Genomic DNA, 57,252 nt, shown 5'->3' on the forward strand with positions numbered 1-57,252 from the left:
GGATTGATGTTGCCTGACCGCGCATCACCGGATGATATCTCGAGAAGCTGGTCTTAATGATACGACCTCGAAGTGCACCGGCGTGCCTTCAAAGAGGATTGTATCGAACACGTCGATGTCATCAGGAGATGATCTGGTTGTAAAAGGTAACCGGATTTTGCTGGTTTGCGGCTACCGAGAGGTGACCGTATGGCCGGATTTGGAACCCCTTCGAGCGCAAGCGAGGAGGATCAAGAATTCCAAATCAAGCAAATATGGATGAGCATAGACAATGAGAACGAAGAAGTGAATTAAGGGCATTTGGTGGATGCCTTGGCATGCACAGGCGAAGAAGGACGTGATACGCTGCGAAAAGCCGTGGGGAGCTGCGAATAAGCTTTGATCCATGGATCTCCGAATGGGGCAACCCACCTTAAATGCTTGGAAAATCCAGTCTGTTTTATGAACGGCCTGGGTTTCCAAGCATTGTGATAAGGTATCTTACTTTCGAATACATAGGGGTAAGAAGCGAACGCAGGGAACTGAAACATCTAAGTACCTGCAGGAAAGGACATCAACCGAGACTCCGTAAGTAGTGGCGAGCGAACGCGGACCAGGCCAGTGGCAATGATGAATAAAGCGGAACGATTTGGAAAAGTCGGCCATAGAGGGTGATAGCCCCTTACGCGTAGAACAGTCATTGTCCTTGAGTAGGGCGGGGCACGTGAAATCCTGTCTGAACATGGGGAGACCACTCTCCAAGCCTAAGTACTCGTGCATGACCGATAGCGAACAAGTACCGTGAGGGAAAGGTGAAAAGCACCCCGACGAGGGGAGTGAAATAGAACCTGAAACCGGATGCCTACAAACAGTCGGAGCCCGCAAGGGTGACGGCGTACCTTTTGTATAATGGGTCAACGACTTAGTGTAACTAGCAAGCTTAAGCCGGTAGGTGTAGGCGCAGCGAAAGCGAGTCTGAATAGGGCGATTGAGTTAGTTGCATTAGACCCGAAACCGAGTGATCTAGCCATGAGCAGGCTGAAGGTTGGGTAACACCAACTGGAGGGCCGAACCCGTATCTGTTGCAATAGATTGGGATGACTTGTGGCTAGGGGTGAAAGGCCAATCAAACTCGGAAATAGCTGGTTCTCCGCGAAATCTATTTAGGTAGAGCGTCGACCGAATACCCTCGGGGGTAGAGCACTGGATGGGCTATGGGGACTCACCGTCTTACTGATCCTAACCAAACTCCGAATACCGAGGAGTACTAGTCGGCAGACACACGGCGGGTGCTAACGTCCGTCGTGAAAAGGGCAACAACCCTGACCTCCAGCTAAGGTCCCCAAGTCATGGCTAAGTGGGAAAGGATGTGAGGATCCCAAAACAACCAGGATGTTGGCTTAGAAGCAGCCATCATTTAAAGAAAGCGTAACAGCTCACTGGTCTAAATAAGGGTCTTTGCGCCGAAAATGTAACGGGGCTAAAGCCATGCACCGAAGCTGAGGATGTGACAGTTGTAGTGACTGTTGCGTGGTAGCGGAGCGTTCCGTAAGTCTGTGAAGGCGGACCCGTGAGGGCTGCTGGAGATATCGGAAGTGCGAATGTTGACATGAGTAACGATAAAGGGAGTGAGAGACTCCCTCGCCGAAAGACCAAGGGTTCCTGCTTAAAGTTAATCTGAGCAGGGTTAGCCGGCCCCTAAGACGAGGCGGACACGCGTAGTCGATGGGAACCACGTTAATATTCGTGGGCCTGGTGGTAGTGACGGATCTCGTGTGTTGTACATTCTTACTGGATTGAATGTGCGGCGAAGAGGTTCCAGGAAATAGCTCCACCGTATAGACCGTACCCGAAACCGACACAGGTGGTCAGGTAGAGTATACCAAGGCGCTTGAGAGAACTATGTTGAAGGAACTCGGCAAATTGCACGCGTAACTTCGGAAGAAGCGTGACCCCATTTTACGCAAGTATGATGGGGTGGCACAGACCAGGGGGTAGCGACTGTTTATCAAAAACACAGGGCTCTGCGAAGTAGCAATACGACGTATAGGGTCTGACGCCTGCCCGGTGCTGGAAGGTTAAAGGGAGGGGTGCAAGCTCTGAACTGAAGCCCCAGTAAACGGCGGCCGTAACTATAACGGTCCTAAGGTAGCGAAATTCCTTGTCGGGTAAGTTCCGACCTGCACGAATGGCGTAACGACTTCCCCGCTGTCTCCAACATAGACTCAGTGAAATTGAATTCCCCGTGAAGATGCGGGGTTCCTGCGGTCAGACGGAAAGACCCCGTGCACCTTTACTATAGCTTTACACTGGCATTCGCCAAGGCATGTGTAGGATAGGTGGTAGGCTTTGAAGCAGGGACGCCAGTTCTTGTGGAGCCATCCTTGAAATACCACCCTTATCTTCGTGGATGTCTAACCGCGGTCCGTTATCCGGATCCGGGACAGTGTATGGTGGGTAGTTTGACTGGGGCGGTCGCCTCCGAAAGAGTAACGGAGGCGCGCGATGGTGGGCTCAGACCGGTCGGAAATCGGTCGTCGAGTGCAATGGCATAAGCCCGCCTGACTGCGAGACTGACAAGTCGAGCAGAGACGAAAGTCGGTCATAGTGATCCGGTGGTCCCGTGTGGAAGGGCCATCGCTCAACGGATAAAAGGTACGCCGGGGATAACAGGCTGATGACCCCCAAGAGTCCATATCGACGGGGTTGTTTGGCACCTCGATGTCGACTCATCGCATCCTGGGGCTGGAGCAGGTCCCAAGGGTATGGCTGTTCGCCATTTAAAGCGGTACGTGAGTTGGGTTCAGAACGTCGTGAGACAGTTCGGTCCCTATCTGCCGTGGGTGTAGGAATATTGACAGGATCTGTCCCTAGTACGAGAGGACCGGGATGGACGTATCTCTGGTGGATCTGTTGTCCTGCCAAGGGCATAGCAGAGTAGCTATATACGGAATGGATAACCGCTGAAGGCATCTAAGCGGGAAACCAACCTGAAAACGAGTGTTCCCTATCAGAGCCGTGGAAGACGACCACGTTGATAGGACGGGTGTGGAAGCATGGCAACATGTGAAGCTTACCGTTACTAATAGCTCGATCGACTTCTTCGTTCCCATTGTTCATGCTCATCAAAGATGAACATCATCTGTTCTGTCCTGACGCGCATAGCGCTCCGGACGGGCCGCGCCACAGGGCGCGACGACCTCTGGTCTGTATGGCAAACATACGGGAAGGGTCGCAGAAAGACGTGTTAAATTAAATGAAGCGCAAGCTTCCCAGCTTCTCGAAACAACACTCATGTGAAAACATGAACTGTGTTGCGTTTTGCCGACCTGGTGGTTATCGCGGGGCGGCTGCACCCGTTCCCATTCCGAACACGGCCGTGAAACGCCCCAGCGCCAATGGTACTCCGTCTCAAGACGCGGGAGAGTAGGTCGCTGCCAGGTCTGCAAAACGCAACAAATATCTTCTCAATACATCACAGCGTCCCTGTGATGCAGTCGCGATAAATCCAATACGGATTTACGCTGGTCGCGATAAATCCCATAGGGATTTACGCTGGTAACGCGGGGTGGAGCAGCCCGGTAGCTCGTCAGGCTCATAACCTGAAGGCCGCAGGTTCAAATCCTGCCCCCGCAACCATCTTCTCAAAAACCCCGTAGCTTAAGCTGCGGGGTTTTCCTTTTGCGAAATACCCCAAATAACATCCAAATCTATATAAGTTCGCATCGTCCACAATTGGCGCTCTTTTTTATGGGACTGATTCAGCCTTTCTGCGTTGCGATAGCCCCTGATTTGGCCATGATGCGTAAACCGTCCAGCTCATAAGAAAGCCAACGTGACCACCGATCCCTTGCAGATTCTCAAGACCGTCTATGGATACGATACGTTTCGTGGACAGCAGGCCGAAATCATCCGGCATGTGATGGCAGGCAACAATGCATTTGTATTGATGCCAACAGGAGGCGGGAAGTCGCTTTGTTACCAGATTCCGGCGCTCGCCCGTAAGGGAATGGGGCTGGTTGTTTCGCCCCTGATCGCGCTGATGGTCGATCAGGTCGCCGCCTTGCGTCAGGCAGGTGTGCGGGCAGAAGCTCTCAACTCCGATCTTTCCCCAGAAGAGCGGCGGGCACTCTGGCAGGATATGCGGGCTGGCAAGGTCGATATTCTCTATGCCGCGCCTGAGACCCTTCTCAAGCCGGACGTTCTGGATGCGCTTCAACCTATCAGCCTGTCGCTGATCGCGATCGACGAAGCTCATTGTCTATCGCAGTGGGGGCACGATTTCCGTCCCCCGTACCGCCAGCTAGACACGTTGATCGAGCGCTTTCCGGATACGCCACGCATGGCGCTCACGGCGACTGCGGACGAGCCAACCCGCGCCGAAATTCTGGGTCATCTCGGGATCAACGGAAGCGACGCCTTCATAGCCGGATTCGATCGGCCAAATATCCGCTATGCGATCATGGAAAAGGATAATCCACGTACGCAGCTGAAGCGCTTCCTGACGGGTCGCGAGGACGAAAGCGGCATCGTCTATTGCCTTTCCAAACGCAAGGTCGATGAGACGGCAGCCTGGCTGCGCGAGGAGGGGCGCGATGCGCTGCCCTATCACGCCGGCATGGACAAGGCCGCCCGCGAGGCGAACCAGACCCACTTCCAGCATGGTGAAGCTGTCATCATGGTTGCAACCGTGGCTTTCGGCATGGGCATCGACAAACCGGATGTGCGCTTCGTCGTGCATATCGATCTGCCCAGCAGCATCGAAGCCTATTATCAGGAAACCGGCCGTGCCGGCCGTGATGGTCTGCCGTCCGACGTGCTTATGCTTTACGGTTATGAAGACATCGCATTGCGCAACCGCTTCATCGAAGAGTCGGATGCGGGCGACCAGCGCAAAAACATGGAGCGCCGGAAGCTCGATGCGTTGCTTGGCCTCGCGGAAACAGCCGGTTGCCGTCGGCGGGTGCTTTTGTCTTATTTCGGCGACTATTGCGAGCCCTGCGGCAATTGCGACACCTGTGCGGAACCACCGGACCTGTTTGATGGTGCCATTGCCGCGCAAAAGTTGCTGTCCTGCATTTACCGCACGGGAGAACGTTTCGGCCAGGCCTATGTCATCCGCGTATTGCTGGGCATGGAAGATGAACGGATATCGAGCTTTGGTCACGATCGGATCACGACCTACGGCATCGGCAAAGAGCACGACAATCGCACCTGGCGGGCCATCCTGCGCCAGATGGTTGCGCTGCGGCTGATCGAGGTTGATCTGGCCGGTCACGGGGGATTGTCCATTTCCGAAGAAGGGAGGTGGTTCCTGCGCGAAAAGCCGTCCCTGATGTTGAGGATACCGACCGCTCCCCGTTCGGCGCGACAACAGGCGACTCGCAAGCCCGCCGCCACTATTATACCGGAGGCCGATCGCAGTCTCTTTGAGGCGCTGCGTGCGAAGCGCATGGAAATTGCCCGCGCGCAGAACGTTCCGCCCTATGTGATTTTCCACGACAAGACACTCATTGAGCTTACGGCAGCAAGACCGGCCTCTGTGGGAGAAATGGCGCAGATACCTGGAGTGGGAGACACAAAGCTGGAACGATACGGCCCTGCTTTTCTGGCAGCGATCATGGAACATGCCGCCAGCGAGTGACCATTTGAATCCGGCAAAGAGTCCCACCAGGAAATTTCGGTAGGGCCTGAAACCTCAGCCTGTCGTGTCCTTGAACAGAACATTCTGGTCGATGAGATAACGGGAAAACAGGGGCAGGCTCGCTCCACCGATAGCCCGGGCCTGGCTGCCGACCGCTCCCTCGATGATTTCCGGCAGCGTAACACCCTGAAGATCGTGATGTTTGAGGGCAAGACGGGTGGCGGAGACTATTCTTGCTCTGACCCAATCCGGAAAACCGCCATCGATGATGACGCTGGAAAAATCGATGATGGAGGCTGCAGCGATGACGGCCTGCGCAAGGGCCGCGGCCGTTTTTCCGATCCAGCTTTCCAGCGGCTCGCCGAAATCGATCCATTCATCCGGCGAGAACCACAGGGGACGGGGATCGATGCCCCGTTCGCGCAACATGTTTTCCAGAACGAAGATGGAGGCGATTTTCAGAAGCTGGACCGTGTTGCCGTCCTGCCCCTGAACCGGAAGGGGGCCGATTGCACCGGCGGTGCCCGTCTTTCCGGAAAACAGTGCGGAGTTTAAAACGACACCGCCACCGATGAAGGATCCGATGAAGATATAGAGAAAATCGGGGTAGTTCTGGCCTGCACCAAAAACCAGTTCTGCACCGCAGGCACTGGTCGCATCGTTCTGCAGGAAAACCGGATAGCTGACGCCATCCGCAATTTCGGAACGGATATCGACGTCGCGCCAGCGCTCCATCTCATTCTGCGGGGCGCCGACCTCCTGCGCCCAGTTCCACAATTCGAACGGCGCGGCAATGCCGACACCGGCAATTTTTTGCCGTTCGGCCGGAGAGAGCTTGGACTCGAGTTCCGTGATACCCTCGACGACGAATGGCAAAATCCATTCCGGCATAGGATAGGGGTAAGTTCTGCGGAGCTTCAGCTTGATCCGGCCGACGAAATCCATCAGCACCAGATCGACGCTGCGACGGCCGATTTTTACGCCAAACGAGAAGACGGCATCGGGATTGAGGCGCATCGGCGTCGAAGGCTGCCCGACTTTGCCGCGCAGTCTTTCGCCACGAATAAGAAGACCGTCACTTTCGAGCGAGCGCATGATGACCGAGACAGTCTGCGCCGAGAGACCGCAAAGCCTGGATATTTCGGCTTTCGACAAGCCGCCGTGGCGGCGAACCAGCGACAGCACAAGCCGCTCGTTATAGGCACGCACCCCAATCTGGTTGGCGCCGCCGCTCATATCCATGTTGGTGGACGGCGCGGGCGGCGCCGTCTCGACAGATTGTCTCATAGTTTCATCCTCCCGCCCGCCATATCCGCCGCGACCGATACATGCAGGCTTTATGGCAATCTTGCTATCGCAACGTTAAACGACGCCGCGATATTCCTCCCTGCCGCTTGTTAGAATGCCATACGGAATTAATAATTCAATCGGATTTATTTATTGACAGCCGTTTCCTTTGGTGGTTCCATCTGTGTCAACGGTCGCTGTTCTCGGAGGAGACGAGATCGTCGGGTAACCGTCACGGTACTCAAACATTCAATGGGAGGATTACAATGAAGACGACTGTTTCCGCTCTTCTGGGCGCGCTTGCGCTCGGCGTTTCTTTCGCGTCCGTCGCGTCCGCCGCCGATACTTCGGTTTGCCTGATTACCAAAACCGACACCAATCCCTTTTTCGTCAAGATGAAGGAAGGCGCAACCGCCAAGGCTAAAGAACTTGGCGTGACGCTGAAGTCCTATGCCGGCAAGATCGATGGCGATTCCGAAAGCCAGGTTGCCGCGATCGAGACATGCATTGCCGATGGCTCCAAGGGTATCTTGATTACCGCATCGGACACCAAGGGCATCGTTCCGGCCGTGCAGAAGGCGCGCGATGCCGGTCTTCTGGTCATCGCCCTCGATACGCCTCTCGAACCCGTTGATGCCGCTGACTCCACTTTCGCTACCGACAATCTTCTGGCCGGCGAGCTGATCGGCAAATGGGCTGCTGGCACCCTCGGCGACAAGGCCAAGGATGCGAAAATCGCCTTCCTCAACCTCACGCCTTCCCAGCCAACCGTTGATGTTTTGCGCAACCAGGGCTTCATGAAGGGCTTCGGCATCGACGTGAAGGACATCAACAAGATTGGTGATGAAGACGACAAGCGTATCGTTGGTCATGATGTTACCAACGGTAACGAAGAAGGCGGCCGCTCTGCGATGGAAAATCTGCTGCAGAAGGATCCGACCATCAACGTCGTTCACACCATCAACGAACCTGCAGCTGCCGGTGCTTACGAAGCGCTGAAAGCCGTCGGACGCGAAAAGGATGTTCTGATCGTTTCCGTCGACGGCGGTTGCCCTGGTGTCAAGAACGTTGCGGAAGGCGTGATCGGCGCAACGTCTCAGCAATACCCGCTGCTGATGGCGGCACTCGGCGTGGAAGCCGTCAAGAAGTTTGCCGATACCGGTGAAAAGCCGAAGCCGACGGCAGGCAAGAACTTCTTCGACACCGGCGTAACGCTGGTAACCGACAAGCCGGTCAAGGGTCTCGATTCGATCGACACCAAGGAAGGCCTGAAGAAGTGCTGGGGCTGATACATCACCGTTGAAATCGGCGGGGGCAATTTGCCCCCGCCCTTGAACCGGAATGGTTTAAAAGAACGATCTGGGTGATCGGACAGGAACAAACGAGCGCGCCCGGCGTCCGTGGACGTAACTGAGGCACGCTTCTCAACAGTTTGAATCTACGCATTGTCCCCTCTGGAAAATAATCCCGGGTTCGGGGCTGATGCGATGGAGCGATCGGGAGGAAAATCCATGAGCGATCAGCCAGTGCGGGCTCAACCGCATAATGAATTTGAAAAAGTGCTGTCGGGAAGTTCGACCCAGGTCGCTGCTTTCGATACGCACAACAAGAGTTTGCTTGAAAAATTCCAGCACTTTCTGCATTCCAGCCCGGCGGCCGTACCGCTGATCGTTCTGGTGTTGTCGCTGGCTGTCTTCGGCATGACCCTGGGCGGCAAGTTTTTCTCGGCCTTTTCGCTGACGCTTATCCTTCAGCAGGTGGCAATCGTCGGCATCGTCGGCGCGGCACAGTCGCTGGTCATTCTGACTGCGGGCATCGATCTTTCGGTCGGTGCGATCATGGTCCTGTCCTCCGTCGTCATGGGACAGTTTACGTTCCGCTATGGTTTGCCTGCCGAACTCTCGATTATCTGCGGTCTCGCAGTCGGCGCATTTTGTGGCTTTATCAATGGCGTGCTGGTTTCGCGCATGCGGCTACCACCCTTCATCGTTACACTGGGCATGTGGCAGATCGTGTTGGCCACCAATTTCCTCTATTCGGCCAACGAAACGATCCGCTCACAGGATATCGTCCAACAGGCGCCCATTCTCCAGTTTTTCGGCAACAATGTCCGCATCGGCAGCGCCGTCTTCACCTATGGCGTCATTGCGATGGTTCTGCTGGTTGCCCTGCTCTGGTATGTGCTGAACCGCACCGCCTGGGGTCGACATCTCTATGCAGTGGGTGATGATCCCGACGCAGCCGAACTTGCCGGCGTTAACGTCAAGCGCATGCTGACGACCGTCTACACACTTTCCGGGCTTATCTGCGCCTTCGCGGGCTGGGCTCTCATCGGCCGCATCGGCTCGGTATCGCCGACCGCCGGTCAGTTCGCCAACATCGAATCCATCACCGCAGTGGTCATCGGCGGCATATCGCTGTTTGGCGGACGCGGCTCGATCATGGGCATGATCTTCGGCGCGCTGATCGTCGGTGTCTTCTCTCTCGGCCTGCGACTTATCGGAACAGACCCACAATGGACCTATCTGTTGATCGGCGTCCTTATCATCTTGGCTGTCGCAATCGACCAGTGGATCAGAAAGGTAGCAGGCTGATGGCAAAAGAACCTATCCTCACAGCACGCAATCTCGTTAAACGCTACGGTCGTGTGACTGCGCTCGACAATGCCGATTTTGACCTTTATCCGGGCGAAATCCTCGCCGTCATCGGTGATAACGGTGCTGGAAAATCCTCTCTCATCAAGGCGATTTCCGGTGCGGTGACACCCGATGAAGGGGAGATCAGGCTTGAAGGCAAGCCGGTACAGTTCCGCTCGCCGATCGAGGCGCGCAAGGCTGGTATCGAAACCGTTTATCAGAACCTTGCGCTGTCTCCCGCATTGTCCATAGCCGACAATATGTTTCTCGGCCGTGAAATCCGCAAACCCGGTATTCAGGGAAGCCTGTTCAGGGCACTGGACCGTCCGGCGATGGAAAAGTTTGCCCGTGAGAAACTCTCTGAACTCGGCCTGATGACGATCCAGAACATCAATCAGGCGGTGGAAACCCTCTCCGGCGGCCAGCGCCAGGGTGTTGCGGTGGCGCGTGCAGCCGCCTTCGGCTCCAAGGTCGTCATCCTTGACGAACCGACGGCGGCGCTCGGCGTCAAGGAAAGCCGCCGCGTTCTCGAGCTTATTCTGGATGTACGCGCGCGAGGGCTACCGATCGTTCTCATCTCGCACAACATGCCGCATGTTTTCGAGGTTGCTGACCGGATTCATATTCATCGGCTGGGCAAGCGTTTGTGCGTCATCAATCCGAAGGACTATACCATGTCCGACGCCGTCGCCTTCATGACGGGCGCCAAGGAAGCGCCAAAGGAAACGCTGGCCGCATGACGTTGAAGCTTGAAACGATCGTCGAAGACGTTCTTCGGCGGGCTGAGGATAAATCTCGTTTTATCATGGCCATTGCCGGTCCCCCTGGGGCCGGCAAATCCACGCTGGCGGATGCCCTGTGCGGTGCCCTCGTGGCGCGCGGCGAGGCTGCGGCTGTCCTACCCATGGACGGCTTCCATATGGATAACGGTATTCTCGAAGAACGGGGGCTCTTGCCGCGAAAAGGCGCACCGGAGACCTTCGACGTGCGCGGCTTTCTTGATATCGTCTCCGCAGTTCGTCAGGGCGGGCAGGAAGTTCTTGTCCCGGTTTTTGACCGCTCCCGCGAAATAGCCATTGCCTCCGCTCGCGCCATCGCGCCAGAAACACGCTTCATCCTTGCCGAAGGCAACTATCTGCTGTTGAACGAGGCGCCGTGGACGAAGCTTTCCGGCAGCTTCGATCTTGCCGTCTTCGTAGGCCCATCCGTTGCGGTGCTCGAGGAACGCCTGCGGGATAGATGGCAGGGCTATGGTCTCGATGCGACCGAGATTCACGCCAAACTGTTCGAAAATGATCTTCCCAACGGAAAGCGGGTGATTGAGAACTCACGCCCCGCCGACATTCGTATCGATATCTGGGAATAACCCGCCGCTTCCGTCCGTAGGCGGCATCGAGCATTCGCCGTTAAGCCTTTGTTGACCATGTGTTGAATCTTTTTGATCCACAGGGTGGGGCTTTCGCATGTCTAATTATTGACGAAAAAAATTCCTCATATACTATATGTGGTGTTCAAGGTTCTTTCGATTCGCAAGCGTCGGGAGCTAAGACGGGAATTCGGTGCGTAACACCATTATGGTGAAGCAATGCCGAAACTGCCCCCGCAACTGTAAGCGGTGAGCATCATTCCGATTTGAGCCACTGGCGCTAAAAGCTCCGGGAAGGTGGGAATGGATGTTTTGACCCGCAAGTCAGGAGACCTGCCTTGAGCGAAAACGTCCACGGGCGGGGTGTCCGGAAGGAAGGTGTATGACGCAAATGAATTGCGTGCGCCCTTTTCTGCCCCCTCCAGAACAAGCTTCGGGGTGAAGTCATGCCAGTGCATTTTTATGAGTTTCTACGCTCGTCGGCGTAGACAGCGATCTTACGCGGCCTGACCCGCGCGCCTCGCCAGAATGACAGAACCATCGCCACCCGCTTGCGATTGCAGGCGGGCAATGTTGAGCCGTGCGTAAAAGCGGCTTGGAAAGAGGAAACAATGACCGTCACCGTTTACAGCAAACCCGCCTGCGTCCAGTGCACTGCCACCTATCGTGCGCTTGACCGCATCGGTGTCAGCTACGAGATCGTCGATATCTCCGAAGATGCGGATGCCCTCGATCGCGTTCGCGGCCTTGGTTACATGCAGGTTCCCGTTGTCGTTGCCGGCGAACGCCATTGGGCTGGTTTCCGTCCGGACATGATTGGCTCGATCAGCTGAAGAGGCGATGCGATGGGGCTGATCGTCTATTATTCCAGCCGGTCTGAGAACACTCATCGCTTCCTTCAGAAACTGGGGCGACGATTGCTTCGCCTGCCGCTCGGCGCCGAGGAAGACGTTCCTCACGTGTCGGAGCCCTATGTTCTCGTCACCCCCACCTATGGGGGCGGCGGCATGAAAGGAGCGGTACCGAAACCGGTTATCCGGTTTTTGAACGAGCCCTCAAACCGAAATCTCATTCGCGGCGTCATCGCGGCGGGAAATACGAATTTTGGCGCAGCTTTCGCATCCGCCGGAGATATCGTGTCGCGTAAATGCGCGGTGCCGTTTCTCTACCGCTTCGAGCTTCTCGGCACGGAGGAAGATGTCGCCAACGTCAATCATGGATTGGAACGATTTTGGACACGCTGACCTCGAGCGCGGTGCGCAACACGGATGCCAAACAACAAGTAACCGCCGCGCAGAAACACCTGGACGCGGGACTGGACTATCACGCGCTGAACGCGATGCTGAACCTCTACGATGAAAACGGGAAGATCCAGCTCGACAAGGACCGCCTTGCGGCACGGCAATATTTCCTTCAGCACGTCAACCAGAACACGGTGTTTTTCCATAATCTCAGGGAAAAGCTCGATTATCTCGTGACCGAGGGATATTACGAACAGGAGGTGCTGGACCAGTATTCCTTCAATTTCGTCCGTGACCTCTACGACGAGGCCTATGCCAGAAAGTTCCGTTTTCCGACATTTCTCGGCGCCTTCAAATATTATACGTCCTATACGCTGAAGACCTTCGACGGAAAGCGTTACCTGGAGCGTTATGAGGACCGCGTCTGCATGGTGGCGCTGGCTCTGGCGCGTGGCGACGAGCAACTTGCCCGCGATCTGATGGATGAAATCATTTCCGGCCGCTTCCAGCCGGCAACCCCGACCTTTCTCAACGCCGGCAAGAAAAGCCGCGGTGAGCTGGTTTCGTGTTTTCTGCTGCGTGTGGAAGACAATATGGAAAGCATCGGCCGGTCCATCAATTCAGCATTGCAGCTTTCCAAGCGTGGCGGTGGCGTAGCACTGTCCCTGACCAATATTCGCGAAGCCGGCGCGCCGATCAAACAGATCGAAAACCAGTCCTCTGGCGTCATTCCTGTCATGAAGCTGCTGGAAGATTCGTTCTCCTACGCCAACCAGCTTGGCGCGCGCCAGGGCGCTGGCGCGGTCTATCTGCATGCCCACCACCCGGACATCATGCGTTTCCTCGATACCAAGCGCGAAAACGCCGACGAAAAAATCCGCATCAAAACCCTTTCGCTCGGCGTGGTGATCCCTGATATCACCTTCGAACTCGCGAGAAACAACGAGGATATGTACCTGTTCTCGCCGTATGATGTTGAGCGGGTCTATGGCGTGCCGTTTACCGAGATTTCCGTCAGCGAAAAATATCAGGAAATGGTCGCCGACAGCCGCATCCGCAAGAAGAAGATAAAGGCACGCGAGTTCTTCCAAGTCATCGCAGAAATCCAGTTCGAAAGCGGTTATCCCTATATCATGTTCGAGGATACGGTGAACCGCGCCAATCCGATCGCCGGCCGTATCAGCATGAGCAATCTTTGCTCGGAAATCCTACAGGTCAGCGAGGCGAGCGAGTTCAACGACGATCTCTCTTACAGCCATATGGGCAAGGATATTTCCTGCAATCTCGGCTCGCTCAACATTGCTTCAGCAATGGATTCGGCTGATTTCGGCAAGACGATCGAAACCTCCATCCGGGCGCTGACGGCCGTTTCTGACATGAGCCACATCTCGTCTGTCCCTTCCGTGGAAAAGGGCAATGATGCGAGCCACGCCATCGGGCTTGGTCAGATGAACCTGCATGGCTATCTGGCGCGCGAGCGCATCTTCTACGGCTCCGAAGAGGGCATCGATTTCACCAATATCTATTTCTACACGGTGACCTATCACGCCATCCGCGCCAGCAATCGCCTTGCCACGGAAAGGGGGCAGAGCTTCAAGGGCTTTGAAAACTCCAAATATGCCTCGGGCGACTACTTCGATAAATATACCGACCGGGAATGGCTGCCCGCGACGGAAAAGGTCCGCGACCTTTTTGAGAAAGCTGGCATTTCCATTCCGACACAGGAGGACTGGAAAGCGTTGAAGCAGGCTGTCATGGAGACCGGCCTCTATAACCAGAACCTTCAGGCCGTGCCGCCCACAGGCTCGATCTCCTATATCAACCACTCGACCTCCTCGATCCATCCCATCGTCTCGAAGATTGAAATTCGCAAGGAAGGCAAGATCGGCCGTGTTTATTATCCGGCTTCCTACCTTTCGAACGACAATCTCGAATATTATCAGGATGCCTACGAAATCGGTCCGGAAAAGATCATAGATACCTATGCGGCGGCCACCCAGCATGTCGATCAGGGCCTGTCGCTGACATTGTTCTTCCGCGATACGGCAACGACGCGCGATATCAACCGGGCGCAGATCTACGCCTGGAAAAAAGGCATCAAGACCATCTACTACATCCGTTTGCGCCAGATGGCGCTGGAAGGCACGCAGGTTCAGGGCTGCGTATCCTGCACGCTCTGAATTGAGGGACAAGACAATGAATATTGCCGTAAAACCCGCGTCCCGTATTCGCGCGGTCAACTGGAACCGCATCGAGGATGACAAGGATCTCGAAGTCTGGAATCGCCTGACATCGAATTTCTGGCTACCGGAAAAGGTGCCGCTCTCCAACGATATCCCGTCCTGGGGAACGCTGAAGCCGGAAGAGCAGACCCTGACGATCCGCGTCTTCACCGGGCTGACATTGCTGGACACGATCCAGAATGGCGTCGGTTCCGTGCGCCTGATGGCGGATTCGGCGACGCCGCACGAGGAGGCGGTGCTTTCCAACATCTCCTTCATGGAGGCGGTCCACGCCCGCTCTTATTCCTCGATCTTCTCGACGCTCTGCTCCACGCCTGACGTCGATGACGCCTATCGCTGGTCGGAGGAGAACGAATTCCTGCAACGCAAATCCGCGCTCATCATGCGCGAATATGATAGCGGAAATCCGTTGAAAATGAAGGTCGCCAGCGTGTTTCTGGAGAGCTTCCTGTTCTATTCCGGCTTCTACCTGCCAATGTTCTGGTCAAGTCGCGCCAAGCTTACCAACACGGCCGATTTGATCCGTCTCATCATTCGCGATGAGGCCGTGCATGGCTATTACATCGGCTACAAGTTCCAGCGCGCGCTCGAACGTCTGGGCGAAGCGGAAAAACAGGAGATCAAGGATTTCGCCTTCGATCTTTTGCTCGAGCTTTACGACAACGAGGCCAAATATACCCAAGACCTCTATGACGGCGTTGGCCTGACGGAGGACGTCAAGCAGTTCCTGCATTACAACGCCAACAAGGCCTTGATGAATCTGGGTTACGAGGCGCTGTTTCCGCCCGAGGCCTGCCGGGTCAATCCTGCGATCCTCTCGGCGCTGTCTCCCAATGCCGACGAGAACCACGACTTCTTCTCCGGCTCCGGCTCTTCCTATGTCATCGGCAAGGCGGTCGCCACAGAAGACGAAGACTGGGATTTCTGAACCGGTTGTCGCCAAGAACCCGCAAAAGTTATTGCGGGTTCACGACCTGGCTCGCAAGCCGGAAGGGGCTGGATACTGTTGCCCCGATAGCATCGAACACAAAGGCACCCGCGCGGCCTATGCCGTTTTCGCCGTTGCCGTTCCGGCTCGCCTCCAGTTGTGGCACCAGCGACGCGAGTGCCGCATATCGGTCGTGGTTGAGCGGATCCGATGCCTTGAGCTTGGAGATGTCAACGAACTGAACGCCCTCTTTCAGGGCGGCTTCCTGCACTTGAGGATCGGTCACATCCAGCGCGCCTATGCGGGTGACGTCCGCCCCGAGGATGGAGGAAGCCTTCAGGGCGCGGTCGTCCTTGGAGACGAGAATGGTGAGCGGCGGATTGAGCCTTCCCACCACCTCGATCTGCTTGCGGAAAACATCGGCGTCGATATCCGGCGCGGCCAGTACTACCTGTAGTTTGGAGAGCACATCGTTCCTGCCTTCGAAGCGCAATTGTCGCAGCGCTTCCATGACCAGCCAGCCGCCCATGCTGTGACCGAACACGACAATGCTTTTTTTCGGTGTTTGCCTGGTAAGGTCGGTCAGCACCGTGGCCAGCGCGTCTCGCGAATAGGTCGCTGATTCCTTGTCGGCCACGTAACCGGTGACGCTCGCCTGAGACGGCCATGAAAAGACCAGTGGCACACCATCCATATTGGCATCGGCTGCCATTTGTGCCGCACGGAACAAGGCTTCCTGATAGCTGTAATTATAGCCATGCACAAAAAGGGCGATCTGCTTGCCGGAGCGGGTGACGTCGCCAAGATCGGAATTGAAACGCGTTTTCGTCAGCATATCGGCTTTGGTGACGACAAAATCCTTGCTCGGGTTCGGCTTACCTTTGGACCATTCGATATTTCCGCTTTTATGGCTGGGAGGAATGGAAATGTCGAAGCGCGCATAATTCAGCTCAGCCGCCCGCCCAGCGCTAAAGCCCTTTTTGGCCTCGTTGTTTTTCTCCCGCGTGCTAGCCACATAGGCTGTCACGATTTTCGTATCGGTGGTCTTGGTGTTTATGGCCTGCAACACATCCGCCCCCGGCCTGCCCGCGCAGGATGAAAGAAGGCTGAAAGCGAGGAGGAGCGAAAAAATCAGGCGCATGGATGGGGTTACCGATAATGAGGGACCACGCATAAATAACCGGCCGCTCAAAAAGTTGCTACTGGAGACTGGATTGCGGTGTGGTTGCATTATGTTCAATGCGGACGACGCATTCCCCACCTTGCTATCCAGCTATGTTCGTTTTAGGCCGTACAGATGACGAATAAGGTGTCGCTTTTACGGCTGAAACTCACGGACTTCCGCAACTATGCGGCGGCGTCGCTCGCGCTGGATGACCGCCACGTGGTGCTGACGGGTGACAACGGTTCCGGCAAGACCAATCTCCTGGAGGCCGTTTCGTTTTTGTCGCCCGGAAGGGGCCTGCGCCGCGCCACCCTGTCCGATGTGACGCGGGTGGGGGCGGAGGCCGCCGGTTTTTCGATTTTTGCGGATGTCGACGGCATGGACGGCGAGGTCGCCATCGGAACCGGGATCGAAGGCGACGGCGAGGTAGTGTCGCGCCGCCTGAGGCTGAACGGGACATCGGTGAAGTCGGTCGATGAATTGACGGATCATCTGCGGGTGCTGTGGCTGACGCCTGCCATGGATGGGCTTTTTACCGGTTCATCCTCGGATCGCCGGCGTTTTCTTGATCGGTTGGTGCTCTCGCTCGATCCCGCGCATGGACGGCGGGCAAGCGACTTCGAAAAGGCCATGCGCGGCCGCAACCGTCTGCTTTCGGAAGGCCGTTTCGATCCGGTCTGGCTGGACGGTATCGAGAAGCAGATGGCGGAACTCGGCATTTCCATGGCGCTCGCGCGCTATGAAATGTTGGGTCTTTTGAAGAGCCTCATCGAAGGCCGTTCCGGCAATGCTGCCTTCCCCTCTGCAGCGCTGGCGCTCTCGGGTTTCATGGACGACACGCTCAACCGGCCGGCTGTCGATCTGGAAGACGAGTATAGGCTTATGCTGCGCGAAGGCCGGTATCGAGACGCGGCGGCGGGCCGCACGCTTGATGGACCGCACCGTGTCGATCTGTTCGTGCGCCATGCGGAAAAGAACATGGAGGCAGAGCGTTGCTCGACCGGAGAACAGAAGGCGCTGCTGGTGGGATTGGTGCTTGCGCATGCCCAGCTCACCGCCAATATGACCGGCCATGCGCCGGTTCTGCTGCTCGACGAAATTGCTGCGCATCTGGATGAGGGCAGGCGGGCGGCTCTGTTCGATCTCATTCACGCGCTCGGTGGTCAGAGTTTCATGACCGGAACGGATGCGGCAATGTTCTCCGCCCTTGGCAACAGGGCGCAATTCTTCAATGTTTCCCACGGGGGCATCACGGCATGACAGCGAAAAAATGGAGTGCGACATGGACCCGCTGAGCCCGGACGAAATCGAACGCTACAAGCGCCATATTCTCTTGCCGGAAATCGGCGGTGCCGGGCAGCAGCGTCTGAAGGCCGCGCGGGTGCTGGTAATCGGGGCTGGTGGCCTCGGCGCGCCTGTCCTTCATTATCTCGCTGCGGCCGGTGTCGGCACGCTTGGCCTGATCGATGACGACGTGGTCTCCCTGTCCAATCTCCAGCGGCAGGTGATCCACGATACCGGCACGATCGGTGAGCTGAAAACGGCAAGCGCCCGCGCAGCCATCGCCCGGCTCAACCCGCATGTGCGTACCCTAGTTTTTGAGGAGCGTTTTTCGCAGGTCTGGGCGCACACCCATCTGCCATCCTTCGATCTCCTTATCGACGGTTCTGATAATTTCGACACACGTTATGCCGCTGCCGATGCCGCAGAGGCTTCTAGAAGGCCGCTGGTAACGGGCGCTGTCGGCCGTTTCGATGGTTCGGTAACGGTGCTGAAACCCTATGAGGCGGGTGCCGATGGTAATCTGCTGCCGGGGTATCGCGATCTGTTTCCCGAGCCACCGCCGCAGGGGCTTATTCCGAATTGCGCGGAAACGGGCATCGTCGGCGCTTTGACTGGCGTGATCGGGACGATCATGGCCATGGAGGCCATCAAGGTGATCACCGCTGCCGGCGAGCCATTGGTCGGCCGCCTGCTTCTCTATGACGCCCTGTCGGCCCGCTTCGAAACCGTGCGTTACAAGCGCCGCCCTGCTGGAAAAAAACATGACTGAGATCACAAGGATTGGCGAAGAATTCGAGCGCTGGCAGGAGCTGCTTGCGCTTATCATGTCGTCCTTCGCCTATATGGACGGTGTCATCGACCCACCATCGTCCGCTCACCGTTTGACGCTCGAAAATCTCGCGGAGAAGGCGAGAGCGGAGACCGCTTTCGTGGCGCTGGATGGGGATGAGATTGTTGGCTGCCTGTTTTGCCGGCAGGAACCACCGGCGTGCCTTTACGTCGGCAAGCTGTGCGTCTCCCTGAGAGCGCAGGGCAAAGGCATCGGCAAAATGCTTCTGGAACGGGCCGAAGCATTGGCCCGCGAATTGGCGTTACCGGCACTGCGGCTGGAAACGCGCATCGAGCTTGTCGGCAACCACGCGAAATTCGCCGCCTGGGGTTTCATCAAAACCGCTGAAAACGCCCATCCGGGTTACGACCGTACGACCTCGATTGAAATGACGAAATTCCTCGGCTGAGACGGCTCAATTTGTGATCCGCTCAAAAGCCTGCTTCTCCCTCCCACGTCACGAGCAGACACGGCTTGTCTGAACCGGTTCAGTTCCGCCCCGGCAGCACCCGGTTCGGCGGTCGGTGTCCGTCGAAAAGCGTGCGGATATTGATGATGACCTTGTCACCCATCTCGATGCGTCCCTCGATCGTCGCCGAGCCCATATGCGGAAGCAGCACGACCTTGCCTTCTCTCGCGAGCTTGATGAGCTTGGGATTGATTGCGGGCTCGTTCTCGTAGACATCAAGACCGGCTCCGGCGATCTTTCCGTCGCGCAGGCACTGGATCATTGCCGCCTCATCGATGATATCGCCGCGCGCCGTGTTGACGATGTAGCTTGTCGGCTGCATCAGAGCGAGCCGTCGTGCCGAGATCAGGTGATAGGTTGCAGGTGTGGAGGGGCAATTGACGGAAACAATATCCACCCGCGCCAGCATCTGGTCGAGGCTGTCCCAATAGGTTGCCTCAAGCTCCGCTTCCGTCGCCGGGTTGACGCGTTTGCGGTTGTGATAGTGTATGGAGAGGCCGAAAGCCTTGGCGCGCCGCGCAACTGCCGTACCGATGCGGCCCATGCCGACAATGCCGATGCGTTTGCCGGAAATGCGCCGTCCCAGCATCCAGGTCGGCGACCAGCCCAGCCATTCGTCGGCGCCATTGGCAAGCACACGCGTGCCTTCGATCAGACGGCGCGGCACGGCCAGCACCAGCGCCATGGTGATATCGGCGCTGTCTTCGGTCAGCACATTGGGCGTGTTGGTCACTGTGATGCCCTTTCGGGCGGCCGCGTCCACATCCACATGGTCTATGCCGTTGGAGAAGCTGGCGATCAGCTTCAGTTGCGGCCCTGCTTTCTCGATCATGGCGGCGGTGATGCGGTCCGTGACCGTCGGCACCAGAACGTCGACCCGCTGCATGGCGGCCACAAGCTCTTCCTCGCGGCGCTGCGTATCGTCGATATTCAGTTCGGCATCGAAGAGTTCCCGCATTCTGGTTTCGACGACGTCAGGCAATTTGCGGGTGATATAGACTGTCGGTCTCTTCTTGTGGGTCATCGTTTGCCGCTGCCTTGTTCAGAAGTCATTAACCAGAAAGAGCGATAATTTCTTTCAATCAGGGCGTTTCTACCAGACCCACCGGCGAAGACAAATAAAACTCGCCGAAGCTTGAGGCGTGTGGAAACGAGCCTCCTCGAATTTAATCCGGTTTGCAGAAGGCAGGAAACGGAAATGGGCATGCGCAGTGTGGTTTCTATGGTTTGCATTGCATTGTCTCTGGGCCTCTTTGGTGTGGCGAACGAGGCCATGGCGCAAGGCGCTGCCAAAGGCGCAAGCGGCCTGCCTTTGCCGCGTTTTGTCAGCCTGAAATCCAAGCGCGTCAACATGCGCATCGGACCCAGCACGGATTATGCCGTTTCCTGGATGTATATGAAATCGGGAATGCCGGTTGAAATCATTCAGGAATATGAGAACTGGCGGCGCATCCGCGATGCCGATGGCACGGAAGGCTGGGTTAACCAGGCGCTGCTTTCCGGTGAGCGCACGGCAGTCGCCGCGCCGTGGATGCGCGGCAAGGGCAAGGATGTCTACGTGAACATGCGCCGCGACGCACAGTCGGGCGCCTCCGTCATCGCCCGGCTGGAGCCGGGTGTCGTCTTCAGGATCGGTGAATGCAACGGCGACTGGTGCCGCGCCGAGGCCGGTCAGGCCTCAGGCTGGGTGTCGCAGGGTGAAATCTGGGGTGCTTATCCCGGCGAGGCCTTTAAATAAGGCCGTTTTTCTCGCCCAGCGCCTTGAGCGATGACATCGGACGCGGCCCGACCTGCTGAATGACGGCAGCAGCAGCAAGGCAGCCGAGTTTGCCGCAGTCTTCCAGAGACCGATCCTGCGTGTAACCGAACAGGAAGCCGGCGGCGAAAAGATCGCCGGCACCCGTTGTGTCGACCACGTCATACACTGGATAGGCTTCTACCTTCACGCGTTCCGTGCCGCGCAGGATAACGGCGCCTTCTTCGCTCATCGTTACCGCTGCGATCTTGCAATCGGCAGCGATTTTCGTCAGCGCCAGCTCGAAATCGTCGGTTTCATAGAGCGAGAGAGCTTCCTGCTTGTTGGCGAAAACGATGTCCACGGTGCCGGAACGCATCAGGTCGAGAAATTCTTCGCGGTATCGGCCAACGCAGAAACTGTCTGAAAGCGTCATGGACACTTCACGGCCGTTCTCATGCGCAATGCGGGCGCAATCGCGAATGGCATCCTTGGCGCGCGGCGGATCCCACAGGTAACCTTCGAAATAGGTGACCTTCGTGTTCGCCACGACGTCTTCTTCTACATCTTCCGGACCGAGATCGACGCAGGCGCCGAGATAGGTGTTCATCGAGCGCTCACCGTCTTCCGTGACGAAGATCATCGAGCGGGCAGTCGGCGGAAACGTGCCTTCCGGCTTCGTTTCGAAATAGACGCCCTGCGCGCGGATATCGTGCTGGAAGATTTCGCCGAGCTGATCTTCGGCCACCTTGCCGAAATAAGCCGCCCTGCCACCGAAATTCGCCACGCCCGCCGCCGTGTTGCCCGCACTTCCGCCGGAGGCCTCGAGCGCGGGTCCCATCAGCGAATAGAGCAGTTCGGCCCGCTCCGCGTCGATGAGGTTCATCGCGCCCTTGGTGATGGCGTTATCATTGAGGAAGCGATCATCACAACGGGAAATGATGTCGACGATGGCATTGCCGACAGTCAGTACGTCGAATTTCGTCATAGGCCCTATCCGGTTTGCAGGGTGCACATTTTCGAACGGTCTTAAACAATTCTGGCGGCAAGAAAAGCCCAAAGGGAAAATATGCGGTTCTCCACCAGAGACAGAAACGCGTCATGTGCCTGTAATGTGGTTAAGCTATCACTCCGATCAGAGCAAACGGTGCGTGAATACGTACCAGAATAGAAGACATGAGGTCTTCTGGCTCACCCGTTATCTCCGTCACGGATGTACTGACGGCGTATAACGGATATGACAAAAGGCGGGGGAAACCCCGCTTTTTCTTTTGGTCCACCTTTGCTGCGCCCCTTTCTAGAGTGCCGCAAGCCGGTTTTAATTATAGACGGTACTCGAAAAACCGACCGCAGCGCCACTTGATCCAGTGACCGGTTTTGAGGGGCTTTCTGCAAAAATACCTGACGGAGCTACGTCGCGTATTGAATGAAACATCTGGGTGCAGCGTTTTCGCGATTCCATTCCCTTGGAAAAGGCTCTAAAGCGGAGTATCTCCCGCAAAAGCCGCGAAAGCTCTCCCTCCATGTCTGCCGTTGCCGCGAACGTCGCTCCGATTTTCATTCTTATCCTGATCGGCTGGCTCACCGTCAAGGCCGGCTTGTTCAGAGCTGATGCCGGTGAGATTCTCAGCGATTTCGTGTTCAAGATCGCCGTGCCGACTTTGATCTTCCGCACTCTTGCGGAGGCGAATTTTCATGGCGCATCGCCCTTCCGGCTGTGGCTGACCTATTTTGCCGGCGTGGCCGTAACCTGGACGGTTGGGCATATCGTCACGCGGTACATCTTCAAGCAGGATAGTCGCATCGCCGTCATAGCCGGTATATCCTCGGCCTTCGCCAACAATATCTTCATCGGCCTGCCGCTCGTCGGGCGGTCCATCGGGGATGAGGGGCTGGTCGCCCTCTCCATTCTGCTGGCCATCCATCTGCCGGTCATGATGATTGCCGGTACCATCCTGATGGAGAACGCCACGCATAAGGCGGTGGGCGGCGAAAAGCGCAGCATGGCTTCTGTCTTCAGGCAGGTCGGCCGCAACCTCATCACAAATCCGCTGGTGATCGGACTTTTCATCGGGCTTTCGACCAATGTTTCAGGCGTGACGCTCACGCCCATCCTCAAGACCGTGGTTGATCAGATCGCGTCCATGGCGGGACCGGCAGCGCTCATCTCGCTCGGTATGGCGCTGACGAAATACACCATTCGCGGTAATCTGGGGATTGCCGTCACCATGACGGTTTTCAAACTGCTGCTTCTGCCCGCCTGCGTGTGGGCCATGGGCCATGCTCTCGGCCTCAGCCGGGAATGGACAGCTGCCCTCGTGCTCACCTCGTCGGTGCCGACAGGGGTGAATGCATGGCTGATCGCCAACCGCTTCGGCATCGGCCACAGCGTTGCGGCCTCCACTATCAGCATTTCCACGGCGACCGGTGTTCTTTCCGTGTCGCTGTGGGCATGGCTGTTGAGCTGATGATGCTCGAATTGCTTACTTCTGGGCGCTCAGGATCTTGAAGCGCGCGTTGCGGCATACCTCGGCGCTGGTGCGGAATTCCGCCGCCAGAACCGGCTCATAGGGCATGCCGCGATTGGCGACCATCAGCAGCTTTCCACCGTTGCGAAGCGCGCCGGCAGCCGTCTTGATAAAGGCCTGACCGAGAGCGGGTTCTGCCGCCTGTCCTGCCGCGTGGAAAGGCGGGTTCATGATGATGAGGTCGTATTTTTCTTTCGGCGGCTCGTTTGCAAGGTCCTGCCAGAAGAAGCGCGCCGTCAGTCGCGGATTGTTTTCAAGAAGATTGGTCTTGGCGAATTCGAGCGCGTTCCAGTCCGCTTCGAAAAGATCGATACGCGCCGTGCGCGGCGATTTTTCCGCTAGCATGACCGAGAGATAACCCCAGCCTGCGCCGAAATCGGCGGCGTTGCCGTCGAAGTCGGTCGGCAGGCGCGACGCGAGCAGCTCCGAGCCATCGTCCACGCGGTCATGCGAGAACATGCCGGGCATGGCGGTGAAACGGCCAGCAACCGTAACGGAATGTTGCGCGAGTTTCGACACGGCAGATGCAACGTCTTCCGGCCGTTTGAACCAGAGGGCGACGCCGTGGTACTTCGGCGTCGATTCCGCCTCGATGCCAAGCTTTGCCAGCGTCTTGCGCAGCGTCAGGATGCCGTCTTCCTTCGATCCCGCCGCCACGATCAACCCACCCGCCTTGACACGAGAGAGCGCTTCAGCGACGCGGTTTTCGTTCTCGCCGCGATGTTTGCCGCAAAGCAGCAACGCCGCATCGTAGTCCTCGCCGGAAATATCCGGCGTGACCTCTGCGTTCTGCGCCTGAAGAGCCCGGTAAAGCGGTCGAAAATTCTGAACCGAGACGATGTCAGCGTTAAAACCGTCTAGCCGCGGGCCGGCTTCCGCTCCCAGAAACAGAACGCGCTCGCCCTCTTTCGGCAAGTCGAGCATCTCTGCGGCAAAGGGATGGAAAAGGGTTTTAACAGCATCACGGCTCATTGGAGCGTCCTCAAGATGGAATAGAAAAAAGGCGCGGGCAAAACCCGCGCCTCGATAGGGTCTGGCGAGGCTGCCTTATTCGGCAGCGGCTTCGCCATCTTCCTTCTTCTTGTCTGCGGCAACTTCCTTGCCGGTTGCCTGGTCGACAACCTTCATGGACAGGCGAACCTTGCCACGCTCGTCGAAGCCCATCAGCTTGACCCAGACCTTGTCGCCTTCCTTGACGACGTCGGAGGTCTTGGCGACACGCTCGGAAGCGAGCTGCGAGATGTGAACGAGGCCGTCGCGGGCGCCGAAGAAGTTGACGAAAGCGCCGAAGTCAGCGGTTTTGACGACCGTACCTTCGTAGATCTGGCCGACCTCCGGTTCTGCAACGATCGAATGGATCCACTTGCGGGCCGCTTCGATTTCCTTGCCGGAAGCAGAAGCGATCTTGACGGTGCCATCGTCTTCGATGTTGATCTTGGCGCCGGTCTTTTCGACGATTTCGCGGATGACCTTGCCGCCCGAACCGATGACTTCACGGATCTTGTCGACCGGAATGTTCATCACTTCGATGCGCGGTGCGAATTCGCCAAGCTGGCCGCGGCTCTCGGTGATGGCATTCGCCATCTCGCCGAGGATGTGCTTGCGGCCACCCTGTGCCTGCTCCAGAGCGATCTTCATGATCTCTTCGGTGATACCGGCGATCTTGATGTCCATCTGCAGCGAGGTGATGCCGTCGGCAGTACCTGCAACCTTGAAGTCCATATCGCCGAGGTGATCTTCGTCACCCAGGATGTCGGAGAGAACCGCAAAGCGCTCGCCTTCAAGGATAAGGCCCATGGCGATACCGGCAACTGGCTTGGCCAGCGGTACGCCAGCGTCCATCAGTGCAAGCGAGGTGCCGCAAACCGTTGCCATCGACGAAGAGCCGTTGGACTCGGTGATTTCGGAAACGACGCGCAGCGTGTAGGGGAACTGTTCCGCAGTCGGCAGCATCGGACGGATAGCGCGCCATGCGAGCTTGCCGTGACCGATTTCGCGACGGCCCGGGGAACCCATACGGCCCGTTTCACCGACCGAGTAGGGCGGGAAGTTGTAATGCAGAAGGAAACGTTCCTTGTACATGCCGGTCAGGCTGTCGACATACTGTTCGTCTTCGCCGGTGCCGAGCGTCGCAACAACGATCGCCTGGGTTTCACCACGGGTGAACAGCGCCGAGCCGTGCGTACGCGGCAGGATGCCAACTTCCGAAACGATCGGACGAACGGTCGACAGGTCGCGGCCATCGATGCGGCTCTTGGTGTCGAGAACATTCCAGCGAACGATCTTCGCCTGAAGGTGCTTGAAAACAGCGCCGATTTCTTCAGGGCTATACTTCGCTTCGCCTTCTTCCGGCAGGAAGTGAGCCTTGACCTTCGCCTTTACGGCGTCGACGGCGGCGTAACGGGCAGCCTTTTCGGTGATCTTGTAGGCGGTGCGCAGTTCGGTTTCGGCAAGGCCGAGCATTTCGTTTTCGAGCGCGGAGAAATCTTCCGGTTCGAATTCGCGCGGTTCCTTGGCGGCAACTTCAGCGAGCTTGATGATCGCGTCGATAACCGGCTGGAAGCCGCGATGGCCGAACATGACGGCGCCGAGCATGACGTCTTCGTTGAGTTCCTTGGCTTCCGACTCCACCATCAGGACGGCGTCCTGAGTGCCGGCAACAACCAGATCCAGAACCGATTCATCCATCTCATCAAGATGCGGGTTCAGAACATATTCGCCGTTGATGTAACCAACGCGCGCGCCGCCGACCGGGCCCATGAAAGGAATGCCTGACAGTGTGAGCGCAGCGGATGCGGCAACCATCGACAGAACGTCCGGGTCATTTTCGAGGTCGTGCTGAATGACCGTTACGACAACCTGCGTGTCGTTCTTGTAGCCTTCAGGAAACAGCGGGCGGATCGGGCGGTCGATCAGGCGGGAAACCAGCGTTTCCTTTTCCGACGGACGGCCTTCGCGCTTGAAATAGCCGCCGGGGATCTTGCCGGCTGCGTAGGTCTTTTCCTGGTAGTTCACGGTGAGCGGGAAGAAGTCCTGTCCAGGCTTCGGAGACTTTGCGGAAACCACCGTCGCAAGAACCATCGTCTCGCCGTAGGTTGCGATGACGGCGCCGTCAGCCTGACGGGCAACCTTGCCTGTCTCGAGCTTCAGCGGGCGGCCAGCCCATTCGATTTCCACGGAGTGTTTATTGAACATATCTTGTCCTTGTTTGTGTATGCCCGCCTTGCGAGGGGGCAACGAACGACTCAATCACGGGCAAGACAGCCGGAGGCTTTCAAGGTGCAAGCATCCGGCAATCCTGCCCCATGACAGGTCTGCGGTTGAAAAGGCTGCACCGGCCCATCCGGGGCTGCCTTATCGTCCGGGGGCCACATCTATGGCGAACGCCCGGAAATTGAAGATGACCTTCAAACGGCCAGATATAAAAACCGGCGGGTATCGTTGCGAAACCCGCCGGATAAGGTTTTAGCGGCGAATGCCGAGAGCACCGATCAGCTTGCTGTAACGGGCTTCGTCCTTCTTCTTCAGATAGTCGAGAAGCGAACGGCGGCTCGAAACCAGCGTCAGAAGGCCACGACGGGAGTGGTTGTCCTTCTTGTGGTCCTTGAAGTGACCGGTCAGGTTGTTGATCCGCTCGGTCAGAATAGCGACCTGAACTTCCGGAGAACCGGTGTCGCCTTCGTTCGTTGCATATTCCTTGATGAGGGCGGCTTTGCGCTCTGCAGTAATCGACATCGGACGATCCTTTCTATTTTAAGGAAAAATGGGACGCCTAGAGCCGGGATGTCGTCCAGCTCTGGCCATTCGGCAGCATAGGCAAAGCCCAAGCTGGCGCTGCCTATAAACTATTCCGGGTACAATTGAAAGAGGCGATTGACGGCGCCCCTCAAGGCTCGTCTCAACCGAAAACGCGCTTCGGCCGGAATTCGCCCTCGCCGATCTCGCCGATGGCAATGAGTTTGCCATGCGCAGTGGCATAGGCCTCCGGGTGATTGGCCGGCGCATCACGCCCGCGCAGCAGGATCGGATTGCCCATCTTCAGCCGGTGTGCCTGATCATCATTGATGATGAGGTGGGGAAGGGATGAAAGCGCTTCCGCCGTGTCGATCAGAAAAGCATCGAGCGCTTCAAGCCGCTCGTCGCGGTCTTCGATGGCTTCGAGCGCCGTCAAGCTTTCGAGCGGTACCATCATGTCCTCGCCGAATGGCGCGACCATGGTACGGCGCAATTGCGAAATATGACCGAAACAGCCGAGATCCCGGCCCATGTCGCGCGCAAGCGCCCGCACATAGGTACCTTTGCCGCATTCCACTTCGAAATGAGCGGTGTCAGCGTCGGGGCAGGCGAGCAGCGTCAGGCGGTGAATTTCCACCTCGCGCGCGGGAATCTCCACCGTTTCGCCTTCACGCGCCAGATCATAGGCCCGCTCACCGGCAATCTTGATGGCGGAAAACTGCGGCGGCGTCTGCATGATCATGCCGGTATAATTGGGCAGAATATCGCGGATCGCCTGTTCGTCCGGGCGCTGGTCGGAGGAGTTGACAACCTCGCCTTCCAGATCGTCGGTTGCGCGTTCTTCACCCCAGGTGACGGTAAACTCGTAGATTTTCCGGCCGTCCATGACGTAAGGTACGGTCTTTGTGGCGTCACCGAGGGCAATCGGCAACATGCCGGACGCCAAGGGGTCGAGTGTTCCGGCGTGACCTGCCTTCTGGGCGTTGAACAGCCATTTGATCTTGGAAACGGCTTCGGTTGAGCCGAAATCGAGCGGCTTGTCGAGAATGAGCCATCCCGAAATCGGGCGGCCCTTGGGTTTGCGGTTCTGCTGTTTGCGTGGTTTGGACATGCTTCAGGTCTGTTCGTCGTCTTTTTCGTTCGAAGGTCCCAGATCGCGCTGCACCTCCGGTGACCGCAGGAGTGCGTCGATCTTCTGGTAGTTGTCGAAACTCGTATCGTCGCGGAAACGCAGTTCCGGCATGTACTTCATCTGCCGCAGCTGCGGGCCGAGGCGGCCGCGCATGAACTTGGCATGGCGGTTGAGCGCCGTGATGATGTCGGTATGATCCGCAACGCCAAGCGGCGTCACGTAAGCGGTCGCGATCTTGAGATCGGGTGACATGCGCACTTCCGAGATGGAAATGACGGTGCCTTCGATCAGATCGTCGCGGACTTCGCCGCGCTGGAGAATTTGGGTCAGTGCGGCGCGCACCTGTTCGCCAACACGCAGCATGCGTTGCGAAGGGGCCGATGATGTTGCTTTTGCCATGGGTAATGCCTCAAACGGAGCGAGCGCCGGTGAAGCCGGCGCCCGACAGAAAAGTCCTGTTTTGCGGCGAGACGCTTAGAGCGTTCTCGTGATGTGTTCGACGCGGAAGCACTCGATGGTGTCGCCGGCGCGAATGTCTTCGTAATTCTCGAAGGCCATACCGCACTCCTGACCAACAGGCACTTCGTTGACTTCGTCCTTGAAGCGCTTGAGGGTCTTGAGCTTGCCTTCGTGGATAACGACGTTGTCGCGCACCAGACGCACACCCGCACCACGTTCCACCTTGCCCTCGACGACGCGGCAACCCGCGACCTTACCGACCTTGGTGATGTTGAACACCTCGAGGATTTCGGCATTGCCGAGGAAGGTCTCGCGACGTTCCGGCGAAAGCAGACCCGACATCGCCGCCTTCACGTCATCCACCAGATCGTAGATGATGTTGTAGTACCGGATTTCGATACCGGCGCGTTCGGACGCCGTACGCGCCTGTGCGTTGGCGCGAACGTTGAAGCCGATGATCGCGGCGTTCGATGCCTCGGCAAGAGAGATATCCGATTCCGTGATGGCACCAGCACCAGAGTGAACGACACGAGCGCGGACTTCGTCTGTGCCGAGCTTGTCGAGCGAAGCGATAATGGCTTCGACCGAACCTTGCACGTCCGCCTTGATGACCAGCGGGAATTCCTTCAATCCCGAAGTCTGCAACTGGCTCATCATCTGTTCCAGCGAGCCGCGCTGACCGGTCTGGCGGGCGACAGCCTTGTCGCGAGCCAGACGCTGGCGGTATTCGGAGATCTCGCGAGCACGACCTTCGTTTTCGACAACCGCAAAACGGTCACCGGCCGACGGCGTACCGGAAAGGCCGAGGATTTCGACCGGCATGGCCGGACCGGCTTCCTTGACATGGTCGCCCTTGTCGTTGACGAGCGCGCGCACACGGCCCCACTGATCGCCGGCAACGATGATCTGGCCGGGCTTCAGTGTACCCTTCTGCACGAGAACGGTCGCGACGGCACCACGTCCACGGTCCAGCTCGGCTTCGATGACCGTGCCTTCCGCAGTGCGGCTTGGATCCGCCTTGAGATCGAGGATTTCCGCCTGAAGCAGGATCGCTTCGAGCAGCTTGTCGAGGTTGAGCTTGTTCTTGGCCGACACTTCGACATCAAGAACTTCACCACCCATCGATTCCACGAACACTTCGTGCTGCAGCAGCTGCTGGCGAACCTTTTCAGGGTTTGCCTCGTGCTTGTCGATCTTGTTGATCGCAACGACGATCGGAACACCGGCCGCCTTCGCATGGTTGATTGACTCGATCGTCTGCGGCATCACGCTGTCGTCGGCTGCGACAACCAGCACGGCGATGTCGGTTGCCTGCGCACCACGGGCACGCATTGCTGTAAAGGCGGCGTGGCCGGGGGTGTCGATGAAGGTGATCTTCTGACCGTTCTTTTCGACCTGATAGGCGCCGATATGCTGGGTGATGCCACCGGCCTCGCCAGCAACGACATTTGCCTGACGGATAGCGTCGAGCAGCGAGGTCTTGCCGTGGTCGACGTGGCCCATGATGGTCACGACCGGCGGACGGGAAACCATCTCGCCTTCATCGTCAGCCTTGTTGAAGAGACCCTCTTCAACGTCGGATTCGGAAACGCGCTTGACCGTATGGCCGAATTCGACCGCGATCAGTTCCGCCAGATCGGCGTCGATCACGTCGCCCGGCTTCAGCATCTGGCCTTCCTTCATCAGGAACTTGATGACGTCAACGGCGCGCTCGGACATACGCTGCGACAGTTCCTGAATGGTGATGGTTTCCGGCAGGATGACTTCGCGCAGAACCTTTTCGCGGGTTTCCTGCATCTGGCTGCGACGGAATTTCTCCTGGCGGCGGCGCATGGATGCCATGGAGCGGCCACGCGGCGTACCATCTTCTTCCAGATTGGCGGCGGTCACGGTCAGCTTGCCACGACGGCGCTCTTCTTCGGTCTTCAGGCGGGCTGCAGGCTTGGCCGGAACCGGAGCCACGACCTTGCCACGAGCCGGAAGGCTGCTGCCACGACGGACTGCGCCGCGATCGTCCTCGTCGTCGCCACCGGTGCGGCGTCCGCGGGGAGCGGCGGCATCGGGCGTGGCGGGAGCGGAACGGGGAGCAACAGGCTGGGGACGGGCGTCAGCGCGTGGCGCCGGCGCAGCGGTCGCAGCCGGCTTTTCGCCGGACAGATCGGATTTCGCTTCCGTAACAGGCTGGCTCGCAGCGATCTTTGCCGCAGCAGCCTCTTCGGCAGCGCGGTTTTCGGCTTCGATTTTTTCAGCGGCGATGCGTTGTTCTTCTTCCACCTTGCGGCGGGCTTCGTCTTCGGCGCGCTGCTTGGCTTCGATAACATCGCGAGCCTGCGCTTCTATCAGCGCACGGCGGCGGGCTTCCATCTCGCCTGCGGACAGGTCGTGCAGAACGTTGCCGCGCGGACGGTCAGGCTGACGCTGCTGCGGTGCGGACGAGCCGGGGCGCTGCTGCGAATGGGAAGAACCCGGACGCTGCTGTTGGTTGCTCGGCTGTTGAATGCGTTGCTGTGGGGCCTGCGGACGCGGTGCCGAAGGGGCAGGCGCTGCCGGCTTCGGCGCCGGAGCTGCCGCCACGACAGGCTGAACCGGCTTCTCGTCTTCGGGACGCAGGGGGCGGCGCTTGCGTGTTTCCACGACAACCGCGTTGGTGCGACCTCGACCCATGTCCTGCCGCACGGTGCCCTGATTCATCCCGCCCGGTTTCAGGGTAAGAGTCTTCTTGGCCGGCGCATTGAGTGTCTTGTCGTCGTTGTTGTCGGTCATTCCGTTCCCGTTCCTACGGACGAGAACCGGATGACATCCATCAGGTCTCGTCGTTCAATTGCTGCATCGGAACGCGGCGGCCGTTCATGTTTGGCAACCGCGTCATTGTACTGTCCGGGCAGCGTCGCGTTCCGCCTCAGGCTGACCGCCAAGGCGGTACTGCTTAAGCATCTTTGCGCGCTTCACTACACCCTCACCCGCCTGCCCCGCAAGCGCGCAAGCATGGATAAAAGCATTCTGGCCCATCAACTCGTCCATTTCGGCTTCGCTAAAGAGCCGGAAGGACGGAATTTCATTGCCGGCATCGCTGCCGAGCTCCCAGGCCTTGCGGGCCTGGTCCAGTTTTCGCACGCCGTCTGCCGCGGCATCAGTTGCGTGGAACACGGCAATCGCATTCCCCGAACGGACGGCGGCATCGACTTTCGTCGCGCCGCTGATGAACTGACCCGCCTTGCGCGCCATGTTCATCATTCCGGCAAGCTGCTGCGACATCAGCCGGTCGAGAAGAGCGAGAAGCTCCGGCCCGGCCTTGACGTCGCGTTTGAGTGCCCGTGCGAAGATCTTCTTCGCGATGGCTTTCTCTATCAGGGCGCGCTCCGGTTTTACCCAGCATCCGCGCCCCGGCAATTGGCGTTTCAGGTCCGGAACGACGTTGCCGTCCGGCCCTGCGACGAAGCGGATCAACTCGTCTGGAGATCCGCTCTGCCTTGTCACAATGCACATACGTCCATTGACGTTGCCTTCCAGCCGCCCGTCCTCATCGGTTTCGGGCAGCTCGTCCGGCTCATGCACCTGCGATGTCATTCCTGTTCGGCGGTATCCGCCTCCTCAGTAGCTTCCGCATCGACTTCTTCTTCGGAAGCCAGATCCTCAGCCGTGATCCAGCCTGCCAGAAGACGGGCCTGCACAACCATGTTCTCAGCTTCGACGCGCGATACGTCGAGCTTGGAGAAGATGCCTTCGAACTTCTTCGTCTCGCCGTCCTTGCGTTCGCTCCAGCCGACCAGATCGTCTGCGGCGCAACCGGCAAAGTCCTCGATGGTCTTGATACCGTCTTCCCCAAGGGCAACCATCATCTGCGAGGTCAGGCCTTCGATCTGGCGCAGCTCGTCGGCAACGCCGAGTTCCTTGCGCTTGGCGTCCATTTCGGCTTCCAGGCGTTCCAGATATTCGCGGGCGCGGGTCTGGATTTCATCGGCGGTGTCATCGTCGAAGCCGTCGATCGAGGAAATTTCGCCAAGATCGACATAGGCAAGTTCTTCAACCTGCGCGAAGCCTTCGGAAGCCAGAACCTGACCAACCATCTCGTCAACATCGAGGGCGTCCATGAAGAGTGCCGTGCGCTCGTTGAATTCCTTCTGGCGACGCTCGGATTCTTCCTGCTCGGTCATGATGTCGATATCCCAGCCGGTCAGCTGCGATGCCAGACGTACGTTCTGGCCGCGGCGGCCGATGGCGAGCGAAAGCTGCTCGTCGGGAACCACAACTTCGATGCGTTCGGATTCTTCGTCCAGAACGACCTTGGCCACTTCAGCGGGCTGCAGGGCATTGACGATAAAGGATGCCGGCTCCTGGCTCCACGGAATGATGTCGATCTTTTCGCCCTGCAATTCGCCAACAACGGCCTGAACGCGAGAACCGCGCATACCGACGCAGGCGCCGACCGGATCGATCGACGAGTCGTTCGAGATGACGGCGATCTTGGCGCGCGAACCGGGGTCACGGGCAACCGACTTGATCTGGATGATGCCGTCGTAGATTTCAGGAACTTCCATGGTGAACAGCTTCACCATGAACTGCGGATGTGTACGCGACAGGAAAATCTGCGGGCCACGCTGCTCGCGGCGAACGTCGTAGACGTAAGCGCGTACACGGTCGCCATAACGCATGTTTTCCCGCGGAATCATCTCGTCGCGACGGATGATGCCTTCGCCACGGCCCAGATCGACGATGACATTGCCGTACTCGACGCGCTTGACGGTGCCGTTGACGATTTCGCCGATGCGATCCTTGAACTCGTCATACTGACGGTCGCGTTCTGCTTCGCGCACCTTCTGAACGATGACCTGCTTGGCGGACTGTGCGGCGATACGGCCGAAATCCATCGGCGGCAGCGGATCGGCGATGAAATCGCCGAGCTTGGCGTCCGGGTTGCGGTCGCGGGCAAGTTCGAGCGGAATCTGGGTCGAATAGTCTTCGGCCGTCTCTACCACTTCCAGAAGACGCTGCAGGCGGATTTCGCCGGTCTTGGAGTTGATGTCGGCGCGAATGTTGGTTTCCGAACCATAGCGCGAGCGGGCGGCTTTCTGGATAGCGTCGGCCATTGCGGCAAGCACGATTTCGCGGTCGATGACCTTTTCGCGCGCCACAGCATCGGCGATCTGCAGAAGCTCAAGCCGGTTAGCACTCACTGCCATTTTTTTGTCTCCGTAAGTCGCATAATTGCGGGGATCACCCGTTTTCCGGGCTTTTACGTTGGAATTAGTCTTCGTCTGCTTCGTTTTCGTCGTTCTGGTTTGCGGCGGCGGCCTTTGCCGCCTTGTCTGCCCGCAGCGCATCACGAATAAGGTCGTCCGTCAGAATGAGCTTCGCGTCGGAAAGCGCGCTGAACGGAATGGTGACTGTCGGTTCGTCGCCATAGGCGATCTGGTCGCGTTCCAGCTTGAAGCCGTCCGCATCCACCTCGACGATCTTGCCGCGAAACCGCTTGCGGTTTTCGACCAGGATGGAGGTTTCGGCCTTCACCAGATGGCCCTGCCAACGGGTGAAATCCGACTTGCGAACCATCGGCCGGTCGATGCCGGGCGAGGAAACTTCGAGATGATACGCCTTATCGACCGGATCTTCCACATCAAGAACCGGTGAAATCGCCATTGACACGGCTTCGCAGCCCTCGACGGTCATGGTGCCGTCTTCCCGCTCGGCCATCACCTGCAGGGTCATGCCGTTCTGGTTGGAGAGCCGCACGCGCACCAGAAGATATCCCATGCCCGTCAAAACAGGCTCGATGATTTCGGCGATGCGCTGGTCGATTCCCGTTTCGGTTATCAGTCGCGGTTCATGTACGGTGTCTGCCATCTGGCCTTCCGGTCTTTAGATTTTCACCGGGCGCTCAGCCCGTGGTTTCCGGTTCGCCTAACGAAAAAGAGCGGAGCCTTGCGGCCCCACTCTTCATCAAGCGATCAAGAATTTCAAAGGTCATATAGACCCATCAGGGCAGGATTGCAAGGTTTTCGCGGGCAGGGCGCTTCAGTCACGGCTGCGGCCACATTTTCACCTTCACCGTGTCGGAAAGGGTGGCATGATTTCCGGCACTGTCTATAGTTGCCGTTTGACAAATCGCAGTTGCATCAAGTGGACTGATCGTGCCTGACCGTAAATCGCCACTCGCGCCTTTAAGGCATTTGACTTACAGACGAATCTGGATCGCGAGCCTTGCCTCGAATTTCGGCGGTCTGATCCAGGCGGTTGGCGCCGCGTGGATGATGACCTCGCTGTCGAGTTCCGAAAACATGATCGCGCTGGTACAGGCCTCCACCTCGCTGCCGATCATGATGTTTTCGCTGATTTCAGGCGCACTGGCCGATAGTTTCGACCGCCGCCGCATCATGATTTCCGCTCAGATCCTGATGCTGACGGCTTCCGTGCTGCTGACGGTTTTTGCCTGGTCCGGCTGGCTCACTCCGTGGTTGCTGCTCTTCTTCACCTTCATGATCGGCTGTGGCACGGCGCTCAACAATCCGTCCTGGCAGGCGTCCGTCGGCGAAATGGTGCCGCGTGAGGATTTGCCCGCCGCCGTGACGCTGAACAGCGTGGGCTTCAACATCACCCGCAGCGTCGGTCCTGCGATCGGCGGCATCATCGTCGCTGCCGCTGGCGCTGCGGCTGCGTTTTTCGTGAACGCGCTGAGCTATTTTGCCCTCATCTACGCGCTGGTTCGCTGGCAGCCGCCCAAATATGCCTCGACCTTGCCGCGCGAGCAGCTTCTTGCCGCCATATCGGCCGGGATGCGTTATGTGGCGATGTCGCCGAATATCGGCAAGGTTCTGGTGCGTGGCTTTCTCTTCGGCCTTTCCGCCAGCGCCATCCTGGCGCTGATGCCGATCGTTGCCCGCGATCTGGTCGAGGGTGGTCCGCTGACCTACGGCGTCATGCTCGGTGCGTTCGGCGTCGGCGCTATCGGCGGCGCGCTCGTCAGCGCCAGACTTCGCGAGGTTCTATCCAGCGAATGGATCGTGCGCGTCGCCTTTTTGGGCTTCGCCTTCAGTTCCGGCGTGACGGCGGTCAGCACGAACGCGATCGTAACCTCGCTTGTTTTGACTATTGCCGGTGCCTGCTGGGTTCTGGCGCTTTCCCTGTTCAATACCATCGTCCAGCTTTCTGCCCCGCGCTGGGTGGTGGGCCGGGCGCTGTCGCTTTACCAGACGCTGACCTTCGGCGGCATCGCCGTCGGCAGTTGGCTGTGGGGCGAGCTGGCGGAAGATTACGGTATTTCCTATTCGCTTCTCGGTTCGTGCGTGCTGATGCTGCTGGGCGTCGTCGTCGGCCTCAAACTCGCCATGCCCGCTTTTGCTTCACTCAATCTCGATCCGCTCAACCGTTTCGTCGAGCCGCCGCTAAGGCTCGATATCAAGCCGCGCAGCGGGCCGATTGCCATTCTCATAGACTATGAAATTCATGACGAGGATCTCGGCGAATTCCTGCCTTTGATGGCCGAGCGTCGCCGCATCCGTCTGCGCGACGGCGCGCGCAACTGGAACCTGATGCGTGATCTGGAAAATCCAGATATCTGGACGGAAAGCTACCATGTACTGACATGGGTGGAATATGTCCGCCACAACCACCGCCGCACCCAGGCGGATGCGGAAGCCTGGGACCGGCTGCTGGCCCTTCATCGCGGCAAGACACGGCCCCGCGTGCACCGGATGATCGAGCGGCAGACCATTCCGCCGACAGATGACATCTTCCACAAGCCACATACGGACCAGCATTGAGAGACGATAGGGCTAAGTAGTGGCGATGTCATGCTCGGGACAAGCCCGCGCATGACGGAGGAGAGGTTTTCACACGTCGCCAGTATGCTGCTATTTCAGCTTCGCTTTCAGCGTAGCATCGGGAAAGCAAGTCGGTGACAGACCGTTTTTCGCCTGCCAGTCGCCCAGTGACCGGCGTGTCTTGAAGCCGGCCAGCCCGTCCGCTTTGCCGACATCATAGCCCTTGGCGACGAGTGCCTTCTGCATGGCAAGAACGTCGGAGCGCAACATCGATCCGACATTGCCCCATTCGCCCTTGAACGGCCCCGCCCCATGGGAGATGCGGTCGGCGAGATTGCCGATGAACAGCGCGTAGAGATCGGAATTATTGTATTCCTTGATGACGTAGAAGTTCGGCGTGACCACGAATTCCGGCCCGTGCCGCCCGGCCGGCACAAGCATCATGCCGTCGGCGGAGAGGTCGTTGGATGGAAAGGCCTTTCCGGAAATGCGGGTGATCCCCATCTTCGCCCACGCACTCACCGGCCGGGCAAGATCCGGGCCTTCCTGGGCGCAGGAGACGTTGCCGGGTATAGACACTTCGAAGCCCCAGTCGCGATCCCTCTGCCAGCCGCGCTGCGAAAGATAGTTCGCTATGGATGCCAATGCGTCCGGCACGGAGTTCCAGATATCGCGGTGGCCGTCGCCATCGAAATCAACGGCATATTTGAGATAGCTCGACGGCATGAATTGCGGCTGACCGAGCGCGCCTGCCCAGGACCCCATCATGCGCGAGGCCGCAATATCGCCGCTTTCGACGATCTTCAGCGCATCGATCAGCTCAGTGCGGAACATCTCCTTGCGGGTCGACATATAGGCTTTCGTCGCCAGCACATCGACAACCGAATGCGGCAGTTTCGCACGGCCGAAACCGGATTCGCGGCCCCAGATCGCCACGACGACATCGCCGGGCACGCCATATTTGGCTTCGATCCTGCGAAGGGTGGCGGCATGCGTCGCGGCCAGAGAGCGGCCGGTGGCGGCAAGCCCCTGCAATCGTTTTTCGGAGAAATAAGCGCCGGGCGATGAAAATTCGGCCTGGCTCTGGCTCTGTTCCTTCGGCGGCTTCTGGCCGGGGATGACGAGATCAGGCAGACTCCAGTTGATGGAAAGGCCGCTCAGCGCAGCCTCCAGCGTCTTTTGAGAAATTCCCGCCTTGCGCGCTTCCGGCCAGATTTCCTTTTTCAGCCACGCATTGAAATCGGCATCGTACCGGGCAGCAGCGGCACCTGTCGGCGCGGATTGCGCCAGAGCGGCCGTTGCTGAAAAAACGGAAAGAATGGCGGCCAATGCCTTGAGGCTTTTCCAGGAAAAGTGGAGGCCGGTTTTCCGTCTGGAAATGCGCCAAAACAAAGAATCAAATCGGTTTCGCATTCGGTCTCCTCTTCGAGTTACGGACAGGGAAAGAAGGCGTCAGATCGTTGTGCGAGCGCGCAGCGCCGCCGTCAATGTGCCCTCGTCGAGATAGTCCAGCTCGCCGCCAACAGGCACGCCATGTGCAAGGCGGGTGATCTTGATGCCGAGATCGGCCAGGCGGTCGGTGATGTAATGGGCTGTTGCCTGTCCCTCCACCGTCGCATTGACGGCGATGATGAGCTCGCGAATACCGCCGGCGCTGACGCGATCGATCAGTCCCTTGATGTTCAAATCTTCCGGCCCGACGCCATCGAGCGGCGACAGCGTGCCACCAAGCACATGATAGGCGGTATTCATGGCGCCTGCTCGCTCCAGCGCCCACAGATCCGACACGTCTTCCACCACGATGATGACCGACTGGTCACGTCTATCATCGGCGCAGACCGTGCAGGGATCGATGGTATCGACATTGCCGCAGCACGAGCAGATCTTCACCTTGTCATAGGCTTCACCCATCGCGTGGCCCAGCGGTCCAAGAAGCTGTTCCTTCTTCTTGATGAGATGCAGCGCCGCCCGCCGCGCCGAGCGAGGCCCAAGCCCCGGTACTTTTGCAAGCAGCTGGATCAGTTTTTCGATTTCGGGACCGGTGACTCGTTTTGCCATGAGCGCTTTCTACTGCATAAATCGGGAAACGGGAATCATGAAGCGCGAAGGGCAGTCCATGAAAATACGGGCAGTGTGCCGGGGCGAGGCGAAGGCCTTGCCGGGAAAGACGGCGAAGACGGGTATTTTCAAACATGCCGTGCAGGGCGCGGTGATGGTCGATGCGCAAGGCATCGTCAGCGACGCTGTCTGCAATCGTAAACATCACGGCGGGCCGGATCAGGCGATCTACGCCATGGGCTCTGCCGATCTCGATTTCTGGTCGCGTACGCTGGGTTTTGTGGTTGAGCCCGGATTTTTTGGGGAAAATCTGGTTCTGGAAGGTGTCGATAGTGCAAAACTGCATGTCGGCGACAGGTTTTCAGCCGAGGAAGTGGTGCTGGAAGTGACCGCCGCCCGCATTCCCTGCGCCACCCTGTCAGCCCGGCTCGGCGATCCCGGCTTCGCGCCGCGTTTTCGGCAGGCGGGGCAGCCGGGCTTTTATTGCCGGGTTCTGAAAGGTGGAATGCTCAGCGCCGGCGAAGGCATCGCTTTCGAACCCTATCAGGGAACGAAACTGCCCATACCGGTCATTCTCCAGCGCTTCCGCCCCATGCAGCTTACCAGGGACGAACGTGCCGCATATCTCGGCACCCCGCTTGCGAGCCGGTTCCGCGCCATGCTGGAAGTCTGAATTCGTAAGAATATCAGAACGGCAGCTTCATGCCGGGCGGGATCGGCAGGCCAGCCGTGATTTCCTTGGTCTTTTCAGCGGTGATGGCCTCGGCGCGCTCCTTGGCGTCATTGTGGGCGGCGACGATCAGGTCTTCGAGAATTTCGACGTCGTCTTCCTTGAAGAGAGACGGATCGATCTTCAGGCCCAGCAGGCTGCCCTTGCCATTCAGCTTCACGGTGACGAGACCGCCGCCGGACTTGCCTTCGACTTCAAGCGCGGCGATATCCGCCTGCATCTTTTCCATCTTGGCCTGCATTTCCTTGACCTTGCCCATCATGCCCATGATGTCGCGCATGTGCCAAACTCCTGTTTTTGTTATGTATTAAAATTCGATGTCGTCGCCGGGAAGGATGTCGCCCTCGCTCGATTCGGCAACCGAAGGCGGCGGGGCGATCTCGTCCGGCTCGTCCTGCTGGGTGACGCGAATGCGCACGTCGGTGATTTTAGCACCTGGAAACTGTTGAAGAATGGCTGCAACGTCAGGGTCCTGCCTCGCATCCACGAGGCGGGCGTCGCGCGCACTGCCCTCTGCTTCAACCAGCGTCGGCTGACCCTGTTCCTTGCTAAGGCTGACGATCCAGTGGATACCGGTCCACTCTTTCAGCTTCACACCAAGCTCGCCGGGGAGCGATCCGGGTGCGCCATCGCCGAGGCGCATGTCGAGCCGGCCCGGCTCCAGCCGCACCAGCCGCACGAAGTTGCGAACCTTCGCCCGCATGACGGGATCGCGATTTTTCTGGCACAGGTCGGCAATGTCCTGAAGAGAGTTGACGGGAACCTTCGGCTCCGGCCGTTCTTCGGTTTTTGGTGCCGCGACCTGCATTTCCTGCGGGCGGCTGTCAGGCACGGCGCGCAGCATGGTCGAAGGCTGCGAGCTTGCCGGCCTCTGGGCGGAAAGCTCCACAGGTCTTCCTGCGGCCACTGTCTGTCCTGAGGAATAGGCGCGAGTGCCGCCGCCATTGCCGCCACCCGAAGGCGCGCCATTGGAATAGCCGCCATCGCTGTTGGAAAGTTCGAGCAGGCGTCGCGCCGCGTCTTCCGGTGCCGGAAGATTGGCGGCGTGCGAAAGGCGGATCAACACCATTTCGGCCGCACCCGCAGGACGTGAGGCATTTTCAGTTTCCGGAATACCCTTGAGCAGCATCTGCCAGATACGCGACAGCGCAGTCACGGCGATTGTCTCGGCAAATTCCGCGCCACGCACGCGTTCGATCTCGGACAGCGAGGGATCTTCCGCCGCATCCGGCACATATTTCATGCGGGTGACGAGGTGAGTGAAATCGGCAAGGTCGTTCAGCACGACGACGGGGTTGGCGCCTGCCTCGTATTGACCGTTGAATTCCGAAAGTGCCGCCGCGACATCACCTTTAATGATGTGCTGGAAAAGATCGACGATGCGCGCCCGGTCGGCAAGACCCAGCATGCCGCGCACCGCCTCGGCTTCCACGTGTCCGCCGCCATGGGCGATCGCCTGATCGAGCAGGGAAAGACCGTCACGGGCGGAACCCTCAGCCGCGCGGGCAATCATTGAGAGCGCCTGCGGTTCGGCCTCGAAACCTTCCTTGCCGGCAATGGCAGTGAACAGGCCGACGAGATCGGCGGCGCTGATGCGGCGCAGGTCGAAGCGCTGGCACCGCGACAGCACGGTGATCGGAACCTTGCGGATTTCAGTGGTTGCGAAGATGAATTTCACATGCTCCGGCGGCTCTTCCAACGTCTTCAGAAGACCGTTGAAGGCCTGCGTCGAGAGCATGTGCACTTCGTCGATGATATAGACTTTATAGCGCGCCGAAACCGGGCGGTAACGCACCTGCTCGATGATCTCGCGAATGTCGTCAATACCGGTATGGGAGGCAGCGTCCATCTCGATCACGTCGACATGACGGCCTTCCATGATCGCCTGACAATGTTCGCCGGGGATACGCAGGTCGATGGTCGGTTTGTCGATGGTGTCGGTCTTGTAGTTCAGCGCGCGTGCAAGAATACGCGCGGTGGTCGTCTTGCCCACACCGCGAACGCCGGTCAGCATATAGGCCTGCGCGATGCGGCCGGTCTCGAACGCATTCGTCAGCGTGCGGACCATCGGCTCCTGGCCGACCATCAGATCGGAAAAATCCTTCGGACGATATTTGCGTGCCAGTACCCGGTAGCCGGTCCCGCCCGGGGATTCGCTTGATGTGGTGGGTAAGGTGTCGCTCATCGCCTCGCCAGTTTATTTTGCCAGTTTGTCCTAGAGCGCCGTGCGTCCCATTGGACGCATCAGGCACGCTCTATTCCTCTAAAGTCTGCACATCATGCCGATACGCAGGGGCCGCTTTCAGGCTGAACCGGCCCGGCGAAAGCTGAGCGGAATTTAAAAAGGGTGGGAGGCTGGCACGGCGACCCGTGCCTGGCTCGTTAGGGCTGCTTCCTTCCGGACCTGACCCGGTTGGCGAGTGGCTCGTCCACCACCAACCTCCCGGGGCCACATATCGGCAATATCGAAAGCAAATGCAAGCCAAGCCTTCAAAAAACTGCTATCACAATGAAAACAAACATGGAGGACGCCTTGGAGACATTCCGGCTGGACGACAGGCTGGCGCGCGACAGTGCGCTTGTAATGCGTTTGGGACTATGCGAGCTGCGTTTGCAGAACGACAGCCGCTGGCCCTGGCTGGTGCTGGTGCCACAGAGAGGCGGCGCCAGCGAGCTGTTCGATCTTACTCCGCTCGATCAGGCCGTGCTGACGTTCGAGACCAATCTCGTCGCCTCCGCGCTGAAGGACGTTACCGGGGCCACCAAGATCAATGTCGGCGCGCTGGGCAATATCGTCCGGCAACTTCACGTCCATATTATCGCCCGCAACGAAGGCGACACCTGCTGGCCCGGCCCAATCTGGGGTCACGGGACGCCAGTGCCCTATGGCCCGGGCGAAAAGGAATCCTTGATGAAAAAAATATCCGGCGCGCTCTGATGATCTCAATGACTATTTTCGAAACCACTGCTCCCCATCCCGAAGCAAGCCTGCTGACAGCCTTTTCCAAGAACGCCCTCAACCGATTCGCCGAGAAGCGGACGGAAGACTGCGTTGCCGATGCGCTGAAAGTCGATGGCACCCATATTTTTGCCTTCTCCGGCAACCGGCTTGTCCTGAAACATGACGAGCAGGTCATAGATCCCCTGTTTTCCGCCTATGAGCTGGCGGAATTGCAGCCGGATTTCGACAATGCCGTTCTGCTTGGATACCGCGAAACCGGCGAACCGAGAATTGCGGTGCCGGTGGCCGTCACGGAAGACACGCTCGCGAGCCACTACAAGCTGGCCGATGCCCGCACCCTTTATCGCGATCATCTTCTCGATGAGGAATTGTTGAGCGAGGTTGCCCAGGCCGTCAGCCTTACGCACTGGAATGCCGACAACCGCTTCTGCGGACGGTGCGGCGGCACGATGGAATTGCGTATCGGCGGCTACAAGCGCATATGCGCCGCCTGCAATCACACCATTTTTCCCCGAACCGATCCCGTTGTCATCATGATGACGATCGATATCGAGCGCGATCTTTGCCTGCTCGGACGCGGCGCGCATTTTGCGCCGGGCATGTATTCCTGCCTCGCCGGTTTCGTGGAGCCGGGCGAAACGATCGAGCAGGCCGTGCGCCGCGAGACGCATGAAGAATCCGGCGTCGAAATCGGCCGCGTGCGCTATCACGCTTCCCAGCCCTGGCCGATGCCGCACACGCTGATGATCGGCTGTTATGCCGAGGCTCTCTCGTTCGATATTTCCCGCGATGAGATCGAGCTGGAGGATTGCCGCTGGTTCACGCGGGCGGAGGTGGCCACGATGCTGGAGGCTGCTGCGGGCGAGGACTTTTCCGCGCCTCCGGGCGGTGCCATCGCGCACCGGCTGATGCGCGACTGGGTGGAATGGACGAAATGAAGATTTGCGGCAGGCTCAGCTCTGGTTGAGCTTGCCGCGCATCGCATGACCCTTGTAGACGCCGAGAATTCGGACCTTCTCGGAAAAGAAGCGCAGCTCGTCCAGCGCGTGCCGCACCGGCTCGTCATCCGGATGGCCTTCGATATCGGCATAGAACTGCGTTGCCACGAACCTTCCGCCGAGCTGGTAGCTTTCCAGCTTCGTCATGTTGATGCCATTCGTCGCGAAACCGCCCATTGCCTTATAAAGCGCCGCCGGAATGTTGCGGACATTGAACACGAAGGTCGTGACGATGGTTTCATCTGGTGCTTCGCCTTCGGACTGGCGTTTGGCCCAGTTCTCATCGCGCGAAAGAATAACGAAACGGGTAATGTTGTTTTCTGAATCCTCGACATTTTCAGCCATGATATCAAGGCCGTAGAGACCGGCGGCAAGACGCGGTGCAAGCGCTGCCATGCTGCGATCACCCTTTTCAGAAACCAGTCTCGCCGCTCCAGCCGTATCGCCGGCAACGACTGGCTTCCAGCCGTTGGAACGGATGATCTTGCGGCACTGGCCAAGCGCGTGGATGTGGCTGTGAACGGTGCGGATCTCGTCTTTCTTCACGCCCGGTATAACCATCAGCTGGAAGCGGATCGGCATGAAATATTCACCGATGAGGTGAAGGCGTGATTCCGGCAGCAGATGATGGATATCGGCAACGCGACCGGCCAGCGTGTTCTCGATCGGGATCATGCCGAGATCGGCTTCGCCGTTTTCGACGGCGTTGAAAGCATCCTCGAATGTCGGGCACGGCAAAGGCTCCATATCCGGGAACATGTCGCGGCATGCCATGTCGGAATTCGCGCCAAATTCGCCCTGAAAGGCAATGCGGTTTGTGCTCAAGGTCATGGAATTATCCATCAGAGGGTTCGGTTTGCGAGAATAGTGCGGGCTTTTTCGAGATCGTGCGGCGTATCAACGCCAAGCGGCACGGAGTGAACGATTTCGGCATCAATACGCATGCCCGCTTCCAGCGCGCGCAATTGTTCCAGCCTTTCGCGCTTTTCGAGTGGCGAAGGCTGAAGCCTCACGAACGTTTCAAGGGCGGCGCGGCGATAGGTATAAAGGCCGATGTGATGATAAAGCGGTCCGTCGCCATAGGGCGCAGTCGCGCGGGTAAAATAAAGCGCGCGCAATCGCGTCTCGGAAAGCGGGCTGCCAACCACTTTCACCACGTTCGGATTGGTCTTTTCTTCCTCGTCGGTGATCTCAACCGTCAGCGTGGCAATGTCGACGGCGACATTTTCCAACGGGCGCAACGAGGCGCGGATCGTTTCCGCTTCGATGGTCGGAAGGTCGCCCTGAACATTGATGACATATTCGGCGTTGCCATAGGGGTCGGCCTTCTGCAGCGCCTCGAAAATGCGGTCCGAACCGGATTGGTGATCATCTCGCGTCATCATTACGTCGAAACCGGCATTTTTTACGGCTGAAAATACCTGTTCGTCATCGACTGCAACGACGATGCGCGTCGCGCCAGCTTCACGCGCCCTGAGTGCAACCTGCACAATCATCGGTTTGCCGCCAATATCCGCGAGAGGCTTGCCCGGAAGCCGTGTCGATGCCATCCGCGCCGGTATAAGGACGACAGCTTTCTCGAATTCCCGATTCTTCATCCGACACCCTTCAAATCCCAACCGAAAAGTGTCAAAACGTCACGGAGTGGGGAATATTATTCAAGTTGCGCAGGCTGTGCAAAAGCCATAGCTTTTGAATAATTTCAAGATGCCCGGTTATATGGAGCGGATGCGAGGGAGCGCATATAGATGAATTCTTATGTAAATATGGGCGTTGGGGCGTTGCTGGGCACGGTTTTCGTTCTGATGTCGGTGTCAATTGCGTCTGAGGGCATTTTTCATGCGCCCACCCCGGAAAAGGAAGGTTACGCCATCGTCGCGGAAGCGAGCGGCGGCGAGGCTGCAGGCGAACCCGCTGCAGCGGCAACCCCGATCGCGAAATTGCTCGCTAGCGCGGATGCTGCCAAGGGTGAGGCGGTCTTCAAGAAGTGTACGAGCTGTCATACCGGAGAGAGTGGTGGTGCAAACAAGGTCGGCCCCAATCTCTTCGATATCGTCAACCGGCCGATCGCCAGCCATGCGGGTTTCAGCTACTCCGCAGCAATGAAGGATTTCTCCAAGGGCGGTTCCGTGCACTGGGATTACGATCATCTCAGCTACTTCATCGAAGCTCCCAAGAAACACGTTCCCGGCACGGCCATGGGCTTTGCGGGTGTGAAGAAGGAGACGGAACGCGCCGATCTCATCGCTTATCTGCGCACGCTGTCGGCAAACCCGGCGCCGCTGCCGGATCCGGCTGCGGCTCCCGTGCCGATAAACTGACGGAATATGGTGATTTCATAAGAAAAGCCCGGCATCGCTGCCGGGCTTTTTTGATTCTATCTGTCTGATTTCTGAAAGATCAGAAACCCTTGCCGCCGCGCAATTCGGAAATGACCGTTCCGATCATGATCTTGATATCCAGCCAGACGGAAAAATTGTCGACGTAATAAAGATCGGACACGATGCGGGCACGCGCCTTGTCACTGCGATCCGTCGGGCCGCGCAAACCCCGCATCTGGGCAAGACCGGTAATGCCTGGCCGCATCCGGTGCCGCAGGTGGTAGTGGGGAACAAGTTCCTCATAAAGACGGCCGGCGGCCAGCATGCCGATGGCATGGCAGCGCGGACCCACCAGCGACATGTCGCCTTTCAAGACGTTGATGAGTTGTGGCAGTTCGTCGACATTTGTGCGGCGAAGCACGGCGCCGATCCGGGTTATCCTCGGATCGTTCTTTACCGTTTGCGCCACGCCGGTGGCATCGCCCAGTTCGGTCCGCATCGAGCGAAATTTATAGACCCTTATCTTTCGCCCGTTCATGCCCCAACGGACTTGTGAGAACAGGACCGGCCCTTTGCTGTCGAGTTTGACCAGCGCCGCGACGGTCAGCAATACGGGCGCGAGTGCGACAAGGGCGATGGACGCCCCTGCAATGTCGATCGTTCTTTTGAGCACAAACTGGCTGCGCAGGAACACCGACGTGTTGGTTTCTGAAATGGAAGGTTGTGTTTCCGCCGCGTCGAAAGTGACAGCCGCAGGATAAGGGGCGCCGTAAAACACGGCATGCGATGAGCTTTTAGTACCCAGCATAATATGAAGCCCTGAAAAGTTATTTTGAAACAAGAAAATTAATTTATATGAACGATTAATAATTCATTTACCGTAAAAAGTCATCCGAAATGTAATCGTTTTTGCGCAAATAGCAATCTACGGTTAACGTGGATGCACGCATATGTTGCAAACACGAGTGTGGTCTCCGCTCTTGGCTGCGTTGGCTGCCCATTCGGTGTAATCAAGTCTTTGGAAAATTGAGTATTTGCGGGAAAGGCGACAGGATCGTTGCCGGCCCATCGCTTGCCGGGTAACCGGCGAGCCGATTACCCAAAAGGCAATTAATTTCCCATCAGAATATCAAGAAGGGTCGTCTGCTTCGGCCCGGAAGTTGCCGGCGCCCGGCCGCCGATATCGGCTGGCGGCACAGGTCCATTGTCGGCTGAATAGCCGGGTTCGATATCGCGGGAAGGGATGTTTCCAGGCGGCATGGGGACGCCCGGCTGACCAGCGTTTGGCGAGACGGGCGCTTCGGGATAGGCTCGAGTGTTTGTCGTTCCGCCGCCGCCGAGAGCATTGGAAATGATGTCGCCGATGGAGGAAGGCGCGCTCTCGGGCGCCGGTTGCTGTATTTCCCCAAGCGGCGGCACGCCGCCTGCGCCGAGACCGAAGAGTGGCGAAGGCGAGAGCCCGGAATGGGCGGCGGTCATGAAATCTTTCCAGGCCTTCGCAGGCAAGCCACCGCCGGTGACCTTTTTCATCGATGTGCCGTCGTCATTGCCGAACCAGACGCCCGTTGTCAGATTGCTTGTGTAGCCGACAAAAAGCGCGTCGCGGAAAGACTGTGTCGTGCCGGATTTTCCCGCTGCCTGCCAACCCTGGAGGCGGGCGGCTTTCCCTGTTCCTTCGGTGATGACGCGCGACAACATGCCGTTCATCGTCGCGGCGATCTCCTCGCTCAGCACGCGCGGCGGGTTGTCGTATCTGTTTTCATAAAGCACCTTGCCGTCGGCATCGGAGATGCGTTTGACGATATGCGGCGTCGCCTTGTAGCCGCCATTCATGAAGGGAGCGTAGGAGGCGGTCAGCTCCATCAGTGACACTTCCGAGGTGCCGAGTGCGATGGAGGCGTTGTTCTGAAGCTCCGATTCGATACCCATGCGATGCGCCACCTGCGTCACCCGCTCAGGACCGACTTCCATCACCAGCTGCGCAGCGATCGTGTTCAGTGAATTGGCAAGCGCAGTGGCAAGCGTCACTTCGCCACGATATTTCTTCTCATAATTTTCCGGTGTCCAGTTTCCGATACGGACCGGCCCGTCATTGCGAATGGTACTGGGGGTCAGACCCGATTCGAGCGCGGCGACGTATACGAAGGGTTTGAACGCCGATCCGGGTTGCCGTTTCGCCTTGGCGGCCCGGTTGAACTGGCTTTCGGCATAATCCGCCCCGCCGACCACGGCCCGGATTGCGCCTGTACCATCGATGGAAACGAGAGCCGCTTGCGAGGCGCCCTGCTTTTTACCATCACCCTGGAGAACATGGGTCAGTGCTTTTTCGGCGTCGCGTTCAAGATTGGGGTCGATGGTCGTATCGACGACGATGTCCTGCTTGACGTCGCCAATCAGGCCACGAACTTCCTCCATCACCATATCGGCAGCGTAATGTTCGGCACCGGACCAGAAACGTTTGGCCTTGGTCGGCGGCTGCGACATCGCGGTCTTGATCTCGTCATCGGTGATGAACCCGACATCGCGCATGGATCTCAGAACGACCTGCGCCCGCTCCTCCGCCGCCTGCGGGTCGCGCGCCGGTGAAAGGCGCGAGGGGGCCTTGAGAAGTCCGGCAAGCGTTGCCGCCTCGCCAAGATTGACGTCGCGCGCGGACTTGTTGAAGTAGCGTCTGGAAGCGGCTTCGACGCCAAAGGCGTTGGAACCGAAATAAACGCGGTTGAGATACATCGCGAGGATCTGGTCCTTGGTGTATTTATGCTCCAGCCAGAAGGCCAGCAGCACTTCCTGCACCTTGCGCTCCAGCGTCCGGTCCTGTGAGAGGAACAGGTTTTTTGCCAGCTGCTGCGTCAGCGTCGAGCCGCCCTGCACTGTTCGTCCCGTCATCACATTGGTTACGATGGCGCGGGCCAGGCCGAGCGGATCCACACCGAAATGGGAATAGAACCGCCGGTCTTCGATCGCCATGACCGCTTGTGGAAGGTAGGGCGACATGTCTTCAAGCGCGAGAGCCTCGCCACCCGTGGTGCCGCGATTGGCAAGCACGCTGCCGTTCACCGAAACGATCTTCACATTCGGAGGGCGTTCGGGAATGGTCCAACTGCTGGCGCTCGGCATGCGCGCGCCGTAATAAAGGACAAGACCGGCAACGCCAATACCACCCCAGATGCCGAGCACGATGCACCAGTAAACGAGGGACCGGATAAAGCCTGTTGCGCCACCGCCGGAACTGCGTGTGCGCTTTTCCTTTTTTTGCGGTTTGGCGCGGCCGGATGTGGACTTCGGTTTTCTGGCGGGCTGCTTTGCGGTTCCGCCAATGCGCTCGCTGGCATCAAGACGCAGATCGTCACCGGATTCGTGGAAATCCCCGAAGGAAGGCTCTACCCGATCGCGTGATTTACCCTTGCCTGCCATCCAGCCGAAGTCGCTCCTTATATTCCCGAAACCGTTCGCACTTCAGGCCTCTATGCCTGCGCGATCCTTAATCCAGGATGAAGAGTTTAAATGCGGCAATTTAAGGCGGGGTTAAGTCCTTGCCGGATCAAATCGGCGTCATTGGCAGACGTCGACCCATTCCGCTCCCGTCAGTCGCGCCATCATGTCAGGCGAAATCCTTACCGCCGCATTGGTGGCACCCGCTGCCGGAACCACCTCGGGATAGTTTTTCAGGGATATGTCGCAAAACACCGGAAGGGGAGAAGGCAATCCGAAAGGACACACGCCGCCGACGGGATGGCTGGTAACCGCAACGACTTCTTCCGCCCCCAGCATGCGCGGCTTGGCGCCGAAGTGATCGCGGAATTTACGATTGTCGAGCCGCTTCGTGCCGGCGGCAACGACGAGAAGAATTGTGTCGCCCGCCTTCAGGCAGATCGTTTTGGCAATCTGGCCGGGATCGACGCCGTGCGCTTCGGCAGCCAAAGCGACTGTCGCCGAACTCGTTTCCGTTTCGATAACGGTCACTTCGGGGGAATTCTCGGTGAAAAACGCTCTGACGGATTCGATGGTCATGCGTATTTATTAGGCGGTATGCCAAGAGGCTTCAAGGTGTCGCGAAATAGCTATGCATTTTATGCAATGCTGCGCTGCGATGAAACGTCTGTTTTTTGAGCGGAGATCCTGTATCTTCAAATCATCGAAGCGACGCACTCCTCCTCCCAGCGTCGCCCGATTGGACTGACAATACTCCTCCTCCCAATTGTCAGTCAGTTTCAAGAACCCGGCGCACCTCCTCCCGCGCCGGGTTTTTGCTGTTTAAGGCCTTGTTTCCGGCGACTTTCATTTGCCGACGCTTCACAAAAATCACCGGGCTTTTTCAAAGAAACTTGACTTTCAGGCCCTTCCAACCTAGGTGTTCGCGCATCGATATTTGTTTGACGACCAGAGCTTCGGCGCCTTTTTTAGGTGCACACGACGATCTTTCCTTCAAATTCGACCCAAGACCGCACTGCGCGCAGTGCAAATACAATTTGCCAACGGAAGGAAATCGTTATGGCGACTGGTACAGTAAAGTGGTTCAACGCAACCAAGGGCTACGGCTTCATTCAGCCTGACGACGGTTCGCAGGACGTATTCGTTCACATCTCCGCCGTTGAGCGCGCTGGTATGACCTCCCTCAACGACGGTCAGAAGCTCTCCTACGAGCTGACGCAGGACCGTCGCTCGGGCAAGATGTCTGCAGGCGAGCTCGTCGCTTCCTGATAAGCGGCTTGGCCTGAACGGGTCATTCGTATGAATATGAAAGGCCGGATTTTTCCGGCCTTTTTCTTTTGGAAGGTGCACCGGGTCCGGCCGCTCTTGAAAAAGCTGGAGTGCATACCAATATAGGGTTCAACAGTGCTCCGCACGGAATTGTCAGGCTGGTGCTTTTAAAGTGCTGCTGTTGTTGCGTTAACCAAAGATTAACCAAAGCAGCCGATCCTGATCGTGAAAAGCAGCGTCGACTTTGTTGGCGCGCTCTGGAGCATCGGACCGTTTGAACGCTTTGACCACGGATGTACTGGCACTGACGAAAAACGGGTGGAAAGGTCGGGCTTGCCCGGCCTTTTTGTTTTGAACCACCAAAATATAAGAGAACGAGGAGGCATCGGGTAACCGGCGCCTCCTTTCTTTTTGACTACTTCGCGGAAAGGGCGTCGAGAATGCGGATCCAGGAGCGGATACCTTTGTGGAACGACTGCAGGTCATATTTTTCATTCGGCGAATGAATGCGGTCATCGGTAAGGCCGAAACCGACGAGCAGCGAATCCATGCCCAGCATCTTCTGGAAATCGCCGACGATGGGGATCGAGCCCCCCATGCCGATCACGACGGCAGGTTTGGGCCACTCTTCCGAAAGCGCGTTTTTCGCCTTCGTTAGCACTGGCGAATCATAGGAAAGCTGGATAGCCGGCGATGCACCATGCTCGTGAAATTCCACCGAGCAATCGGCTGGAATTTTGGAGCGGACATAGTTCCGGAAGCTCTCGCGAACCGCTTTCGGGTCTTGCTCTCCGACGAGACGGAAGGACACTTTAGCAGAGGCCTTTGCGGCGATAACTGTCTTGAAGCCGTCGCCGGTATAGCCGCCGATGATGCCGTTGACTTCCGCCGTTGGACGAGCCCAGGTCTGCTCCAGCACGGAGCGGCCCTTTTCGCCCGATGGAATCGAGAGGCCGACTTCGCCGAGGAAGGCTTCGGCGGTGCGGCCCAACGTTTCCCAGGAAGCCTTGATGTTGGCGGGGGTTTCTTCCACGCCGTCATAGAAGCCGGCAAGTGTCACGCGGCCGGTCTCGTCATGCAGGCCGGCGAGAATATCTGTCAGGATGTGAATGGGATTTGCGGCCGCACCACCGAAAAGGCCCGAATGCAGGTCGCGGTCGGCGGCAGTGATTGTGATTTCCTCGCCGACCAGGCCGCGAAGGGCGGCGGCGATGGCGGGCGTATCGCGGTCCCACATGCTGGTATCGCATACCAGTGCATAATCGGCCTTCAGCTCATCGGCATTGGCGTCGAGGAACGGCTTCAGCGAGGGCGAACCGGATTCTTCCTCGCCCTCGAAAAGAATGGTGACGCGCACGGGCAGACTGCCATTGACTGCCTTATAGGCCCGGCAGGCTTCCACGAAGGTCATCAGCTGACCCTTGTCGTCAGCCGTTCCACGCCCGGTGATCACCTGCCGGTCGCCGCCGATATCTTTCACGGCGGGTTCGAACGGATCGTTTTCCCAGAGATTGAGCGGATCGACCGGCTGCACATCGTAATGGCCGTAGAAAAGCACATGCGGCGCGTCTTTTGTCGCGGCGTCGTGATGCGCCACCACCATTGGATGACCGGCCGTGTCGCGAACGGAAGCCGCAAAGCCCAGTGATTCAAGCGTTCTGACCAGCCATTCCGCCGCCTTGCGGCACTCCGCCTTGTAGGCGGGGTCCGTGGAAATGGACGGGATGCGCACCAGTTCGAACAATCGCTCGAGGCTGGAGGTGAGGTTGTCGTCGGCCGTGGAAAGAATGGGGGAAACGTCTGTCATCGCTGATCCTGTCATGTCTGTCGCAACCCGGCGATGGACGAAACATCCTGGTATCGCGCATCGCGTGGGAACAAGGGGCTGACGTGTCGTTGAATCGGCAAGCGCGCAGCCGCCGGAACGATAGAGCAGTTCAGGAAAAGTGCGAAGTGATTTTCCGTCCTAAACTGCGCGGAAACAAAACCTTGGAGGCTGCAGGCGATAGAAGCCAGGAGCAAAGAAAGCGTTTCGAGTTGTAAATGCTATTTCGCTTTTTTGGCGCGGTCGATCGCCCGGCGCATATATTCCAGCAGAAGCTGCTTTTCGAAACGGCGGAAATCCGCCAGCAGCGTATCTTCCGTGGCTTCGGAAGCGGCAATGGCGTTCGCCTCGAGATCCCTGCCGCGCTGGGTAAGTTCGATGATCTGCGCGCGGCGGTCGCTTGGGTGGGATTTGCGCACGATCAGCCCGTCGCGCTCCATGCGGGACAGCGTATTGGCAAGCGTCGCCTGCTCCACGTCGATTCTATCCAGCAATTGCCGTTGCGTCAGTCCCTCCTCATGCCACAGTTCGATGAGGATGGGGAATTGTCCAGGAGAAAACCCCAGCGCGGCAGCTCTCTTCTGGAGCGCCATGGTGAATTCCCTCGCCATTTTTGCGGCGAGATAGATCGCCGATTCGTCCCGGGAAAAACCCATTCATCAATCCGTCTGGCATCTGGTCGGCGCAATCGCGCAATTTCGATAGTGGGATATATATCGCATGATATGTTTATGCCAGTCAGAAACCCGGCACAAATAAAAACCGCCATGGCCGGGAGGGGACGGCCATGGCGGTCATATAAGAGGACAAAGGCCCGGAGAGGGGGGGGAAGGCCTTTGTCCGGTCTGATGCGGCGGGGGACGAGCCTACAATCAGACTACGGCGTGATCAGGCGCCGTCCCCTAAGAAATGTGTGTGCAAATGCGGCTTTTCAAGGGAAAATCTATTACAAATTCGTAAGGTTCACGCGAATTTCGCCGGTGCCTCCAGCGGCTTAGCCCCGTGCGCTTTGCGGTGCGTTGTTTGAACTTTCTGTGGACGTCAAAACGGCCCCGCGCTATCCATATCGCCATGAAAAAAGGCGATCATCTCTTCCTCGTTGACGGCTCCGGTTTCATTTTCCGGGCGTTCCATGCCATTCCCCCGCTGAACCGCAAGTCGGATGGGCTGCCGGTCAACGCCGTTTCCGGCTTCTGCAACATGTTGTGGAAGCTCCTGAAGGATGCGCGCAATACTGATGTCGGCGTCACGCCCACGCATTTTGCCGTGATTTTCGACTATTCGTCGAAAACCTTCCGCAACGAGCTGTACGATCTATACAAGGCCAACCGCACCGCACCGCCGGAAGATCTGGTGCCGCAGTTTGGCCTGATCCGCGAGGCGACACGGGCCTTCAACCTTCCCTGCATCGAGACGGAAGGCTTCGAGGCGGATGACATCATCGCCACTTACGCCCGTCAGGCGGAGGCGATTGGCGCCGATGTCACCATCATTTCTTCCGACAAGGATCTGATGCAGCTCGTCACGGCCAATGTGCATATGTACGACGCCATGAAGGACAAGCAGATCGGCGTTCCCGATGTCGTCGAAAAATGGGGTGTAGCCCCGGAAAAGATGATCGACCTTCAGGCGATGACCGGCGATTCCACCGATAATGTTCCGGGTATTCCTGGTATCGGGCCGAAAACGGCCGCGCAATTGCTGGAAGAATACGGCGATCTCGACACGCTGCTGGCGCGGGCAGGAGAAATCAAGCAGCAGAAACGCCGCGAGAATATCATCGCCAATGCCGATCTTGCCCGCCTTTCCAGACAGCTCGTGGCGCTCAGAACCGATGTGCCGCTGGAGCAGTCTCTGGAAGAACTGGTGCTCGAACCGCAGAACGGCCCGAAACTCATCGCTTTCCTCAAGGCGATGGAGTTCACGACGCTGACGCGCCGGGTGGCTGAAGCCACCGATAGCGACGCCTCGGCCATCGAAGCCGCCAATGTGCCGGTGCAATGGGGCGCTGATGCCCATGGACCAGACCTCGATGCCGCGCCTGCAGTTGCCGCAGCTGATGACAAGACCGCTGTGCCAGCGTCAACCAACGCTCCGGCACGGAAGGTGACAGGGGAGGGCAGTGCGCCCACCGATCTCGCCACCGCACGGCAGACGGTTTTCTCCGCCGCCAAGATCGACACGACCGCCTATACGACGATCAGGGATCTGGCGGAGCTGGATCGTTGGGTTGCCGCTGCCCGCGAAACAGGTGTCGTCGCCTTCGACACGGAAACGACCTCGCTCGACCCCATGCAGGCGGAACTCGTCGGTTTTTCGCTGGCGATTGCCGATAACGGCAAGGATGCCTCAGGCACCGATATCCGCGCTGCCTATGTGCCATTGACGCACAAGACCGGCTCCGGTGGCGATCTTTTCAGCGATGGCATCAGGCTTGCTGAAGGACAGGTGCCGTTTGCCGAGGCGCTGGCACGTTTAAAGGATCTTCTTGAGGACGACGCCGTTCTGAAAATCGCGCAGAACCTCAAATATGACTACCTGCTGATGAAGCGCCACGGCGTCGTCATGCAGAGTTTCGACGATACCATGCTGATTTCCTACGTTCTTGAGGCGGGAAAAACCACGCATGGCATGGATACGCTTTCCGAACGCTGGCTCGGCCACACGCCGATCGCCTACAAGGACGTGGCGGGATCGGGCAAGTCGAGCATCACCTTCGATTTCGTCGATATTGACAAGGCGACCGCTTACGCCGCCGAAGACGCGGATGTCACCCTGCGGCTGTGGATGGTGCTGAAGCCCCGGCTTGCCGCAGAGCGGCTGACCAGTGTGTATGAGCGGCTGGAGCGCCCTCTGGTGCCTGTACTGGCGCATATGGAGGAGCGTGGCATCACCGTGGACCGACAGATCCTGTCGCGTCTCTCCGGTGAACTCGCCCAGAAGGCGGCTGCTTTCGAAGAGGAAGTCTACCAACTGGCAGGCGAGCGTTTCAACATCGGATCGCCAAAGCAGCTCGGCGATATCCTGTTCGGCAGGATGGGCCTGCCTGGCGGCTCCAAGACCAAGACGGGCCAATGGTCGACATCGGCGCAGGTTCTCGAAGATTTGGCGGCGGAAGGTGCCGAATTACCGCGAAAGATCGTCGACTGGCGGCAGCTGACCAAGCTGAAATCGACCTATACGGATGCGCTTCCCGGATATGTCCATCCGCAGACGAAACGGGTTCACACGTCCTACGCGCTGGCCTCCACCACCACGGGGCGCCTGTCGTCCTCGGAGCCGAACCTTCAGAACATTCCGGTGCGCACGGCGGAAGGTCGCAAGATCCGCACGGCCTTCATCTCCACCCCCGGACACAAGCTTCTTTCCGCCGATTACAGCCAGATCGAGCTACGTGTGCTTGCCCATGTCGCCGACATTCCGCAGCTTCGCAGCGCATTCGAAAACGGCATCGACATTCATGCGATGACCGCATCGGAAATGTTCGGGGTGCCGGTGGAAGGCATGCCGTCTGAAGTGCGCCGACGTGCCAAGGCCATCAACTTCGGCATCATCTACGGTATTTCCGCTTTCGGCCTTGCCAACCAGCTCAGCATCGCGCGCTCCGAAGCGGGCGAATATATCAAGAAATATTTCGAGCGTTTTCCTGGCATTCGCGATTACATGGAAGCGACCAAGGCTTTCGCCCGCGAGAACGGCTATGTCGAGACGATTTTCGGCCGCCGCGCGCATTATCCGGAAATCCGCTCCTCCAACCCTTCCATGAAGGCCTTCAACGAGCGTGCAGCCATCAACGCACCAATCCAGGGGTCTGCAGCCGATATCATCCGCCGTGCGATGGTCCGTATCGAGCCGGTGCTGGAGGCGGAGAAGCTTTCCGCCCGCATGCTGCTGCAGGTACATGACGAACTCATCTTCGAAGTCGAGGAAGGGGAAATCGAAAAGACCCTGCCCATCGTCGTCTCGGTGATGGAAAATGCAGCCATGCCGGCTATTTCCATGAGGGTTCCGCTCAAGGTGGATGCCCGCGCGGCCGACAACTGGGACGAGGCGCATTGACGGGAATTGACCGGCCATTGACCGATTGGTGTCATTGGTTTGTTGCGTGCGCAGATTAGGGGAAACGTCTCAAAAGGAGTTCCCCATGCACGCCCCGCTCGTTTCAAAAGATCTGGAATCTTTTTCCGCTGCCAGCCACGATCAGCCGCCGCGCCATTTGGGTCGCCGCTATAATACGGATGGTGAATTCCTGCTCGAGCCGGGCAATACCGTGGTCTGCCATCTCGTTGAAGGGTCGAAAACCGAAAGCGCGATCATCGGGACACGCCAGCGTCTTCTGGATATGCCCGAGGCATCGCAGCTGGCCTGCACACCGGTTTCCAGCCTGCATATGACGGTATTTCAGGGCATTATCGAATATCGCCGTGCATTTCCCTACTGGCCGGAAGACATGCGACTCGATACTCCGATCGACACGATGACGGAGTATTATTGCGATCGTCTGGCGGATTTTCCGGGCCTGCCTGGTTTCAATATGCAGGTGACTGGTCTCAAGCCGACGGGGCTGGTGCTGAAGGGTGCCAGCGCCGAAGACGACCGGATCATTGCGCTGTGGCGGGATAGCTTTGCCGAAGCTTTCGGTTATCGGCATCCCGATCACGACACCTATCAATTCCATATTACGCTGGCTTATGTCACGCGCTGGTTCGATCCGGAGTGCCTGCCGCGATGGCAGGCGATGCTGGATGAAGAGCTGGAAAAACTGCGTGCGGCAGCGCCGATAATCGAGATGCGCGCGCCAGCTTTTTGTGAATTCAGGGACATGAACCACTTTAGGGAACTCGTGGTTTTTGATAGGAAGTGAAGCATGATTTGCAAAGGCCTGCCGCCCGCTCGTCGCAGCAAACCGGCTTAATCGGAAAAAATGCGCGTCAGGGCTGGTCAAAGCCCGTTTGGGCATGTATAAGCGCGCCAAATTTCCGATATCGAGACACCCGACATTCGGCCTTTGGTTATGGCCGGTTACGTTGTTTCGCCGCTAAAGTGGAGTAACAAAAATGGCTGTACCAAAAAGAAAAACAAGCCCGTCCAAGCGCGGCATGCGCCGCTCGGCTGACGGTCTCAAGGCTTCGACCTACGTTGAAGACAAGAACTCCGGCGAACTGCGCCGTCCGCACCATATCGATCTGAAGACCGGTATGTATCGCGGTCGTCAGGTTCTGACGCCGAAGGAAAGCGCA

At 58.1% G+C, this 57,252-nt stretch carries 47 protein-coding genes, 1 tRNA gene, 2 rRNA genes, 1 other RNA gene and 1 riboswitch (1 of these 52 running past the window's edge); of the genes, 26 read left to right on the forward strand and 25 right to left on the reverse strand.

Annotated elements, in window-relative coordinates; all coding sequences use genetic code 11:
- Nucleotides 1–279 precede the first annotated feature (279 nt).
- From AB4Z23_RS00020 to recQ, 4 genes are all read left to right on the forward strand, one after another.
- Nucleotides 280–3,086: ribosomal RNA gene (locus tag AB4Z23_RS00020) — 23S ribosomal RNA — on the forward strand.
- Nucleotides 3,087–3,307: 221 nt separating this feature from the next.
- Nucleotides 3,308–3,422, forward strand: a 5S ribosomal RNA gene (rrf, locus tag AB4Z23_RS00025).
- A gap of 119 nt (nt 3,423–3,541) precedes the next feature.
- Nucleotides 3,542–3,618 (forward strand) — tRNA-Met (locus AB4Z23_RS00030).
- Between the two features lie 196 nt (nt 3,619–3,814).
- The gene (recQ, locus tag AB4Z23_RS00035) at nt 3,815–5,623 is read left to right on the forward strand and encodes a DNA helicase RecQ (RefSeq protein ID WP_421476250.1); all 1,809 of its coding nucleotides are present in this window, start codon (nt 3,815–3,817) and stop codon (nt 5,621–5,623) included.
- Between the two features lie 54 nt (nt 5,624–5,677).
- On the opposite strand, the gene AB4Z23_RS00040 is transcribed toward recQ, so the two are convergent.
- On the reverse strand, nt 5,678–6,910 hold the full coding sequence (locus AB4Z23_RS00040) for an ROK family transcriptional regulator (protein WP_421476252.1): 1,233 nt from the start codon (nt 6,908–6,910) through the stop codon (nt 5,678–5,680).
- A 266-nt stretch (nt 6,911–7,176) separates the two neighbouring features.
- On the opposite strand from AB4Z23_RS00040, the gene AB4Z23_RS00045 reads away from it, so the two are divergent.
- The 8 genes from AB4Z23_RS00045 (at nt 7,177) to nrdF (ending at nt 15,324) form a co-directional block, all read left to right on the forward strand.
- Nucleotides 7,177–8,199, forward strand: a complete 1,023-nt coding sequence (locus AB4Z23_RS00045; protein WP_003514241.1) for a sugar ABC transporter substrate-binding protein — start codon at nt 7,177–7,179, stop codon at nt 8,197–8,199.
- A gap of 222 nt (nt 8,200–8,421) precedes the next feature.
- Nucleotides 8,422–9,504, forward strand: coding sequence for an ABC transporter permease (locus tag AB4Z23_RS00050; RefSeq protein ID WP_013635210.1), 1,083 nt, complete (start codon nt 8,422–8,424; stop codon nt 9,502–9,504).
- Nucleotides 9,504–10,286 carry an ATP-binding cassette domain-containing protein gene (locus tag AB4Z23_RS00055; protein ID WP_013635211.1) on the forward strand — a complete coding sequence of 261 codons (783 nt, stop codon included), beginning with the start codon at nt 9,504–9,506 and terminating at the stop codon, nt 10,284–10,286. Before AB4Z23_RS00050 ends, AB4Z23_RS00055 begins: the two co-directional genes overlap by 1 nt.
- Nucleotides 10,283–10,912, forward strand: coding sequence for a nucleoside triphosphate hydrolase (locus tag AB4Z23_RS00060; protein WP_441359948.1), 630 nt, complete (start codon nt 10,283–10,285; stop codon nt 10,910–10,912). Before AB4Z23_RS00055 ends, AB4Z23_RS00060 begins: the two co-directional genes overlap by 4 nt.
- A gap of 131 nt (nt 10,913–11,043) precedes the next feature.
- Nucleotides 11,044–11,267, forward strand: a riboswitch (cobalamin riboswitch).
- 256 nt (nt 11,268–11,523) lie between these two features.
- Nucleotides 11,524–11,745, forward strand: coding sequence for a glutaredoxin-like protein NrdH (gene nrdH / locus AB4Z23_RS00065; protein WP_013635213.1), 222 nt, complete (start codon nt 11,524–11,526; stop codon nt 11,743–11,745).
- Between the two features lie 12 nt (nt 11,746–11,757).
- Nucleotides 11,758–12,156 carry a class Ib ribonucleoside-diphosphate reductase assembly flavoprotein NrdI gene (gene nrdI / locus AB4Z23_RS00070; protein ID WP_003514252.1) on the forward strand — a complete coding sequence of 133 codons (399 nt, stop codon included), beginning with the start codon at nt 11,758–11,760 and terminating at the stop codon, nt 12,154–12,156.
- A complete protein-coding gene (gene nrdE / locus AB4Z23_RS00075) occupies nt 12,144–14,333 on the forward strand; it encodes a class 1b ribonucleoside-diphosphate reductase subunit alpha (protein WP_075807520.1) in 2,190 nt (729 codons plus the stop codon). The genes nrdI and nrdE overlap by 13 nt, the downstream gene beginning before the upstream one ends.
- A 16-nt stretch (nt 14,334–14,349) precedes the next feature.
- Complete coding sequence (nrdF, locus tag AB4Z23_RS00080) at nt 14,350–15,324, forward strand: class 1b ribonucleoside-diphosphate reductase subunit beta (protein WP_003514262.1); 975 nt, start codon at nt 14,350–14,352, stop codon at nt 15,322–15,324.
- Between the two features lie 28 nt (nt 15,325–15,352).
- Here nrdF and AB4Z23_RS00085 read toward each other — a convergent pair whose 3' ends face one another.
- On the reverse strand, nt 15,353–16,465 hold the full coding sequence (locus AB4Z23_RS00085) for an alpha/beta hydrolase (protein WP_038489306.1): 1,113 nt from the start codon (nt 16,463–16,465) through the stop codon (nt 15,353–15,355).
- A 156-nt stretch (nt 16,466–16,621) separates the two neighbouring features.
- On the opposite strand from AB4Z23_RS00085, the gene recF reads away from it, so the two are divergent.
- From recF to AB4Z23_RS00100, 3 genes are read left to right on the forward strand one after another with little or no spacing between them, the layout of a single operon-like run.
- Entirely contained in the window at nt 16,622–17,749 is a 1,128-nt protein-coding gene (gene recF / locus AB4Z23_RS00090) for a DNA replication/repair protein RecF (protein ID WP_025592007.1), read from the forward strand.
- Nucleotides 17,750–17,771: 22 nt separating this feature from the next.
- Nucleotides 17,772–18,542 carry a molybdopterin-synthase adenylyltransferase MoeB gene (locus AB4Z23_RS00095; protein ID WP_421476256.1) on the forward strand — a complete coding sequence of 257 codons (771 nt, stop codon included), beginning with the start codon at nt 17,772–17,774 and terminating at the stop codon, nt 18,540–18,542.
- A complete protein-coding gene (locus tag AB4Z23_RS00100; protein ID WP_421413282.1) occupies nt 18,535–19,011 on the forward strand; it encodes a GNAT family N-acetyltransferase in 477 nt (158 codons plus the stop codon). The genes AB4Z23_RS00095 and AB4Z23_RS00100 overlap by 8 nt, the downstream gene beginning before the upstream one ends.
- A gap of 79 nt (nt 19,012–19,090) precedes the next feature.
- Here AB4Z23_RS00100 and AB4Z23_RS00105 read toward each other — a convergent pair whose 3' ends face one another.
- A complete protein-coding gene (locus AB4Z23_RS00105) occupies nt 19,091–20,095 on the reverse strand; it encodes a 2-hydroxyacid dehydrogenase (RefSeq protein WP_003514267.1) in 1,005 nt (334 codons plus the stop codon).
- Nucleotides 20,096–20,275: 180 nt separating this feature from the next.
- Here AB4Z23_RS00105 and AB4Z23_RS00110 point away from each other — a divergent pair, with 180 nt between their 5' ends.
- A complete protein-coding gene (locus AB4Z23_RS00110; RefSeq protein ID WP_003514268.1) occupies nt 20,276–20,809 on the forward strand; it encodes an SH3 domain-containing protein in 534 nt (177 codons plus the stop codon).
- Here AB4Z23_RS00110 and AB4Z23_RS00115 read toward each other — a convergent pair.
- Nucleotides 20,802–21,794 (reverse strand): adenosine kinase, encoded by a 993-nt coding sequence (locus AB4Z23_RS00115; protein WP_003514270.1) that lies wholly within the window; start codon nt 21,792–21,794, stop codon nt 20,802–20,804. The genes AB4Z23_RS00110 and AB4Z23_RS00115 overlap by 8 nt on opposite strands.
- A gap of 535 nt (nt 21,795–22,329) precedes the next feature.
- Here AB4Z23_RS00115 and AB4Z23_RS00120 point away from each other — a divergent pair.
- Nucleotides 22,330–23,274, forward strand: a complete 945-nt coding sequence (locus AB4Z23_RS00120; protein ID WP_013635221.1) for an AEC family transporter — start codon at nt 22,330–22,332, stop codon at nt 23,272–23,274.
- Nucleotides 23,275–23,289: 15 nt separating this feature from the next.
- On the opposite strand, the gene AB4Z23_RS00125 is transcribed toward AB4Z23_RS00120, so the two are convergent.
- From AB4Z23_RS00125 to rimP, 9 genes are all read right to left on the reverse strand, one after another.
- Nucleotides 23,290–24,306: a class I SAM-dependent methyltransferase gene (locus AB4Z23_RS00125; protein WP_003514275.1), complete on the reverse strand. Its 1,017-nt coding sequence runs from the start codon at nt 24,304–24,306 to the stop codon at nt 23,290–23,292.
- Between the two features lie 75 nt (nt 24,307–24,381).
- Nucleotides 24,382–26,529: a polyribonucleotide nucleotidyltransferase gene (gene pnp, locus AB4Z23_RS00130; protein ID WP_003514278.1), complete on the reverse strand. Its 2,148-nt coding sequence runs from the start codon at nt 26,527–26,529 to the stop codon at nt 24,382–24,384.
- A 270-nt stretch (nt 26,530–26,799) separates the two neighbouring features.
- Nucleotides 26,800–27,069: a 30S ribosomal protein S15 gene (gene rpsO, locus AB4Z23_RS00135; RefSeq protein ID WP_003514294.1), complete on the reverse strand. Its 270-nt coding sequence runs from the start codon at nt 27,067–27,069 to the stop codon at nt 26,800–26,802.
- A 163-nt stretch (nt 27,070–27,232) separates the two neighbouring features.
- Complete coding sequence (truB, locus tag AB4Z23_RS00140; protein WP_421476258.1) at nt 27,233–28,180, reverse strand: tRNA pseudouridine(55) synthase TruB; 948 nt, start codon at nt 28,178–28,180, stop codon at nt 27,233–27,235.
- 3 nt (nt 28,181–28,183) lie between these two features.
- On the reverse strand, nt 28,184–28,600 hold the full coding sequence (rbfA, locus tag AB4Z23_RS00145) for a 30S ribosome-binding factor RbfA (RefSeq protein WP_421476260.1): 417 nt from the start codon (nt 28,598–28,600) through the stop codon (nt 28,184–28,186).
- 75 nt (nt 28,601–28,675) lie between these two features.
- Nucleotides 28,676–31,423, reverse strand: coding sequence for a translation initiation factor IF-2 (gene infB, locus AB4Z23_RS00150; protein ID WP_013635224.1), 2,748 nt, complete (start codon nt 31,421–31,423; stop codon nt 28,676–28,678).
- Nucleotides 31,424–31,525: 102 nt separating this feature from the next.
- Entirely contained in the window at nt 31,526–32,227 is a 702-nt protein-coding gene (locus tag AB4Z23_RS00155) for an RNA-binding protein (RefSeq protein WP_003514297.1), read from the reverse strand.
- On the reverse strand, nt 32,224–33,840 hold the full coding sequence (nusA, locus tag AB4Z23_RS00160) for a transcription termination factor NusA (RefSeq protein WP_003514298.1): 1,617 nt from the start codon (nt 33,838–33,840) through the stop codon (nt 32,224–32,226). The genes AB4Z23_RS00155 and nusA overlap by 4 nt, the downstream gene beginning before the upstream one ends.
- A gap of 64 nt (nt 33,841–33,904) precedes the next feature.
- Nucleotides 33,905–34,501, reverse strand: a complete 597-nt coding sequence (gene rimP, locus AB4Z23_RS00165) for a ribosome maturation factor RimP (RefSeq protein ID WP_003514299.1) — start codon at nt 34,499–34,501, stop codon at nt 33,905–33,907.
- Nucleotides 34,502–34,788: 287 nt separating this feature from the next.
- On the opposite strand from rimP, the gene AB4Z23_RS00170 reads away from it, so the two are divergent.
- Nucleotides 34,789–36,417: an MFS transporter gene (locus tag AB4Z23_RS00170; RefSeq protein ID WP_076843882.1), complete on the forward strand. Its 1,629-nt coding sequence runs from the start codon at nt 34,789–34,791 to the stop codon at nt 36,415–36,417.
- A gap of 90 nt (nt 36,418–36,507) precedes the next feature.
- Here the strand turns inward: AB4Z23_RS00170 and AB4Z23_RS00175 are convergent, their stop codons facing one another.
- Both AB4Z23_RS00175 and recR read right to left on the reverse strand, forming a co-directional pair.
- Nucleotides 36,508–37,746: a lytic murein transglycosylase gene (locus AB4Z23_RS00175; RefSeq protein ID WP_050923848.1), complete on the reverse strand. Its 1,239-nt coding sequence runs from the start codon at nt 37,744–37,746 to the stop codon at nt 36,508–36,510.
- A 123-nt stretch (nt 37,747–37,869) separates the two neighbouring features.
- On the reverse strand, nt 37,870–38,475 hold the full coding sequence (gene recR, locus AB4Z23_RS00180; protein WP_003514308.1) for a recombination mediator RecR: 606 nt from the start codon (nt 38,473–38,475) through the stop codon (nt 37,870–37,872).
- A 37-nt stretch (nt 38,476–38,512) separates the two neighbouring features.
- On the opposite strand from recR, the gene AB4Z23_RS00185 reads away from it, so the two are divergent.
- Nucleotides 38,513–39,148: an MOSC domain-containing protein gene (locus tag AB4Z23_RS00185; RefSeq protein WP_162714127.1), complete on the forward strand. Its 636-nt coding sequence runs from the start codon at nt 38,513–38,515 to the stop codon at nt 39,146–39,148.
- A gap of 13 nt (nt 39,149–39,161) precedes the next feature.
- On the opposite strand, the gene AB4Z23_RS00190 is transcribed toward AB4Z23_RS00185, so the two are convergent.
- The 3 genes from AB4Z23_RS00190 to ffs form a co-directional block, all read right to left on the reverse strand.
- Nucleotides 39,162–39,485 carry a YbaB/EbfC family nucleoid-associated protein gene (locus tag AB4Z23_RS00190; protein WP_003514318.1) on the reverse strand — a complete coding sequence of 108 codons (324 nt, stop codon included), beginning with the start codon at nt 39,483–39,485 and terminating at the stop codon, nt 39,162–39,164.
- A gap of 27 nt (nt 39,486–39,512) precedes the next feature.
- On the reverse strand, nt 39,513–41,390 hold the full coding sequence (locus tag AB4Z23_RS00195; RefSeq protein WP_421476263.1) for a DNA polymerase III subunit gamma/tau: 1,878 nt from the start codon (nt 41,388–41,390) through the stop codon (nt 39,513–39,515).
- Between the two features lie 162 nt (nt 41,391–41,552).
- Nucleotides 41,553–41,649: signal recognition particle sRNA small type (gene ffs, locus AB4Z23_RS00200), an RNA gene on the reverse strand.
- Nucleotides 41,650–41,714: 65 nt separating this feature from the next.
- Here ffs and AB4Z23_RS00205 point away from each other — a divergent pair.
- Entirely contained in the window at nt 41,715–42,143 is a 429-nt protein-coding gene (locus AB4Z23_RS00205) for an HIT domain-containing protein (RefSeq protein WP_161986907.1), read from the forward strand.
- Nucleotides 42,143–43,105, forward strand: coding sequence for an NAD(+) diphosphatase (nudC, locus tag AB4Z23_RS00210; protein WP_421476264.1), 963 nt, complete (start codon nt 42,143–42,145; stop codon nt 43,103–43,105). Before AB4Z23_RS00205 ends, nudC begins: the two co-directional genes overlap by 1 nt.
- 15 nt (nt 43,106–43,120) lie before the next feature.
- Here nudC and AB4Z23_RS00215 read toward each other — a convergent pair whose 3' ends face one another.
- Together AB4Z23_RS00215 and AB4Z23_RS00220 are read right to left on the reverse strand one after the other, a co-directional pair.
- Nucleotides 43,121–43,996, reverse strand: coding sequence for a prephenate dehydratase (locus AB4Z23_RS00215; protein WP_421476266.1), 876 nt, complete (start codon nt 43,994–43,996; stop codon nt 43,121–43,123).
- An 11-nt stretch (nt 43,997–44,007) separates the two neighbouring features.
- Complete coding sequence (locus AB4Z23_RS00220) at nt 44,008–44,763, reverse strand: 3-deoxy-manno-octulosonate cytidylyltransferase (RefSeq protein ID WP_421476268.1); 756 nt, start codon at nt 44,761–44,763, stop codon at nt 44,008–44,010.
- 150 nt (nt 44,764–44,913) lie between these two features.
- On the opposite strand from AB4Z23_RS00220, the gene AB4Z23_RS00225 reads away from it, so the two are divergent.
- A complete protein-coding gene (locus AB4Z23_RS00225) occupies nt 44,914–45,486 on the forward strand; it encodes a c-type cytochrome (protein WP_003514328.1) in 573 nt (190 codons plus the stop codon).
- 79 nt (nt 45,487–45,565) lie between these two features.
- Here the strand turns inward: AB4Z23_RS00225 and AB4Z23_RS00230 are convergent, their stop codons facing one another.
- From AB4Z23_RS00230 to AB4Z23_RS00240, 3 genes are all read right to left on the reverse strand, one after another.
- A complete protein-coding gene (locus AB4Z23_RS00230) occupies nt 45,566–46,294 on the reverse strand; it encodes a sugar transferase (RefSeq protein ID WP_003514330.1) in 729 nt (242 codons plus the stop codon).
- 302 nt (nt 46,295–46,596) lie between these two features.
- The gene (locus AB4Z23_RS00235) at nt 46,597–48,900 is read right to left on the reverse strand and encodes a transglycosylase domain-containing protein (RefSeq protein ID WP_025592033.1); all 2,304 of its coding nucleotides are present in this window, start codon (nt 48,898–48,900) and stop codon (nt 46,597–46,599) included.
- Between the two features lie 138 nt (nt 48,901–49,038).
- Nucleotides 49,039–49,497 (reverse strand): YbaK/EbsC family protein, encoded by a 459-nt coding sequence (locus AB4Z23_RS00240; RefSeq protein ID WP_421476270.1) that lies wholly within the window; start codon nt 49,495–49,497, stop codon nt 49,039–49,041.
- Between the two features lie 480 nt (nt 49,498–49,977).
- Between AB4Z23_RS00240 and AB4Z23_RS00245 the strand changes: the two genes are divergently transcribed.
- Nucleotides 49,978–50,187, forward strand: coding sequence for a cold-shock protein (locus AB4Z23_RS00245; RefSeq protein ID WP_003514335.1), 210 nt, complete (start codon nt 49,978–49,980; stop codon nt 50,185–50,187).
- Between the two features lie 415 nt (nt 50,188–50,602).
- On the opposite strand, the gene AB4Z23_RS00250 is transcribed toward AB4Z23_RS00245, so the two are convergent.
- Both AB4Z23_RS00250 and AB4Z23_RS00255 read right to left on the reverse strand, forming a co-directional pair.
- Complete coding sequence (locus AB4Z23_RS00250; RefSeq protein ID WP_421476272.1) at nt 50,603–51,994, reverse strand: dipeptidase; 1,392 nt, start codon at nt 51,992–51,994, stop codon at nt 50,603–50,605.
- 239 nt (nt 51,995–52,233) lie between these two features.
- The gene (locus tag AB4Z23_RS00255; RefSeq protein WP_003514340.1) at nt 52,234–52,668 is read right to left on the reverse strand and encodes a MarR family winged helix-turn-helix transcriptional regulator; all 435 of its coding nucleotides are present in this window, start codon (nt 52,666–52,668) and stop codon (nt 52,234–52,236) included.
- Between the two features lie 415 nt (nt 52,669–53,083).
- Between AB4Z23_RS00255 and polA the strand changes: the two genes are divergently transcribed.
- The 3 genes from polA to rpmF all read left to right on the forward strand — a co-directional run.
- Nucleotides 53,084–56,071: a DNA polymerase I gene (gene polA / locus AB4Z23_RS00260; RefSeq protein ID WP_421476274.1), complete on the forward strand. Its 2,988-nt coding sequence runs from the start codon at nt 53,084–53,086 to the stop codon at nt 56,069–56,071.
- A gap of 85 nt (nt 56,072–56,156) precedes the next feature.
- Nucleotides 56,157–56,876 (forward strand): DUF1868 domain-containing protein, encoded by a 720-nt coding sequence (locus AB4Z23_RS00265; protein WP_145166473.1) that lies wholly within the window; start codon nt 56,157–56,159, stop codon nt 56,874–56,876.
- 193 nt (nt 56,877–57,069) lie between these two features.
- On the forward strand, nt 57,070–57,252 hold the 5' portion of the coding sequence (gene rpmF / locus AB4Z23_RS00270) for a 50S ribosomal protein L32 (protein WP_003514347.1). 3 nt of this gene lie beyond the right edge of the window; only the first 183 of its 186 coding nucleotides appear in the window; it begins with the start codon at nt 57,070–57,072; the stop codon falls past the right edge of the window.

Source organism: Agrobacterium sp. MCAB5 (assembly GCF_052114365.1).
Lineage (GTDB): Bacteria > Pseudomonadota > Alphaproteobacteria > Rhizobiales > Rhizobiaceae > Agrobacterium > Agrobacterium tumefaciens.

What these genes read in the sequence shown, in the direction of transcription:
- AB4Z23_RS00040 (WP_421476252.1), bottom strand. Translation starts at nt 6,910, where the DNA reads ATGAGACAATCTGTCGAGACGGCGCCGCCCGCGCCGTCCACCAACATG.
- AB4Z23_RS00045 (WP_003514241.1), top strand. Translation starts at nt 7,177, where the DNA reads ATGAAGACGACTGTTTCCGCTCTTCTGGGCGCGCTTGCGCTCGGCGTT.
- AB4Z23_RS00050 (WP_013635210.1), top strand. Translation starts at nt 8,422, where the DNA reads ATGAGCGATCAGCCAGTGCGGGCTCAACCGCATAATGAATTTGAAAAA.
- AB4Z23_RS00055 (WP_013635211.1), top strand. Translation starts at nt 9,504, where the DNA reads ATGGCAAAAGAACCTATCCTCACAGCACGCAATCTCGTTAAACGCTAC.
- AB4Z23_RS00060 (WP_441359948.1), top strand. Translation starts at nt 10,283, where the DNA reads ATGACGTTGAAGCTTGAAACGATCGTCGAAGACGTTCTTCGGCGGGCT.
- nrdH (WP_013635213.1), top strand. Translation starts at nt 11,524, where the DNA reads ATGACCGTCACCGTTTACAGCAAACCCGCCTGCGTCCAGTGCACTGCC.
- nrdI (WP_003514252.1), top strand. Translation starts at nt 11,758, where the DNA reads ATGGGGCTGATCGTCTATTATTCCAGCCGGTCTGAGAACACTCATCGC.
- nrdF (WP_003514262.1), top strand. Translation starts at nt 14,350, where the DNA reads ATGAATATTGCCGTAAAACCCGCGTCCCGTATTCGCGCGGTCAACTGG.
- AB4Z23_RS00085 (WP_038489306.1), bottom strand. Translation starts at nt 16,465, where the DNA reads ATGCGCCTGATTTTTTCGCTCCTCCTCGCTTTCAGCCTTCTTTCATCC.
- recF (WP_025592007.1), top strand. Translation starts at nt 16,622, where the DNA reads ATGACGAATAAGGTGTCGCTTTTACGGCTGAAACTCACGGACTTCCGC.
- AB4Z23_RS00095 (WP_421476256.1), top strand. Translation starts at nt 17,772, where the DNA reads ATGGACCCGCTGAGCCCGGACGAAATCGAACGCTACAAGCGCCATATT.
- AB4Z23_RS00100 (WP_421413282.1), top strand. Translation starts at nt 18,535, where the DNA reads ATGACTGAGATCACAAGGATTGGCGAAGAATTCGAGCGCTGGCAGGAG.
- AB4Z23_RS00105 (WP_003514267.1), bottom strand. Translation starts at nt 20,095, where the DNA reads ATGACCCACAAGAAGAGACCGACAGTCTATATCACCCGCAAATTGCCT.
- AB4Z23_RS00110 (WP_003514268.1), top strand. Translation starts at nt 20,276, where the DNA reads ATGCGCAGTGTGGTTTCTATGGTTTGCATTGCATTGTCTCTGGGCCTC.
- AB4Z23_RS00115 (WP_003514270.1), bottom strand. Translation starts at nt 21,794, where the DNA reads ATGACGAAATTCGACGTACTGACTGTCGGCAATGCCATCGTCGACATC.
- AB4Z23_RS00120 (WP_013635221.1), top strand. Translation starts at nt 22,330, where the DNA reads ATGTCTGCCGTTGCCGCGAACGTCGCTCCGATTTTCATTCTTATCCTG.
- AB4Z23_RS00125 (WP_003514275.1), bottom strand. Translation starts at nt 24,306, where the DNA reads ATGAGCCGTGATGCTGTTAAAACCCTTTTCCATCCCTTTGCCGCAGAG.
- pnp (WP_003514278.1), bottom strand. Translation starts at nt 26,529, where the DNA reads ATGTTCAATAAACACTCCGTGGAAATCGAATGGGCTGGCCGCCCGCTG.
- rpsO (WP_003514294.1), bottom strand. Translation starts at nt 27,069, where the DNA reads ATGTCGATTACTGCAGAGCGCAAAGCCGCCCTCATCAAGGAATATGCA.
- truB (WP_421476258.1), bottom strand. Translation starts at nt 28,180, where the DNA reads ATGTCCAAACCACGCAAACAGCAGAACCGCAAACCCAAGGGCCGCCCG.
- rbfA (WP_421476260.1), bottom strand. Translation starts at nt 28,600, where the DNA reads ATGGCAAAAGCAACATCATCGGCCCCTTCGCAACGCATGCTGCGTGTT.
- infB (WP_013635224.1), bottom strand. Translation starts at nt 31,423, where the DNA reads ATGACCGACAACAACGACGACAAGACACTCAATGCGCCGGCCAAGAAG.
- AB4Z23_RS00155 (WP_003514297.1), bottom strand. Translation starts at nt 32,227, where the DNA reads ATGACATCGCAGGTGCATGAGCCGGACGAGCTGCCCGAAACCGATGAG.
- nusA (WP_003514298.1), bottom strand. Translation starts at nt 33,840, where the DNA reads ATGGCAGTGAGTGCTAACCGGCTTGAGCTTCTGCAGATCGCCGATGCT.
- rimP (WP_003514299.1), bottom strand. Translation starts at nt 34,501, where the DNA reads ATGGCAGACACCGTACATGAACCGCGACTGATAACCGAAACGGGAATC.
- recR (WP_003514308.1), bottom strand. Translation starts at nt 38,475, where the DNA reads ATGGCAAAACGAGTCACCGGTCCCGAAATCGAAAAACTGATCCAGCTG.
- AB4Z23_RS00185 (WP_162714127.1), top strand. Translation starts at nt 38,513, where the DNA reads ATGAAGCGCGAAGGGCAGTCCATGAAAATACGGGCAGTGTGCCGGGGC.
- AB4Z23_RS00190 (WP_003514318.1), bottom strand. Translation starts at nt 39,485, where the DNA reads ATGCGCGACATCATGGGCATGATGGGCAAGGTCAAGGAAATGCAGGCC.
- AB4Z23_RS00195 (WP_421476263.1), bottom strand. Translation starts at nt 41,390, where the DNA reads ATGAGCGACACCTTACCCACCACATCAAGCGAATCCCCGGGCGGGACC.
- AB4Z23_RS00205 (WP_161986907.1), top strand. Translation starts at nt 41,715, where the DNA reads ATGAAAACAAACATGGAGGACGCCTTGGAGACATTCCGGCTGGACGAC.
- nudC (WP_421476264.1), top strand. Translation starts at nt 42,143, where the DNA reads ATGATCTCAATGACTATTTTCGAAACCACTGCTCCCCATCCCGAAGCA.
- AB4Z23_RS00215 (WP_421476266.1), bottom strand. Translation starts at nt 43,996, where the DNA reads ATGACCTTGAGCACAAACCGCATTGCCTTTCAGGGCGAATTTGGCGCG.
- AB4Z23_RS00220 (WP_421476268.1), bottom strand. Translation starts at nt 44,763, where the DNA reads ATGAAGAATCGGGAATTCGAGAAAGCTGTCGTCCTTATACCGGCGCGG.
- AB4Z23_RS00225 (WP_003514328.1), top strand. Translation starts at nt 44,914, where the DNA reads ATGAATTCTTATGTAAATATGGGCGTTGGGGCGTTGCTGGGCACGGTT.
- AB4Z23_RS00230 (WP_003514330.1), bottom strand. Translation starts at nt 46,294, where the DNA reads ATGCTGGGTACTAAAAGCTCATCGCATGCCGTGTTTTACGGCGCCCCT.
- AB4Z23_RS00235 (WP_025592033.1), bottom strand. Translation starts at nt 48,900, where the DNA reads ATGGCAGGCAAGGGTAAATCACGCGATCGGGTAGAGCCTTCCTTCGGG.
- AB4Z23_RS00240 (WP_421476270.1), bottom strand. Translation starts at nt 49,497, where the DNA reads ATGACCATCGAATCCGTCAGAGCGTTTTTCACCGAGAATTCCCCCGAA.
- AB4Z23_RS00245 (WP_003514335.1), top strand. Translation starts at nt 49,978, where the DNA reads ATGGCGACTGGTACAGTAAAGTGGTTCAACGCAACCAAGGGCTACGGC.
- AB4Z23_RS00250 (WP_421476272.1), bottom strand. Translation starts at nt 51,994, where the DNA reads ATGACAGACGTTTCCCCCATTCTTTCCACGGCCGACGACAACCTCACC.
- AB4Z23_RS00255 (WP_003514340.1), bottom strand. Translation starts at nt 52,668, where the DNA reads ATGGGTTTTTCCCGGGACGAATCGGCGATCTATCTCGCCGCAAAAATG.
- polA (WP_421476274.1), top strand. Translation starts at nt 53,084, where the DNA reads ATGAAAAAAGGCGATCATCTCTTCCTCGTTGACGGCTCCGGTTTCATT.
- AB4Z23_RS00265 (WP_145166473.1), top strand. Translation starts at nt 56,157, where the DNA reads ATGCACGCCCCGCTCGTTTCAAAAGATCTGGAATCTTTTTCCGCTGCC.